General features: G+C 59.6%; 53 protein-coding genes and 1 pseudogene (1 of these 54 cut by a window edge). 29 read left to right on the top strand and 25 right to left on the bottom strand.

The window, feature by feature from the left end; translation table 11 throughout:
* Positions 1-174 precede the first annotated feature (174 nt).
* From KW848_RS26125 to KW848_RS26115, 3 genes are all read left to right on the top strand, one after another.
* The gene (locus KW848_RS26125) at positions 175-1,233 is read left to right on the top strand and encodes a PA0069 family radical SAM protein (RefSeq protein ID WP_111448114.1); all 1,059 of its coding nucleotides are present in this window, start codon (positions 175-177) and stop codon (positions 1,231-1,233) included.
* Between the two features lie 243 nt (positions 1,234-1,476).
* Positions 1,477-2,208 carry a carbonic anhydrase gene (locus KW848_RS26120; RefSeq protein WP_111448115.1) on the top strand — a complete coding sequence of 244 codons (732 nt, stop codon included), beginning with the start codon at positions 1,477-1,479 and terminating at the stop codon, positions 2,206-2,208.
* A gap of 90 nt (positions 2,209-2,298) precedes the next feature.
* Complete coding sequence (locus KW848_RS26115; protein WP_218538497.1) at positions 2,299-3,825, top strand: SulP family inorganic anion transporter; 1,527 nt, start codon at positions 2,299-2,301, stop codon at positions 3,823-3,825.
* Positions 3,826-3,944: 119 nt separating this feature from the next.
* On the opposite strand, the gene KW848_RS26110 is transcribed toward KW848_RS26115, so the two are convergent.
* Positions 3,945-4,595, bottom strand: a complete 651-nt coding sequence (locus KW848_RS26110; RefSeq protein WP_111448117.1) for a hypothetical protein — start codon at positions 4,593-4,595, stop codon at positions 3,945-3,947.
* A gap of 371 nt (positions 4,596-4,966) precedes the next feature.
* Here KW848_RS26110 and coxB point away from each other — a divergent pair, with 371 nt between their 5' ends.
* The 4 genes from coxB to KW848_RS26090 all read left to right on the top strand — a co-directional run bounded on the left by coxB (position 4,967) and on the right by KW848_RS26090 (position 9,374).
* Positions 4,967-6,094, top strand: coding sequence for a cytochrome c oxidase subunit II (gene coxB / locus KW848_RS26105; RefSeq protein WP_111448118.1), 1,128 nt, complete (start codon positions 4,967-4,969; stop codon positions 6,092-6,094).
* Positions 6,095-6,176: 82 nt separating this feature from the next.
* Positions 6,177-7,769 carry a cytochrome c oxidase subunit I gene (gene ctaD, locus KW848_RS26100; protein ID WP_111448119.1) on the top strand — a complete coding sequence of 531 codons (1,593 nt, stop codon included), beginning with the start codon at positions 6,177-6,179 and terminating at the stop codon, positions 7,767-7,769.
* Positions 7,770-7,895: 126 nt separating this feature from the next.
* Positions 7,896-8,453, top strand: coding sequence for a cytochrome c oxidase assembly protein (locus KW848_RS26095; protein WP_140676036.1), 558 nt, complete (start codon positions 7,896-7,898; stop codon positions 8,451-8,453).
* A 33-nt stretch (positions 8,454-8,486) separates the two neighbouring features.
* A complete protein-coding gene (locus KW848_RS26090; RefSeq protein WP_008152473.1) occupies positions 8,487-9,374 on the top strand; it encodes a cytochrome c oxidase subunit 3 in 888 nt (295 codons plus the stop codon).
* 3 nt (positions 9,375-9,377) lie between these two features.
* Here KW848_RS26090 and KW848_RS26085 read toward each other — a convergent pair whose 3' ends face one another.
* Positions 9,378-9,581, bottom strand: a complete 204-nt coding sequence (locus KW848_RS26085) for a twin transmembrane helix small protein (protein WP_008152470.1) — start codon at positions 9,579-9,581, stop codon at positions 9,378-9,380.
* Positions 9,582-9,651: 70 nt separating this feature from the next.
* Here KW848_RS26085 and KW848_RS26080 point away from each other — a divergent pair, with 70 nt between their 5' ends.
* From KW848_RS26080 to KW848_RS26060, 5 genes are read left to right on the top strand one after another with little or no spacing between them, the layout of a single operon-like run.
* On the top strand, positions 9,652-10,392 hold the full coding sequence (locus KW848_RS26080; RefSeq protein WP_192408678.1) for an SURF1 family protein: 741 nt from the start codon (positions 9,652-9,654) through the stop codon (positions 10,390-10,392).
* Positions 10,358-10,951: a hypothetical protein gene (locus tag KW848_RS26075; RefSeq protein ID WP_134098241.1), complete on the top strand. Its 594-nt coding sequence runs from the start codon at positions 10,358-10,360 to the stop codon at positions 10,949-10,951. Before KW848_RS26080 ends, KW848_RS26075 begins: the two co-directional genes overlap by 35 nt.
* Before the next feature lie 10 nt (positions 10,952-10,961).
* A complete protein-coding gene (locus tag KW848_RS26070; RefSeq protein ID WP_218538496.1) occupies positions 10,962-12,041 on the top strand; it encodes a heme A synthase in 1,080 nt (359 codons plus the stop codon).
* On the top strand, positions 12,029-12,928 hold the full coding sequence (gene cyoE / locus KW848_RS26065) for a heme o synthase (protein WP_140676021.1): 900 nt from the start codon (positions 12,029-12,031) through the stop codon (positions 12,926-12,928). The genes KW848_RS26070 and cyoE overlap by 13 nt, the downstream gene beginning before the upstream one ends.
* Positions 12,925-13,560 carry an SCO family protein gene (locus tag KW848_RS26060; protein ID WP_111448124.1) on the top strand — a complete coding sequence of 212 codons (636 nt, stop codon included), beginning with the start codon at positions 12,925-12,927 and terminating at the stop codon, positions 13,558-13,560. The genes cyoE and KW848_RS26060 overlap by 4 nt, the downstream gene beginning before the upstream one ends.
* Positions 13,561-13,730: 170 nt before the next feature.
* Here the strand turns inward: KW848_RS26060 and KW848_RS26055 are convergent, their stop codons facing one another.
* From KW848_RS26055 to KW848_RS26045, 3 genes are all read right to left on the bottom strand, one after another.
* Positions 13,731-14,504, bottom strand: coding sequence for a MetQ/NlpA family ABC transporter substrate-binding protein (locus tag KW848_RS26055; RefSeq protein WP_111448125.1), 774 nt, complete (start codon positions 14,502-14,504; stop codon positions 13,731-13,733).
* Positions 14,505-14,580: 76 nt separating this feature from the next.
* A complete protein-coding gene (locus tag KW848_RS26050; protein WP_008152458.1) occupies positions 14,581-15,276 on the bottom strand; it encodes a methionine ABC transporter permease in 696 nt (231 codons plus the stop codon).
* On the bottom strand, positions 15,276-16,283 hold the full coding sequence (locus KW848_RS26045) for a methionine ABC transporter ATP-binding protein (RefSeq protein ID WP_218538495.1): 1,008 nt from the start codon (positions 16,281-16,283) through the stop codon (positions 15,276-15,278). The genes KW848_RS26050 and KW848_RS26045 overlap by 1 nt, the downstream gene beginning before the upstream one ends.
* Before the next feature lie 262 nt (positions 16,284-16,545).
* Here KW848_RS26045 and katE point away from each other — a divergent pair, with 262 nt between their 5' ends.
* Positions 16,546-18,684: a catalase HPII gene (gene katE / locus KW848_RS26040; RefSeq protein ID WP_218538494.1), complete on the top strand. Its 2,139-nt coding sequence runs from the start codon at positions 16,546-16,548 to the stop codon at positions 18,682-18,684.
* 125 nt (positions 18,685-18,809) lie between these two features.
* Here the strand turns inward: katE and KW848_RS26035 are convergent, their stop codons facing one another.
* From KW848_RS26035 to zur, 4 genes are read right to left on the bottom strand one after another with little or no spacing between them, the layout of a single operon-like run.
* Positions 18,810-19,526 (bottom strand): PA5502 family lipoprotein, encoded by a 717-nt coding sequence (locus tag KW848_RS26035; protein ID WP_111448128.1) that lies wholly within the window; start codon positions 19,524-19,526, stop codon positions 18,810-18,812.
* A gap of 37 nt (positions 19,527-19,563) precedes the next feature.
* Complete coding sequence (gene znuB / locus KW848_RS26030) at positions 19,564-20,352, bottom strand: zinc ABC transporter permease subunit ZnuB (RefSeq protein WP_008155991.1); 789 nt, start codon at positions 20,350-20,352, stop codon at positions 19,564-19,566.
* Positions 20,345-21,130 (bottom strand): zinc ABC transporter ATP-binding protein ZnuC, encoded by a 786-nt coding sequence (gene znuC, locus KW848_RS26025; RefSeq protein WP_111448129.1) that lies wholly within the window; start codon positions 21,128-21,130, stop codon positions 20,345-20,347. The genes znuB and znuC overlap by 8 nt, the downstream gene beginning before the upstream one ends.
* Positions 21,130-21,612, bottom strand: coding sequence for a zinc uptake transcriptional repressor Zur (gene zur / locus KW848_RS26020; protein ID WP_111448130.1), 483 nt, complete (start codon positions 21,610-21,612; stop codon positions 21,130-21,132). Before zur ends, znuC begins: the two co-directional genes overlap by 1 nt.
* Before the next feature lie 66 nt (positions 21,613-21,678).
* Between zur and KW848_RS26015 the strand changes: the two genes are divergently transcribed.
* Positions 21,679-22,599, top strand: a complete 921-nt coding sequence (locus KW848_RS26015; RefSeq protein WP_192408693.1) for a zinc ABC transporter substrate-binding protein — start codon at positions 21,679-21,681, stop codon at positions 22,597-22,599.
* Positions 22,600-22,690: 91 nt separating this feature from the next.
* Here the strand turns inward: KW848_RS26015 and KW848_RS26010 are convergent, their stop codons facing one another.
* Positions 22,691-23,641 (bottom strand): homoserine kinase, encoded by a 951-nt coding sequence (locus KW848_RS26010; protein ID WP_218538493.1) that lies wholly within the window; start codon positions 23,639-23,641, stop codon positions 22,691-22,693.
* Positions 23,642-23,699: 58 nt separating this feature from the next.
* Positions 23,700-23,990 (bottom strand): DUF2782 domain-containing protein, encoded by a 291-nt coding sequence (locus tag KW848_RS26005; protein ID WP_111448133.1) that lies wholly within the window; start codon positions 23,988-23,990, stop codon positions 23,700-23,702.
* A gap of 74 nt (positions 23,991-24,064) precedes the next feature.
* On the opposite strand from KW848_RS26005, the gene polA reads away from it, so the two are divergent.
* Complete coding sequence (polA, locus tag KW848_RS26000) at positions 24,065-26,836, top strand: DNA polymerase I (protein WP_192408697.1); 2,772 nt, start codon at positions 24,065-24,067, stop codon at positions 26,834-26,836.
* 300 nt (positions 26,837-27,136) lie between these two features.
* On the opposite strand, the gene yihA is transcribed toward polA, so the two are convergent.
* Positions 27,137-27,778, bottom strand: coding sequence for a ribosome biogenesis GTP-binding protein YihA/YsxC (gene yihA, locus KW848_RS25995; RefSeq protein ID WP_046044882.1), 642 nt, complete (start codon positions 27,776-27,778; stop codon positions 27,137-27,139).
* Between the two features lie 191 nt (positions 27,779-27,969).
* Here yihA and KW848_RS25990 point away from each other — a divergent pair, with 191 nt between their 5' ends.
* From KW848_RS25990 to KW848_RS25960, 7 genes are all read left to right on the top strand, one after another.
* Positions 27,970-28,260: a cytochrome c5 family protein gene (locus tag KW848_RS25990; protein WP_008156007.1), complete on the top strand. Its 291-nt coding sequence runs from the start codon at positions 27,970-27,972 to the stop codon at positions 28,258-28,260.
* Between the two features lie 46 nt (positions 28,261-28,306).
* On the top strand, positions 28,307-28,918 hold the full coding sequence (locus tag KW848_RS25985) for a cytochrome c4 (protein WP_008156009.1): 612 nt from the start codon (positions 28,307-28,309) through the stop codon (positions 28,916-28,918).
* 200 nt (positions 28,919-29,118) lie between these two features.
* Entirely contained in the window at positions 29,119-29,760 is a 642-nt protein-coding gene (locus KW848_RS25980) for a thiol:disulfide interchange protein DsbA/DsbL (RefSeq protein ID WP_192408699.1), read from the top strand.
* 14 nt (positions 29,761-29,774) lie between these two features.
* On the top strand, positions 29,775-30,653 hold the full coding sequence (locus KW848_RS25975; RefSeq protein ID WP_111448137.1) for an endonuclease/exonuclease/phosphatase family protein: 879 nt from the start codon (positions 29,775-29,777) through the stop codon (positions 30,651-30,653).
* Positions 30,650-32,728 (top strand): GGDEF domain-containing protein, encoded by a 2,079-nt coding sequence (locus KW848_RS25970; RefSeq protein ID WP_218538492.1) that lies wholly within the window; start codon positions 30,650-30,652, stop codon positions 32,726-32,728. The genes KW848_RS25975 and KW848_RS25970 overlap by 4 nt, the downstream gene beginning before the upstream one ends.
* Before the next feature lie 103 nt (positions 32,729-32,831).
* Positions 32,832-33,614: an N-acetylmuramoyl-L-alanine amidase gene (locus tag KW848_RS25965; protein WP_218538491.1), complete on the top strand. Its 783-nt coding sequence runs from the start codon at positions 32,832-32,834 to the stop codon at positions 33,612-33,614.
* A 73-nt stretch (positions 33,615-33,687) separates the two neighbouring features.
* Positions 33,688-35,301 (top strand): EAL domain-containing protein, encoded by a 1,614-nt coding sequence (locus KW848_RS25960; protein WP_218538490.1) that lies wholly within the window; start codon positions 33,688-33,690, stop codon positions 35,299-35,301.
* A gap of 12 nt (positions 35,302-35,313) precedes the next feature.
* On the opposite strand, the gene KW848_RS25955 is transcribed toward KW848_RS25960, so the two are convergent.
* Positions 35,314-37,104 (bottom strand): ATP-binding protein, encoded by a 1,791-nt coding sequence (locus tag KW848_RS25955; protein ID WP_218538489.1) that lies wholly within the window; start codon positions 37,102-37,104, stop codon positions 35,314-35,316.
* Positions 37,105-37,114: 10 nt separating this feature from the next.
* The gene (gene algB, locus KW848_RS25950) at positions 37,115-38,461 is read right to left on the bottom strand and encodes a sigma-54-dependent response regulator transcription factor AlgB (protein WP_111448142.1); all 1,347 of its coding nucleotides are present in this window, start codon (positions 38,459-38,461) and stop codon (positions 37,115-37,117) included.
* Positions 38,462-38,897: 436 nt separating this feature from the next.
* Here algB and KW848_RS25945 point away from each other — a divergent pair, with 436 nt between their 5' ends.
* From KW848_RS25945 to KW848_RS25925, 5 genes and pseudogenes are all read left to right on the top strand, one after another.
* Positions 38,898-39,185 carry a hypothetical protein gene (locus tag KW848_RS25945; RefSeq protein ID WP_192408709.1) on the top strand — a complete coding sequence of 96 codons (288 nt, stop codon included), beginning with the start codon at positions 38,898-38,900 and terminating at the stop codon, positions 39,183-39,185.
* 81 nt (positions 39,186-39,266) lie between these two features.
* Positions 39,267-39,431 carry a DUF1328 domain-containing protein gene (locus KW848_RS25940; protein ID WP_003177151.1) on the top strand — a complete coding sequence of 55 codons (165 nt, stop codon included), beginning with the start codon at positions 39,267-39,269 and terminating at the stop codon, positions 39,429-39,431.
* An 81-nt stretch (positions 39,432-39,512) separates the two neighbouring features.
* Positions 39,513-39,590, top strand: a pseudogene (locus KW848_RS25935) (Ivy family c-type lysozyme inhibitor); the annotation flags it as partial.
* 706 nt (positions 39,591-40,296) lie between these two features.
* On the top strand, positions 40,297-41,628 hold the full coding sequence (gltP, locus tag KW848_RS25930) for a glutamate/aspartate:proton symporter GltP (RefSeq protein ID WP_218538488.1): 1,332 nt from the start codon (positions 40,297-40,299) through the stop codon (positions 41,626-41,628).
* A 252-nt stretch (positions 41,629-41,880) separates the two neighbouring features.
* Positions 41,881-43,110: a nucleoside recognition domain-containing protein gene (locus KW848_RS25925; protein ID WP_192408711.1), complete on the top strand. Its 1,230-nt coding sequence runs from the start codon at positions 41,881-41,883 to the stop codon at positions 43,108-43,110.
* 193 nt (positions 43,111-43,303) lie between these two features.
* Here KW848_RS25925 and KW848_RS25920 read toward each other — a convergent pair whose 3' ends face one another.
* The 9 genes from KW848_RS25920 to KW848_RS25880 form a co-directional block, all read right to left on the bottom strand.
* On the bottom strand, positions 43,304-43,930 hold the full coding sequence (locus tag KW848_RS25920) for an ABC-type transport auxiliary lipoprotein family protein (RefSeq protein ID WP_218538487.1): 627 nt from the start codon (positions 43,928-43,930) through the stop codon (positions 43,304-43,306).
* Positions 43,927-44,865 carry an MlaD family protein gene (locus KW848_RS25915; protein ID WP_218538486.1) on the bottom strand — a complete coding sequence of 313 codons (939 nt, stop codon included), beginning with the start codon at positions 44,863-44,865 and terminating at the stop codon, positions 43,927-43,929. The genes KW848_RS25920 and KW848_RS25915 overlap by 4 nt, the downstream gene beginning before the upstream one ends.
* 1 nt (position 44,866) lies before the next feature.
* A complete protein-coding gene (locus tag KW848_RS25910) occupies positions 44,867-45,670 on the bottom strand; it encodes an ABC transporter ATP-binding protein (RefSeq protein ID WP_008155632.1) in 804 nt (267 codons plus the stop codon).
* Positions 45,667-46,815: an ABC transporter permease gene (locus tag KW848_RS25905; RefSeq protein WP_218538485.1), complete on the bottom strand. Its 1,149-nt coding sequence runs from the start codon at positions 46,813-46,815 to the stop codon at positions 45,667-45,669. Before KW848_RS25905 ends, KW848_RS25910 begins: the two co-directional genes overlap by 4 nt.
* 54 nt (positions 46,816-46,869) lie before the next feature.
* Complete coding sequence (locus tag KW848_RS25900) at positions 46,870-47,898, bottom strand: DUF5924 family protein (RefSeq protein ID WP_111448150.1); 1,029 nt, start codon at positions 47,896-47,898, stop codon at positions 46,870-46,872.
* Between the two features lie 131 nt (positions 47,899-48,029).
* On the bottom strand, positions 48,030-49,406 hold the full coding sequence (locus tag KW848_RS25895; protein ID WP_218538484.1) for a pitrilysin family protein: 1,377 nt from the start codon (positions 49,404-49,406) through the stop codon (positions 48,030-48,032).
* Positions 49,407-49,601: 195 nt separating this feature from the next.
* Positions 49,602-51,260: a Na/Pi cotransporter family protein gene (locus KW848_RS25890; RefSeq protein WP_218538483.1), complete on the bottom strand. Its 1,659-nt coding sequence runs from the start codon at positions 51,258-51,260 to the stop codon at positions 49,602-49,604.
* Between the two features lie 213 nt (positions 51,261-51,473).
* Positions 51,474-52,241 (bottom strand): TerC family protein, encoded by a 768-nt coding sequence (locus KW848_RS25885; RefSeq protein WP_192408721.1) that lies wholly within the window; start codon positions 52,239-52,241, stop codon positions 51,474-51,476.
* A gap of 85 nt (positions 52,242-52,326) precedes the next feature.
* Positions 52,327-53,634, bottom strand: a complete 1,308-nt coding sequence (locus KW848_RS25880) for a CitMHS family transporter (RefSeq protein ID WP_218538482.1) — start codon at positions 53,632-53,634, stop codon at positions 52,327-52,329.
* A gap of 423 nt (positions 53,635-54,057) precedes the next feature.
* Between KW848_RS25880 and KW848_RS25875 the strand changes: the two genes are divergently transcribed.
* Positions 54,058-54,459, top strand: a complete 402-nt coding sequence (locus KW848_RS25875; RefSeq protein WP_218538481.1) for a GFA family protein — start codon at positions 54,058-54,060, stop codon at positions 54,457-54,459.
* 5 nt (positions 54,460-54,464) lie between these two features.
* Here the strand turns inward: KW848_RS25875 and KW848_RS25870 are convergent, their stop codons facing one another.
* Positions 54,465-54,791 (bottom strand): DOPA 4,5-dioxygenase family protein, encoded by a 327-nt coding sequence (locus KW848_RS25870; RefSeq protein WP_111448156.1) that lies wholly within the window; start codon positions 54,789-54,791, stop codon positions 54,465-54,467.
* 82 nt (positions 54,792-54,873) lie between these two features.
* On the opposite strand from KW848_RS25870, the gene KW848_RS25865 reads away from it, so the two are divergent.
* Entirely contained in the window at positions 54,874-55,545 is a 672-nt protein-coding gene (locus KW848_RS25865; RefSeq protein WP_218538480.1) for an NAD(P)-dependent oxidoreductase, read from the top strand.
* Here KW848_RS25865 and KW848_RS25860 read toward each other — a convergent pair.
* A protein-coding gene (locus KW848_RS25860; protein ID WP_218538479.1) for a choline sulfate utilization transcriptional regulator crosses the window boundary here: on the bottom strand, positions 55,532-56,229 show its 3' portion. 253 nt of this gene lie beyond the right edge of the window; the window shows 698 of its 951 coding nt (coding positions 254-951); its start codon lies off the right edge, out of view; its stop codon occupies positions 55,532-55,534. The genes KW848_RS25865 and KW848_RS25860 overlap by 14 nt on opposite strands.

The following is a 56,229-nucleotide window of genomic DNA, read 5'->3' as shown; positions in this document are numbered from 1 at the left end:
TAGCGCTTATAACTATGCCAGTCGCTATATGTATCTCATGGTGACGAACACTTTAACCAGTCGGTAGAAATACAAAGAACCAGGCTTTTTTTAGAATTAACAGGCGCCGAACGGCACTGGCCGAATATGTCGAGGTTCTATACTGTACATACATACAGCCAAAGGACCTTGTCGATGCCTACTCCCCTGCCACCTCGCGGCCGCGGCACCGCCACCAACCCGCACAACCGTTTCGCGCCGAATCGCTCGGTGGCCGAGGATGACGGCTGGTATCAGGAAGCGCCGATCACCCAGGGCACCGAGGTGCGCATTGAAACGGCGAAAACCATCATCACTCGCAACAACTCGCCGGACTTGCCCTTCGATCGCTCGATCAATCCCTATCGCGGCTGCGAGCACGGTTGCATCTATTGCTACGCGCGGCCCAGCCACGCTTATTGGGACATGTCGCCAGGGCTGGATTTCGAGACCAAACTGATCGCCAAGACCAACGCCGCCGATGTGCTGGAAGAACAACTGTCCAAGCGCGGCTATCAATGTGCGCCGATCAATCTGGGCTCCAATACCGACCCTTATCAGCCGATCGAGCGCGAACACAAAATCACCCGCAAAACCCTCGAAGTGCTGCTGCGTTATCGCCATCCGGTGACCATCATTACCAAGGGCTCGCTGATTCTTCGGGATCTGGACCTGCTGGCCGAACTCGCCGAGCAAAGGCTGGTGGCGGTGATGATCAGCCTTACCACCCTGGACGACGAACTCAAACGCATCCTCGAACCGCGCGCCGCGGCACCCAAGGCTCGGTTGCGGGCGATCCGCGTGATGCGTGAAGCGGGAATTCCGGTGGGTGTTCTGTGCTCGCCGATGATTCCGATGATCAACGACAGCGAACTCGAAAGCCTGCTCACCGAAGCTCACGCCGCGGGGGCGCAAAGTGCGGCCTACATGATGCTGCGCCTGCCGCTGGAAGTGGCGCCGCTGTTCGAAGAATGGCTGGCGGCCCACTATCCTCAGCGTGCCGCGCATGTGTTGAGCCTGATTCGTCAGAGCCGTGGTGGCGAGCTCTATGACAGTCGCTTCGGTGCCAGGATGCGTGGCGAAGGGCCGTTTGCCGATCTGCTGGCGCAACGATTTGCCAAAACCATCAAACGCCTGGGGCTCAATCGTCGGGAAGGTTTCAATCTGGACTGCGAAGCCTTCTGTCCGCCAGGTCGCCAAATGTCGTTGATTTGAGGACAATTGGCCTATGGTTGAGTAGGGTGAAATGCACTTTGCCACTACGCCAGTCACGTTTTTTGTGACCTGGAACACACGTTCTAGAGCGTTTTATTCAGTTTGAGTTAAGTTTCGGCCGCTACCTTGTTCATCGAGTGACTGATGGGTCGAGATTCTCGGCCTGGATGTTTTTTAAACAGCCACTGGCTTCACACCGGACAAAACGGGAAAATTCCCTGACTCCGCCAAAGAGGATGAATCATGAGTGACAAGGATAAACAGTCGTTGGCTGCGTCGGCTTCAGCCCAACCGGAGGCGGAAACCGCCGATGCAGCGCTGCAGCATATCGTTGACGGCTTTTTGCATTTTCATCACGAGGTTTTTCCACAGCAGGAAGAACTCTTCAAAAAACTCGCCACGGCCCAGAGCCCCAGAGCGATGTTCATCGCCTGCGCCGATTCGCGCATCGTTCCTGAGCTGATCACCCAAAGCGCCCCCGGCGACCTGTTCGTGACCCGTAACGTCGGCAACGTTGTGCCACCTTATGGGCAAATGAACGGCGGTGTTTCCACGGCAATCGAATACGCCGTTCTGGCCCTCGGCGTGCAACACATCATCATTTGCGGGCACTCCGACTGTGGCGCGATGCGCGCAGTGCTCAACCCGCAAAGCCTGGAAAAAATGCCGACGGTCAAAGCCTGGTTGCGTCATGCCGAAGTGGCAAAAACCATGGTCCAGGAAAACTGCCATTGCGCTGACGAAAACGAAAGCATGCACGTCCTCACCGAGGAGAATGTGATCGCCCAGCTGCAACATTTGCGCACGCACCCGTCGGTAGCCTCGCGCATGGCCAATGGTCAGTTGTTTATCCATGGTTGGATCTACAACATCGAAACCAGCGAAATCAGAGCTTACGACGCGGACAAGGGTTGTTTCCTGCCGCTCGATGGCAGCCATCCGATTCCGGTGGCGACGCCTAAAGCGCGCTTCTAAATCCTCCTAAATCCCTGTGTGGTTTAGCCGAGGCTGCCGATCAGGCAGCCTGGCTTTACCACGCCTGAAGAAAACTTCGGGAGAGTCACCATGCGTGCTGCTCAACTTAAAGCTGTTCTGCCACGGGAGCTGCTGGCATCCGTGGTTGTGTTTCTCGTCGCCCTGCCCTTGTGCATGGGCATCGCCATCGCCTCGGGGCTGCCGCCATCCAAAGGCTTGATCACCGGGATCATCGGTGGCCTGGTGGTGGGCTGGATTGCCGGTTCGCCGCTGCAAGTCAGCGGCCCGGCAGCCGGTTTGGCTGTTCTGGTGTTCGAACTGGTGCGCCAGCATGGTATCGACATGCTCGGACCCATCCTGCTGCTGGCCGGTTTTCTGCAACTGGTGGCCGGGCGTTTGAAGCTGGGCTGCTGGTTCCGGGTAACGGCGCCAGCGGTGGTCTACGGCATGCTCGCCGGGATTGGCGTGCTGATCGTTTTGTCACAGGTGCATGTGATGCTCGACGCCGTGCCCAAGCCTTCCGGGCTGGATAACCTGGCAGCCTTCCCGGCTGCCGTCGTGCAGGCCTTGCCCTCCTTCGGTTGGCAAGCCGGGTTGCTTGGGCTGTCGACAATTGCGGTGATGTGGCTGTGGGAGAAATTCCGCCCCCATTCCCTGCGCTTCGTACCCGGCGCACTGCTTGGGGTAGGCCTGGCGACCGTCGCCAGCCTGGTGCTCGCGTTGCAGGTCAAACGAGTAGAAGTCCCGGCCAACCTGGCGGAAGCCATCGACTGGCTGAAACCCGCCGACTTGCTCAACCTGGCTGACCCGACGTTGCTCATTGCCGCGTTTGCCGTGGCGTTTATCGCCAGCGCCGAAACCCTGCTCTCGGCCGCCGCGGTGGACCGCATGCACAGCGGCCAGCGTTCAGACTTCGACCGGGAATTGTCGGCTCAAGGCGTCGGCAACATGCTCTGCGGTCTGCTCGGCGCGCTGCCAATGACCGGCGTGATCGTGCGCAGTTCAGCCAACGTCCAGGCCGGCGCCACCACACGAATGTCGACGATCTTCCACGGCCTTTGGCTTCTGGCTTTCGTGTTGCTGCTGTCCAGCGTGCTGCAAAGCATTCCGGTGGCGAGCCTGGCGGGCGTTCTGGTTTACACCGGTTTCAAACTGGTCGACCTCAAGGCCTTCCGCGGTCTGGGCCGTTATGGGCGGATGCCGATGTTCACTTACGCGGCAACAGCCCTGGCGATCATCTTCACCGACCTGCTGACCGGCGTGCTGATCGGCTTCGGCCTGACCTTGGCCAAACTGGCCTGGAAGGCTTCGCGGCTGAAAATCAGCCTGATCGATCTGCCCAAGGACGGCGAAATGGAATTGCGATTGATAGGTGCAGCGACCTTTCTCAAAGTGCCGGCGCTGACCCAGGTGCTGGGGACCATTCCGGCAGGCGCGACGGTGCATGTGCCGCTCAATAACCTGAGCTACATCGATCACTCGTGTCTGGAGTTGCTGGAGGAATGGGGGCGGGCCAATGCGGCCAAGGGATCAAAACTGTTGATTGAAGCGCGGGGGTTGAAGCGCAGGCTGGAAGGCCGATTGCGGACCACTACCGGCGTAGGTTCAGCCGCGTAGATAACAATGTGGGAGCGGGCTTGCTCGCGAAAGTGGCGTGTCAGTCAACATCAATGTTGAATGATTGACCGCTTTCGCGAGCAAGCCCGCTCCCACAGGGGATTGTGTTGATCAATGGATCAAGCCGCTGGCTGATCCAGCTCCAGGCCGACGCCCAGTTGGCGCGACAGGCACGGCCAGCGCTTCCATGCAGCGCCGGTGTCCGGGCTGTTGAGTTTCTCGCGGTAGGCTTCCACCGATTCCAGCGCGAAACTGTCTTCGTTGAGCATCTCGTCCACGGCGTGATGCACCGCCTCATCCAGTTGATTGGCGAACTCCTCGCCGATCAGTTGGTGGGCAATCAGGTTGGCAACAGTCATGTCCAAGGGGATCAGTGGCTGGCCAAAATGCTTGATGTACAGGTCATTGACCTCTTCGACCAGGCGATGCGCCAGATAGGCTTCGTCCAGCAGGCTGTCCAGACCAACGTGACCGGCCATGATCGCCGGCGGCTGAAGGAAGAACTGCACGGCGATTTTCAGCACCGGTGTGATCTGTGATTCGATACCCGCTTCCCTGGCGACTTCATTGGCTGCATCCAGCAGGTCCGGCACTTGCTCTATATACGCGGCCACAAAACGCGTCATCACGCCGTTGGCGTCGACATCCGGCAATTGGATGGCGGAGTGAAGGTGTGGCAGTTGGGTTTCCAGCTGACGAGTCAGCAGGCCGGTTTCGGCTTCGTGTTGTTGGGCTTTTTGGATCTGCTCGCGCAATGCGGCGGTGTTCATGAAAACTCCAGGAAACAAAGGCAATGAAATAGGGAAGACATAACTTAGCTGGCATACGAAAAATGCTAAGACGCATTTGTCATAATTATTTCATCCTTGAGACATCAAAGTTATATCGGTTTGCCACCACTCGTCTGCATCCTTCTCCATTCGTGCCCTGGAACGCAAGTCCCAGCTGTTTCAGATCATTTACGCCATCACGTTGCGAGGTGGCAGTCGCTGTCTATACTCGGGTGGGAATGGAGTTAGCTGATGACACCCGACTGCACACGCAGCAAGGCTCGGCGATTCAAGTTCGTAGTCTGAAAAAGCCGCTCCCTTGCCGCAGGTGAAAGCCGGCGGGATAAAAAGAACGATAAGGGGAACCCGCAATGATGCGACATCCACACGTCTGGATGGGCCTCCTGTTGTGGTCGATTTTCAGTCAGGCACAAGCGGCCTGGACTGTGAATATGGCGCCTGGAGCGACTGAAATCAGTCACGCAGTATTTGACCTGCACATGACCATTTTCTGGATCTGTGTAGTGATCGGCATCATCGTCTTCGGCGCCATGTTCTGGTCGATGATTCTCCACCGCCGCTCGACCGGGCAGGTGGCCGCAAAATTTCATGAAAGCACCACCGTTGAAATCCTCTGGACCATCGTGCCCTTCCTGATCCTGGTGGCCATGGCGGTTCCCGCGACCGCAACCCTGATCAAAATGTACGACGCCAGTGAGCCGGATATCGATATCCAGGTCACCGGCTATCAGTGGAAGTGGCACTACAAATACCTGGGCCAGGACGTTGAGTTCTTCAGCAACCTGACCACGCCCGCCGATCAGATCCACAACAAGGAAGCCAAGAGCGAGCACTACTTGCTTGAGGTCGATAAGCCTTTGGTGCTGCCGATCGGCGCCAAGGTGCGCTTCCTGGTGACTTCCGCCGACGTCATCCACTCTTGGTGGGTGCCGGCCTTTGCGGTCAAGCGCGATGCGATTCCGGGGTTCGTCAACGAAGCCTGGACCCGCGTCGACAAGCCCGGCATCTACCGCGGTCAATGCGCCGAATTGTGCGGCAAGGATCACGGCTTCATGCCGATCGTAGTCGAGGTCAAGGAAAAGGCCGATTACGAAAAATGGCTGGCCGAACGTAAAGCCGAAGCCATGCAGCTTAAAGAGCTGACCAGCAAGGAATGGACCCTCGACGAGCTCAAAGAGCGCGGCGACAAGATCTATCACACCACCTGCGTCGCCTGTCACCAGGCCGAAGGTCAGGGCCTGCCACCGATGTTCCCGGCGCTCAAGGGCTCGAAAATCGCTACCGGCCCCAAAGAAGGCCACCTGAGTCTTGTCTTCCACGGCAAGCCTGGCACCGCGATGGCGGCGTTCGGCAAGCAGCTCTCGGAAGTCGACATCGCGGCAGTCGTGACCTACGAACGTAACGCCTGGGGCAACAACAAAGGCGACATGGTCACGCCTAAAGAAGTGCTGGAGCTGAAACAGGCGGAAAGCAAATGACCCGGTCTATTGCGCACGTAAGGAATCAGTCGGGGCATCACGCCCCGGCCTGCCCAGCCCATCTGTTTGCAGGAGACAGGACATGACTGCTGTCGTCGATGACCATGTTCATACCGGCACCGCCCACGCCCACGGCCCCGCCAAAGGCCTGATGCGCTGGGTGCTGACCACCAACCACAAGGATATCGGCACGCTGTACCTGTGGTTCGCGTTCTCCATGTTCTTGCTCGGCGGCTCGTTCGCGATGGTGATTCGTGCCGAGTTGTTCCAGCCGGGGCTGCAAATCGTCCAGCCGGAGTTCTTCAACCAGATGACCACCATGCACGGTCTGGTGATGGTCTTCGGTGCGGTGATGCCGGCCTTTGTCGGCCTCGCCAACTGGATGATCCCGTTGATGATCGGCGCGCCGGACATGGCCCTGCCACGGATGAACAACTTCAGCTTCTGGCTATTGCCGGCGGCGTTCATCCTGCTGGTATCGACCCTGTTCACCCCCGGCGGTGGACCGAACTTCGGCTGGACGTTCTACGCCCCGCTGTCGACGACCTACGCACCGGAAAGCGTGACCTTCTTTATCTTCGCCATCCACTTGATGGGGATCAGCTCGATCATGGGCGCGATCAACGTGATCGCCACCATTCTCAACCTGCGCGCCCCCGGCATGACGTTGATGAAAATGCCGCTGTTCGTCTGGACCTGGCTGATTACCGCGTTCCTGCTGATCGCGGTGATGCCGGTACTGGCCGGTTGCGTGACGATGATGCTGATGGACATCCACTTCGGCACCAGCTTCTTCAGTGCCGCCGGTGGTGGTGACCCGGTGTTGTTCCAGCACGTGTTCTGGTTCTTCGGTCACCCCGAGGTGTACATCATGATTCTGCCGGCCTTCGGTGCCGTCAGCTCGATCATTCCGGCCTTCTCACGCAAGCCGCTGTTCGGCTACACCTCGATGGTCTATGCGACGGCGAGTATCGCGTTCCTGTCGTTCATCGTCTGGGCGCACCACATGTTCGTGGTCGGCATTCCGTTGGTGGGCGAGCTGTTCTTCATGTACGCCACGCTGCTGATCGCGGTGCCGACCGGGGTCAAGGTGTTCAACTGGGCCAGCACCATGTGGCAAGGATCGCTGACCTTCGAGACACCGATGCTGTTTGCGGTGGCGTTCGTGATCCTGTTTTCCATCGGCGGTTTCTCCGGGTTGATGCTGGCCATCGCCCCGGCGGACTTCCAGTACCAGGACACCTACTTTGTGGTCGCGCACTTCCACTATGTACTGGTACCGGGGGCGATCTTCGGGATCTTCGCGTCGGCCTACTTCTGGCTGCCGAAATGGACTGGCCACATGTACGACGAAACCCTCGGCAAGCTGCACTTCTGGCTCTCGTTCATCGGCATGAACATGGCGTTCTTCCCGATGCACTTCGTGGGGCTGGCGGGCATGCCGCGGCGGATTCCCGACTACAACCTGCAATTCGCCGACTTCAACATGGTGTCGTCAATCGGTGCGTTCATGTTCGGCGCCACGCAGATCTTCTTCCTGTTCATCGTGATCAAGACCATCCGTGGTGGCCCACCCGCACCGGCCAAACCGTGGGATGGGGCCGAAGGCCTGGAATGGAGCGTTCCGTCACCGGCGCCGTATCACACCTTCACCACGCCGCCGGAAGTGAAATGAAACGCTTGGCCCCTGTGGGAGCGGGCTTGCTCGCGAAGAACGATAACGCAGTTTGTCTGACGGACCGCAGCGTCTGCTTCGCGAGCAAGCCCGCTCCCACAGGGGTTTGCACAGAGGTTAAGCACCATGGCTGATTCGATTTCTTTGAAGAAGCTGGTCACGCGCCTGTTGCTGGTGGTGGTGGCGATGTTTGTCTTCGGGTTTGCCCTGGTGCCGATCTACGACGTGATGTGCAAGGCGTTCGGCATCAACGGCAAGACCGGCGGGCAGTACGAGGGCGAACAAACGGTCGACACCTCGCGGCAGGTTCGCGTGCAGTTTCTGTCGACCAATTCCGCCGACATGTCCTGGGATTTCTACCCCAAGGGCGATGAACTGGTGGCGAATCCGGGGGCGGTGAACGAGATGATTTTCATTGCCCATAACCCGACCGACAAACCGATGAGCGCGCAAGCAGTTCCGAGCATCGCGCCCAGCGCCGCGGCGGCGTACTTCCACAAGACCGAATGTTTCTGCTTTACCCAGCAAGTGCTGCAGCCCGGTCAACGGATCGAGATGCCGGTACGTTTCATCGTTGACCGTGACATGCCCAAGGATGTGAAGCACCTGACGCTTTCCTACACGCTGTTCGATATCACCGCACGTCATCCACCCGCGGCTGTTGCTGCAAACACCGGTGGCTAGGCGTTAAAGCGTGCCCGATAAGGAGAACAATAAATGGCAACTCATGAACATTATTACGTTCCGGCACAGAGCAAATGGCCGATCATTGCCACGGTCGGAATGTTCGTCACCGTGTTCGGCCTGGCCACCTGGTTCAACGACCTGAAGGCGGCGCGGCCGGAGTCCCACGGCCCGCTGATCTTTTTCGTCGGTGGCCTGCTGCTGGCCTACATGCTGTTCGGCTGGTTCGGTACGGTGATCAAGGAAAGCCGCCAGGGGTTGTACAGCGCACAGATGGATCGCTCGTTCCGCTGGGGTATGAGCTGGTTCATCTTCTCGGAGGTGATGTTTTTCATCGCGTTCTTCGGCGCGCTGTTTTATGTGAGAAACATTTCCGGCCCGGCGCTCGGGGGTGAAGGGGTCAAAGGCATCGCGCACATGCTCTGGCCGAACTTCCAGTTCGCCTGGCCATTGCTGCATACCCCTGACCCGAAACTCTTTCCGCCACCCAAGGAAGTCATCAGCCCTTGGGGCCTGCCGCTGCTCAACACAGTGTTGTTGGTGAGTTCCAGCGTCACCGTGACCATCGCTCACCACGCCTTGAAAAAGGGCCATCGCGGCGCGCTGAAAATCTGGCTGGCGCTCACCGTGTTACTGGGCTGCGCGTTCCTTGGTTTTCAGGCCGAAGAATACATGCACGCCTACCACGAACTGGGCCTGACGCTCGGTTCGGGCATCTACGGCGCAACCTTCTTCATGCTCACCGGCTTCCACGGCGCCCACGTGACCATCGGCACCATCATCCTGTTTGTGATGTTGATGCGGATCATGCGCGGGCACTTCGACGCCGATCATCAGTTCGCGTTTGAAGCGGCGAGTTGGTACTGGCACTTCGTGGACGTGGTGTGGATCGGTCTGTTCGTTTTCGTCTACGTGCTCTGAGGCTTACCAAGGTACGTGCGACACCAACTGGCCGCTGAAAAAACCCCAGGCAATCAAGCCGACGGTAATGGCGGCCAGCGCAACACGAACACTCAAGGCAATGACGAGGCGGTTCGAGCTGCTGTCGTCCTTGACCAAAAAAAACAGGCCGCTGAACAGGCTGACAACCGTGGCAATCAGCATCAGGACGATGGCTGCTTTGAGCATGGTGAAACTCCGGGGGAAAGGCGATGCACTTGAGTATAGCTATCGCGACTACCGACTTTCTGGCGACGCCATGAAGCGTTTCCGGCCGGGCATCGTGCCGACCCTGGTGGTCGCGGTGTTGTTGCCCATGCTGGTATCACTCGGGTTCTGGCAATTGAGCCGGGGCGCAGAGAAAAGCGCGCTGCTGCAAAGCTACACCGAGCGCCGTGCCGCTGAACCGATGGCCAGCACCGAGCTGCAACACAGCGCAGATCCGGCCTTTCGCCGGGTTCACCTGCACGGCCAGTTCGATACCGCCCACAGCCTGTTGCTGGATAACCGTCAGCGTGGCGGCAAGGTAGGCGTCGAGCTGCTGCAACCGTTTCAGGATCAGGCAACCGGGCTCTGGCTGCTGGTCAATCGCGGCTGGCTGCCGTGGCCGGATCGCCGCACCCCACCGCAATTCACCACACCGACTCAGGCCTTGAGTCTCGTTGCCTGGGTCTACGTCTCCCCCGGCGCCACCTTCCAGTTGCACGCCGACCCGAATACCGCCACGTGGCCACAACTGGTTACCGCAGTTGAACCCGCCAAGCTCTGGACGGCACTGGATCGCGAAGGTTTTGCCTACGAATTACGCGCAGAAAGCGGTCCCGCGACTTATCAGGCTGACTGGCCGGTAGTCGCCATGGGACCGGAAAAACACCTGGCTTATGCCGTGCAGTGGTTCGCCATGTCGATCGCCCTGTTCGGCCTCTATCTCTATCTCGGCTGGCACAACGCAAAGGAGAAACACCATGGGAGCGGCCATGAATCCACCCAGCATGTCTGAGGCGAAATCGCCGGCGAGTCGGCGCAAGGGTCGTTTGCAGTTGCTGCTGATCCTGCTTGGGGTGATCGGTCCGATGATCCTCGCCACCGGCATGTACAAATTGCAGTTCTGGGTGCCGGAAGGTCGCAGCTATCACGGCGAACTGATCGGCAACGGCCAGACCCGCGCCGACCTCGGCGTGCAGGCGCAGGAGGATCGTTGGCAAATACTGGTGACCGCGCCCAAGGATTGTTCGGTGGACTGCCAGCAACTGGTGTACCTGGCGCGGCAGATCCAGATCGGCCTCGGCCGTGATGCCGGGCGCGCCAGTCATGCCTTGGCCGTAGCGCAACCGCTGAGCAGCGAATACGACGCCAAGCTGACGCGCGAGTATCCTCAATTACAGCGCTACCCACTGAGCCTGACCGACTTCCATAAAACTGCCGGCGACCAGGCTGTGCCGCAGCTTTGGATCATCGATCCGCATGGCAATCTGGTGCTGCGCTACGACCCGACGGTGAAAGGTAAGGATCTGCTCAACGACCTGCGCCATTTGCTGAAACTGTCGAACATCGGATAAGGGCATCGTCATGGCCAAACCTGGATTTCGCCTCGCGCTGTTTGCCACCTTGCTGGCACTGATTGTGGTGTTGCTCGGCGCCTACACCCGCCTGACTCACGCCGGCCTCGGCTGCCCGGACTGGCCGGGTTGCTATGGCTTTATCAGCGTGCCCAAAAGCGAAGTTCAATTGGCCCATGCCGAACTGCATTTTCCCGACGCTCCCGTCGAAGCCCATAAAGGCTGGAACGAGATGGTTCACCGCTACTTCGCTGGCACGCTGGGGCTGCTGATCTCGGTATTGGCCGGCCGCGCCTGGGTTCATCGTCGTCATCCAGGGCAGCCGGTGAAGTTACCGTTGTTTTTGCTGGCAGTGGTGATTGCCCAAGCGGCATTCGGCATGTGGACGGTGACGCTCAAGCTCTGGCCACAAGTGGTCACCGGGCATTTGCTCGGCGGCTTTGCGACGTTGAGCCTGTTGTTTCTGCTGACGTTGCGCCTGTCCGGCGTACTACCAGCGCTGACCGTGCCACGGCGTTTGCAGTACTGGGCGACCGCCGGGTTGCTGCTGGTGATCCTGCAAATTGCCTTGGGTGGCTGGGTCAGTTCCAACTACGCGGCGGTGGCCTGTATCGACTTCCCGACCTGTCACGGTCAATGGCTGCCGCCCGCGGACTTCGCCAACGGTTTTCACCTGACTCAACACATCGGCCCCAATTACCTCGGCGGGCAACTGGACAGCGATGCCCGCACCGCGATTCATCTGACTCACCGCATCGGCGCATTGCTGGTGACGCTGGTGTTGCTCGGGCTGGCGTGGCAACTGAAAGTCGTCGGCATGACGCGGTTGGCCGGGCTGGTGCTGATCGCACTCGCCGCGCAAATCACCCTCGGCATCAGCAATGTGCTGTTTCACCTGCCGCTGCCAGTGGCCGTCGCGCATAACGCGGGCGGCGCGGCACTGTTGCTGACGATGGTGCTGGTCAATTATCACGCGCGAACCAGTCTGGTTCGGGTCAAGCAGCAACCCCCTGCGCGCTGGCGGTTCAGTCTGCGCAAACACTCAGCCGGGCCCATAACAATAAAAGGAGAGATGCCATGGCGACTCTGATCGGCGCACGTCACAGTCAGGCGATCTGGCGTGACTACCTGGAGCTGACCAAGCCGAAAGTGGTGGTGCTGATGCTCATCACCTCGCTGGTCGGCATGTTCCTCGCGACTCGCGCCGGGGTGCCGTGGACGGTGCTGGTGTTCGGCAATCTGGGGATCGCCTTGTGTGCCGGTGGTGCGGCGGCGGTCAACCATGTCGTGGACCGGCGCATCGATGCGGTCATGGCCCGCACGCACAAACGTCCCCTGGCCGAAGGTCGAGTGTCGCCTGCGGCCGCGCTGACGTTTGCCTTGGTATTGGCGGTGCTTGGGCAAGCCGTACTGCTGGCCTTCACCAATCCGCTCACGGCCTGGCTGACCCTGGCCTCGCTGCTCGGCTATGCGGTGGTCTACACCGGTTTCCTGAAACGCGCGACGCCACAAAACATCGTCATCGGCGGACTGGCCGGTGCCGCCCCGCCGCTGCTCGGCTGGACCGCTGCCACCGGCCACGTCAGCGCCGAACCCCTGTTGCTGGTGCTGATCATCTTCGCCTGGACACCGCCGCACTTCTGGGCGCTGGCCATTCACCGCAAAGAGGAATACGCCAAGGCCGATATTCCGATGCTGCCGGTGACCCATGGCGAGCACTACACCAAGGTCCACATCCTGCTTTATACCTTCGCGCTGCTGGCCGTGAGCCTGATGCCGTACGTGATCCACATGAGCGGTGTGCTCTACCTGATTTGCGCGCTGGGACTTGGCGCGAGGTTTCTGCAATGGGCCGTGGTGCTGTACCGTGGCACTCGGCCGCACGCGGCGATCAACACCTTCAAGTACTCTATTTACTACTTGTTCCTGCTGTTTATCGCGCTGCTCGTAGATCACTACTTACTGTTGAACCTATGACTCGAACCCAGAAAACCGTCTTCATCCTCGTCGCCCTGATCGCGCTGGTCCTGGGCCTGACCATCAACAAAGTGCTGTCCGGCAAAGGCCAGGGCGACCCGACAGCCCTGATCGATGCCGGGATCATTCTGCTACCGCAAAGCCGCAACCTGCCGGCCGTGACAATGACCGATCAGGACGGCAAGCCAGTGGCGATCAACGAGTTGAAAGACAAATGGTCGCTGCTATTTTTCGGCTACACCTTCTGCCCCGACATCTGCCCGACCACCCTCGCCCAGCTGCGCCAGATCAAAAGCGAACTGCCGCCAGAAGCGGTGGCCAAGTTGCAGATCATTCTGGTCAGCGTCGACCCGAATCGCGATACGCCCCAGCAGCTCAAGCAGTACCTGGGCTACTTCGATCCGCAGTTCCAGGGGCTGACGGCGTCGTCGGTTGAAGACATTCAGAAACTGGCCAATGCGGTGAGCATTCCGTTCATTCCGGCGGACACCAGCAAGCCGAACTACACCGTCGACCACAGCGGCAACCTGGCGGTGATCGGGCCGGACGGGACCCAGCGTGGGTTCATTCGTGCGCCGTTGAACAACGTGAAACTGGTGGCGCAGTTGCCGGTGATGCTTACCCGTAAATAACCAACACAACACCCTGTGGGAGCGGGCTTGCTCGCGAAGAGGCCATAACATCCAACATCAATGTTGACTGTTGCACCTCTTTCGCGAGCAAGCCCGCTCCCACAGGTACGGTGTTTCAGGCATAAAAAATGGGGCGCCCAATGCGCCCCATTTTTCGTTACAGCAATAGATCAGAACGCCGGCAATACCGCACCTTTGTACTTCTCGAGGATGAAGGCTTTCACTTCCGGGCTGTGCAAGGCAGCAATCAGCTTCTTCATCGCTTCGCTGTCCTTGTCGTCTGGACGGGCAACGAGAATGTTCACGTAAGGCGAGTCGCTGCCTTCGATGACCAGCGCGTCCTTGGACGGATCAAGCTTGGCTTCCAGCGCGTAGTTGGTGTTGATCAGTGCCAGGTCGACCTGGGTCAGCACGCGCGGGATGGTCGCGGCTTCCAGTTCACGGAATTTCAGGTCCTTGGTGTTCTCGGTGATGTCCTTGACGGTCGCGAGGATGTTGTTCGAATCCTTCAACTTGATCAGGCCAGCCTTCGCCAGCAGCAACAGCGCACGACCGCCGTTGGTGGCGTCATTCGGGATAACCACGTTGGCGCCGCCTGGCAGCTCGGTCAGTGCTTTGTACTTGCTGGAGTAAGCACCCAGCGGTTCCAGGTGCACACCGGCAACGGCCACCAGGTTGGTGCCCTTGGCCTTGTTGAATTCATCGAGGTACGGCTGGTGCTGGAAGAAGTTGGCGTCCAGACGTTTTTCCGCGACCTGCACGTTCGGCTGGATGTAGTCGGTGAAGACTTTGACCTTCAGGTCCACGCCTTCTTTGGCCAGGGCCGGTTTCACGAATTCGAGGATTTCTGCGTGCGGAACCGGGGTAGCCGCGACGGTCAGGGTTTCATCGGCCTGAGCAGAGAACGCTGCAACGGCTGCGAGCGCTACGAGTAGTTTTTTCATTCAGCTAACTCCTTGTGGGCGCCCGTTTGGCGCCTACCAGCGAATGGCCGGCTCATGTCTTGTTTACGAGAACTGTTTATTTTCTGGAGAAGTGTACGACCAGCTTGTCGCCAACCATTTGCAGAACCTGCACCAGCACCAGCAACAGCACCACAGTGACGATCATCACATCGGTCTGGAAACGCTGGTAGCCGAAACGGATCGCCAGGTCGCCCAACCCACCGGCACCGACTACACCGGCCATCGCCGTGTAGGACACCAGTGTAATAGCCGTCACCGTAATCGCCGCGTAAATGCCCGGACGGGCCTCTGGCAGCAAGGCGTTGAGGATGATCTGCTTGGTGGTCGCGCCCATGGCCTGGGTTGCTTCAATGATGCCGCGATCCACCTCACGCAGAGCGGTTTCCACAAGTCGCCCGAAAAACGGCGTGGCGCCCACCACCAGCGGCGGAATCGCACCGGCGACGCCGAGCGAAGTGCCGGTGATCAGCACGGTGAACGGGATCATCACGATCAGCAGGATGATGAAGGGCAGCGAGCGCAGGATGTTCACCATCAGCGACATCAGACCATAGGCCACGCGGTTTTCAAGCAACTGGCGCGGGCTGCACAGGAACAACAGCACCCCCAGCGGCAGGCCGAGCAGGATGGTGAACAGCAGCGAACCACCGAGCATCTGCATCGTGTCGCTGGTGGCCAGGCCGATTTCCGCCCAATCGATGTTTTTGAAGAACTCTTTAGCCGCTTCGATAAATGCGTCGTACGATTCCATCAGCGCAGCACCTCCATGTGGACGTCAGCTGCAGTGAAGTGGGCGAACGCCGCTTCCATGTCGCCACCGGTAACGGCCAGGGTCAATTGCCCGTAGGGCACATCTTTGATGCGGTCGATACGACCGGCCAGGATGCTGTAGTCCACGCCCGTTTCGCGAGCGACGGTGCCCAGCAGCGGTGCGTAGGTCGATTCGCCCTGGAAGGTCAGACGCACGATGCGCCCTGGAACGTGAGCGAAGTCGTCGCGCTGTTCGCTTTCGTCGATCTGCTCGTCTTCTTGCACGAAGCGTTTGGTGGTCGGGTGCTTCGGATGCAGGAACACCTCGGCCACCGAACCTTGCTCGACGATCAAGCCAGCGTCCATCACCGCGACCTGGTCGCAGACCCGGCGGATCACGTCCATCTCGTGGGTGATCAACACGATGGTCAACTTCAGCTCGCGATTGATCTCGGCCAGCAATTGCAGGACCGACGCGGTGGTCTGCGGGTCCAGTGCGCTGGTGGCTTCGTCGCACAACAGGATTTTCGGCTTGGTGGCCAGGGCGCGGGCAATGCCGACACGCTGCTTCTGGCCACCGGACAACTGCGCCGGGTACTTCCTGGCGTGGTCGGACAGGCCGACCCGCTGCAGCAATTCGGCCACACGCCGGTCAATCTCACTGCGCGACAGTTCACCGGCCAGGGTCAGCGGCAGCGCGACGTTGTCGGCCACGGTCTTGGACGCCAGCAAGTTGAAGTGCTGGAAAATCATCCCGACCTGCTGACGGAAGCGCCGCAGGCTGTTGGCGTCAAGCGCGGTAACTTCTTCGCCGTCGACAAATATCTTGCCGCCACTGGACTCTTCCAGGCGATTGATCAGACGCAGCAGGGTACTTTTTCCCGCACCGGAATGGCCAATCAGACCAAAGACCTGACCGTTCTCAATCGTCAGACTGGTCGGATGCAGGGCGGGAATATCCTTACCGGCGACGCGGTAGGTTTTGTGGACGTTTTGAAACTCGATCACGTAGCGAACCTTGTGGGGCGCGTTGGAAAAGGATCAGCGGTTAGCCGGGCGCGCATTTTAGCCTGTCCGTATAGAGGTTATTAGCATTTATTCCGCATTCAACCTTCCATTTGGCAATAACGCGATCAAAGGTTAGAAAAAAGGAACGGCGCAAAACGTCATCAGTCACTAATTAGGCAACTCGAAACGCCCCCGGTCCGTGCCTGGGGTATTGCTCAAGAGTCCTGGCTACGGCGGGAGTCGCAACGAGGAGTTTTGTCTGATGAGTACTAAGAAACCTGCCGCAACCAAAAGCGCACTGGCCGGGACCGATACCCCGGACCGCGGGAACACCAATGCCAAGCTCGACAGCCTGGAGCAGTTTCGCTCCGACGCCACTGAACAGGCCCTGCGCACCAACCAGGGCGTGAAAGTCTCGGACAACCAGAACACGTTGAAGGCCGGCGCCCGCGGGCCATCGTTGCTGGAAGATTTCATCATGCGTGAAAAAATCACGCATTTTGACCATGAACGCATTCCCGAGCGAATCGTCCATGCCCGTGGCACAGGTGCTCACGGCTATTTCCAGAGCTATGAAACCCATTCCGTGCTTACCAAAGCCGGGTTCCTACAAGACCCCAGCCAAAAAACCCCGGTCTTCGCCCGTTTCTCCACGGTGCAGGGCCCTCGTGGGTCGGGCGATACCGTGCGGGACGTGCGAGGTTTCGCGGTGAAGTTTTTCACCGACGAAGGCAACTTCGACCTGGTGGGCAACAACATGCCGGTGTTTTTCATTCAGGATGCGATCAAGTTTCCTGACTTCGTGCACGCGGTGAAACCCGAGCCGCACAATGAGATACCCACCGGCGGTTCAGCTCACGATACCTTTTGGGATTTTGTCTCTCTGGTACCGGAGTCGGCGCACATGGTGATCTGGACCATGTCCGACCGGGCGATCCCGAAAAGCCTGCGCAGCATGCAAGGCTTCGGCGTGCATACCTTCCGCCTGATCAATGCCGAAGGTAAATCGCGCTTCGTCAAATTCCACTGGCGCCCCACGGCCGGGACCTGTTCGCTGGTATGGGATGAAGCGCAAAAACTCGCCGGTAAAGACACAGATTACCACCGCCGCGATCTCTGGGAGTCGATCGAGATGGGCGACTACCCGGAATGGGAACTGGGTGTACAGATCATCGAGGAGGAGAACGAACATACATTCGACTTCGACATCCTCGACCCGACCAAGCTGATTCCGGAAGAGCTGGTGCCGATCACCCCGCTGGGCAAAATGACCCTCAACCGTAACCCCGACAACTTCTTCGCCGAAACCGAACAGGTCGCCTTCTGCCCTGGGCATATCGTGCCGGGGATCGACTTTTCCAACGATCCATTGCTGCAAGGCCGGCTGTTTTCCTACACCGATACGCAGATCAGCCGACTCGGTGGGCCGAACTTTCACGAGATCCCGATCAACCGCCCGGTGGCACCGTTCCACAACGGTCAACGGGATGCGCTGCATCGCACCACCCTCGACAAGGGCCGCGCGTCCTACGAGCCGAACTCCATTGATAGCGGCTGGCCAAAAGAAACGCCGCCGGCAGCCCAGGATGGCGGCTTCGAAAGTTATCCAGAGCGCATCGACGCCAACAAGATCCGTCAGCGCAGCGAATCCTTCAGCGACCACTTCTCCCAGGCGCGGCTGTTTTTCCACAGTATGAGCAAGCACGAGCAGGAGCACATCATCTCGGCTTACAGCTTTGAATTGGGCAAGGTTGAGCGGGCGTTCATCCGCGCACGCCAGGTGAATGAGATTCTGGCCAACATCGATCTGGAACTGGCCAAGCGCGTGGCGCAGAACCTGGGGTTGCCAGTGCCCAAAGCCGGGACGGTCGACGTACGCAAAACCTCACTGGATCGCTCGCCCGCGCTGAGTCAGGCCAACTTGCTGCCGGCGGATATCAAAACCCGCAAAGTGGCAATCCTGGCAGCCAATGGCGTCGATGGCTCAGCGATTGATGCCATGAAGAAAGCGCTGAAGGCCGAAGGCGCGCACGCCAAACTGCTCGGCCCGACGTCTGCTCCGGTGACAACCGCCGATGGCAAGGCATTGCCGGTCGATGCGTCGATGGAAGGCTTGCCTTCGGTGGCGTTCGATGCGGTGTTTGTGCCCGGTGGCGCGGCATCGATCAAGGCGTTGAGCACTGACGGCGTGGCGCAGCATTACGTGCTGGAGGCGTACAAACACTTGAAGGCGATTGCGCTGCAGGGCGAGGCCAAACAGTTGCTGGATGTGTTGAAACTCGAGGCTGATGCGGGGTTGATCGTGGGGGCGGATGCGAAGTTGATCAAACCGTTTTTTGCCGCGATCGGGCAGCATCGGGTGTGGGACAGGGAGCCTAAGGCCAAGGCGATTCCGGCCTGAAGTTTTGTATCGATGGCAAGGACGCCTTCGCGAGCAAGCCCGCTCCCACAGTTGACCGGGTTGCTCAAAAGAACGCGGTCAACTGTGGGAGCGGGCTTGCTCCGGGCGGCGTTCCGACGAAGCTTTTAGGGTTTACGCGGACTCAAAACCATCTGCGCAGGAACGTTACGCAGAATCTGCTTCTCCAGATTCAGGTCAAAATCCGAATCGAGCTTCTTCACGCGCTTGGTCAGCAACGTGGTCAACCAAGGGAAGTCCTGGGTGCGTGGCGCCTGAATGCTCACGTCGCACTGGTAATTCACCACATCGGCGGCGATCGCATCCAGTTGGCGACGAAGCTTGGTCATATCAGTCAGGTTCAACGCAACTGTGGTGCTTTCAGCCGTCGGATCGATGACTTTGGCCTGTGGCTTGGCTTCGGCAGCCATGAGCGCCGCTTCGGCTCTATCCAGTTCAGCTTTGCGGGCATCAACGATGGCGTTGTTGACCCCACCGGTCAGCGCCGGAGCCTTGGGCATCAACGACCGGGCGCGGCTCAGCGCAGTGGCAGCGGCATTCACATCGCCTTTTTGCAGCACGATCTGGCTGCGGCGCAGATAGGCTTCGGCCAGTTGCCGCTGGTATTGCTCAAGGGATTGATCATTGGGCGACTCGGCCTGCAAGGCAGCCAGTTGATCTTCGGCAGTCGCCAGTTCGCCGCTGGCCAGGCTTTGTTGCAGCTGTGCGATGGCCGTGGCCCGTGTACCGGTAGCCTCGGGGGCCGCCGGTGGCGTGCTTTGACAAGCGCCCAGTAGCAACGAAAATGCGACAAGGAGCAGATAACGGGAGGGGAACAGCTTCATTCCTGCGACTCTCTATTTGCGCAAAAAACGAGCAAGTCTACACCCCTCGACGGGGCAGGACAAAACTCAGCAGAAACAGTGCGGCGGCCGTCACGACAATCGATGGGCCCGCCGGGGTGTCCTTGAACCACGACAACGCCAGCCCGCCACAGACCGCGAGCATACCCAGCAGGCTCGCGCCCAGTGCCATCTGCTCCGGTGACCGGGCGTGACGTTGTGCCGCAGCCGCCGGGATGATCAGCAAGGACGTAATCAGCAACACACCGACGATTTTCATCGCCACTGCGATCACCACGGCGATCAGCAACATCAGGGTCAAGCGCAACGCCGCCACCGGCAGACCTTCAACCCTGGCCAATTCTTCATGCACCGTGATTGCCAGCAATGGCCGCCACAACGTCACCAGCAAGGCCAGAACGCCCGCGCTGCCGCCGAGTATCCAGGCCAGATCGGTCGGGCTGATCGCCAGCAAGTCGCCGAACAGATAAGCCATCAGGTCGATCCGCACTTCGTGCATGAAGCTTAGTACGACCAAACCCAAAGAGAGCGTGCTCGGTGCGAGAATTCCCAAAAGCGTGTCAGACGCCAGCGGTTGGCGCTGTTGCAAGGTCACCAGCAACACCGCCAACAGCAGACAGCCTACGGTGACCGCAACGGTCGGACTGACATCCAGCAGAAAACCCAGCGCCACGCCGAGCAGCGCGGCATGGGAAAGGGTGTCGCCGAAATAGGCCATGCGCCGCCAGACCACGAACGAACCCAGCGGGCCCGCAACCAACGCCAGGGCCAGACCTGCAAGCAGGGCGTAGAGCAGAAAATCAGCCATGCTTGCAGCTATCTCCGTGAACGTGGGTAGGGGCCGACGGGGCGGCGTTGACCACCGAGCCATGCAAGTCATGGGCGTGGTCGTGATGGTGGTGATAAATCGCCAGGCTTTGTGCGTTCTTTCCGAACAGCTCGACGAAAGCCGGATCACCGCTGACCTGCTCGGGATGCCCGGAGCAGCAAACGTGACGGTTGAGACAGACCACCTGGTCGGTGGTGCTCATCACCAGGTGCAGATCGTGGGACACCATCAACACGCCGCAGCCGTGACGGTCGCGCAATCGTGTGATCAAGCTGTAGAGCTCGGCCTGACCGGCCACATCGACGCCTTGCACAGGTTCATCGAGTACCAACAATTCCGGCTCGCGCAGCAATGCCCGGGCCAGCAGCACCCGCTGCATTTCGCCTCCGGAAACACTTTGCACCGGGCTGTCGATCACCTGTTCGGCGCCGACTTCCTTGAGTGCCGACAAGGCCATGGCGCGGTCCACGCCCGGCACCAGACGCAAGAAGCGCAGCACCGACAGCGGCAGCGTCGGATCGACGTGAAGTTTTTGCGGCATGTAACCGACCCGCAGTTTCGGCTTGCGCCACACGCTGCCGCTGTCCGGTTTCAACAGACCGAGTACAGCGCGCACCAGCGTGGTCTTGCCGGCGCCGTTAGGGCCGATCAGGGTGACGATCTGCCCCGGCTCGACACTCAGTTCGATGTTATCCAGCACGTTTTGCCCGGCAAAGGTGACAGCAACCTGCTCGAGGCGGATCAGCGCGTTGCTCATCAAACCCCCTGGCAACCCGAGCAGAGGCCGACCACTTCGACGGTCTGGCCTTCGACGACAAATCCGACATCCTTGGCGCTACTGATGACCGCGTCACTGATGGATTTCTGTTCAAGCTCGATGGCGGCGTGGCATTCGCGGCAAATCAGGAACTGGCCCTGGTGGGCGTGCCCCGGGTGATTGCAGCCGACGAAGGCGTTCAGCGAGGAGATGCGGTGTACAAGGCCGTTTTCCAGCAGGAAGTCCAGCGCACGGTACACGGTCGGCGGCGCCGCACGGCGGCCGTCCTGCTCGCTGAGCACCGCGAGAATGTCGTAGGCGCCCAACGGCTTGTGGCTTTGCCAGACCAGTTCCAGCACCCGCCGGCGCAAGGCGGTCAGCCGCAAGCCTTGACGTGCGCACAGAGCATCGGCCTCAGACAATGCGCTATGCACGCAATGAGAGTGGTCGTGGGGACGGCTGGCAATCGGTGTTTTAGGCATGAGCGGCGACGAGTTTTGTGAGAGACGTTATTATGTTACCCGTTCTCGCCTCTTCGAGTGGTCATCGTGTCCCGACTTTTTTCTATCTTTGTCGCATTTGTCGCAAGTTTTCTGCTGATCGGTTCAGCTCACGCCGAAGTCAAAGTTCTCACCAGTATCAAGCCTCTACAGCTGATCGCGGCGGCGGTGCAGGATGGCGTGGCGATTCCGGAAGTCTTGCTGCCGCCCGGCGCCTCGCCTCATAACTATGCCTTGCGCCCATCCGACGTACGGAAGGTGCAATCGATCGATCTGGTTTACTGGATCGGTCCGAGCATGGAAGGTTTCCTGCCCCGCGTGCTGAATGGTCGTACGCTGCCCAGTGTCGCCGTGCAGGATTTACCGGGGCTGAAACTGCGACACTTCGCCGAAGATAGCCACTCCCACGCCGAAGAAGCCGACGAACATGATCACGATCACCGCCCAGGTAGTCTGGACGCGCACTTGTGGCTTTCGCCGGTCAACGCCCGCGTCATCGCCACAAAAATGGCGGCTGACTTGAGTGCAGCCGATCCGGCCAATGCCGCGCGTTATCAGAGCAACCTCAAGGCGTTCGATGAGCGTCTGGATGCACTGGATCTTCGCTTGAAGGCGCGCCTGGCCGGTATCGCGGGCAAACCGTACTTCGTGTTCCACGAGGCCTTCGACTACTTTGAAGACGCCTACGGCCTCAAGCACGCCGGCGTATTCAGCGTGGCCGCCGAGGTCCAGCCCGGCGCCCAGCACGTCGCGGCAATGCGCACCCGCTTGCAGGAAGTCGGCAAAACCTGCGTGTTCAGCGAACCGCCTCTGCGTCCGCGCCTGGCGGAAACCCTGGTGGCGGGTCTGCCGGTGAAGCTGGCGGAACTGGACGCGCTGGGCGGGTACACGCCGGCGACCGCTCAGGGGTATGAGCAGGTGCTGGAGAAGTTGGGGAATGATTTGGCGGGGTGTCTGGAGTCGTTGTAACCCGAACATTTGTGGCGCCCCCATTCGCGAGCAAGCCCGCTCCCACATGGACCGCATAAATCCTGTGGGAGCGGGCTTGCTCGCGAAGCTTTTAGAGGGCGAACGGCAGCGGCGTGCTGACCTTCTGCCGCTGCGCCAGACGCTGCTGAAACTCCATCGGATCGTGAATCAGCACGTCCTGCCCGGCAAACGACTCGGCGGCGATCAACCGCGACAACCAGAACCGCACACACGCCACCCGCAACATGGTCGGCCACAACTCCGCCTCGGCCGCCGTGAACGCTCGCAACGCTGCATAAGCACCGAGCAACGCCCTCGCCCGTGGCCCGTCGATCAACCCGCTCTCGTCCGAACACCAGTCGTTCAAGGCGATCGCCACGTCGTAGAGCATCGGCCCCGAACACGCGTTATAGAAGTCGATCAACCCGGTCAGGTGAGTGCCTTCGAACATCGCGTTATCGCGGAACAGGTCGGCGTGGATATTGGCTCGCGGCAGCGCCAGAATTTTTGTCTTCTGCTGTGTGATTTCGTCCAGCGCCCGCTGCAGCAGATCGCTTTGCTCGGCATTGAGGTGCGACAGCAACTGCGTGCCCTCTTCCAGCATCCAATCCAGACCGCGATCGGTCTTGCGCTTGATCATGTTGGCCTGGGTCGCAAGGTGCAGATGGCCGAGCAACTCGCCCACCTGAGCGCAATGCTGCGCATTGGCTTCCTTGATGTGCTTGCCGGCCAGACGTGGCTGCAACAGCGCAGGTTTGCCGGCCAGTTCGCGCAAGGCGACGCCATCGGTGGTGCGCAAGGCATAAGGCACTGGCAGGTCAGCATCATGCAGCACGTCGAGCAGTTCGATGAAGAACGGCATCTCCTGAACCGGACCACGCTCAACCAGGGTCAGGACAAATTCGCCCTGCTCCAGGCTGATGAAGAAATTGGTGTTTTCGCTACCGGCGGCAATCCCCTGGAAATCAAGCAGGCGGCCGAGCCCGTAAGGGGCGAGAAAGGTTTCCAGCTCGGGCCGAGCCAGCGGGGTGAACACAGACATGTTTGAACTGCCAGTACGGGCGCCGCTGCTTGAGCCAGCGCCGATTGAAATTAAGAAACTACTTCCACTCAAAGATCTTCCACGACGGAATCAGCATATCCGGCTGATCCGAACGGATGTAGTTTGCATCGGTCCCGTCCGCGCGCACCAGAAAATACGGCGGTCCAACCTTGGGCGTGACCTTGATCGCGTACAGGAAACCGTTTTGGCGGTACTCCTGGATGGTTTTATCCCCTTCCGTGCGGATAGTGACTTGCGGCTCAGATGTCGGAGCATCATCCGCCGCCATGACGGCCAGTGGAACGGATGCAAACAACCCAGCCAGCAACAGGCGATTTAGTGTGCGCATGATAACCTTGTCCCTTTGTCGTCAACGGTCCCGCTATTCTAGCGCCGGACCCGCCGAAAAGGTTGATCCTGCTCATGAGCCAAGCCCCCCTCGTCCTGGTGGACGGTTCTTCTTACCTGTACCGCGCCTTTCACGCCCTCCCACCACTGACCACGTCCAAAGGCCTGCCGACCGGTGCGGTCAAGGGCGTATTGAACATGCTCAAGAGTCTGCGCAAGCAGTACCCGGAAAGTCCGTTCGCCGTGGTGTTCGATGCCAAGGGCGGGACATTCCGCGACGAAATGTTCGCCGAGTACAAGGCCAACCGCCCGAGCATGCCCGACGACATGCGTGTTCAGATCGAGCCGCTGCACCAGAGCGTGATAGCCCTGGGCTTCCCGCTCCTGTGCGTCGAAGGCGTCGAAGCCGATGACGTGATCGGCACCCTGGCCCGCAGCAGTGCGGCAGCCGACCGCCCCGTGGTGATCTCCACCGGCGACAAGGACATGGCGCAGCTGGTCGACGGCCACATTACCTTGGTCAATACCATGACCGGTAGCGCGCTGGACGTGGAGGGCGTGAAGGAGAAATTCGGCGTCGCTCCCGAGCAGATCATCGATTACCTGGCACTCATGGGCGATTCTTCCGACAACATTCCGGGCGTTCCGGGCATTGGCCCGAAGACCGCTTCCGGCCTGTTGGTCGGCGTGAACGGCGGCCTGACCGAGCTCTATGCGCAGCTCGACATCGTCCCGACCCTGCCGATTCGTGGTGCCAAAACCCTGCCGGCCAAGCTCGAAGAACACAAGGAGATGGCGTTTCTCTCCTATCAATTGGCAACCATCAAGATCGACGTACCGCTGGATATCGGCCTCGACGACCTGCAAATGGGCAAGCCGGATCACGACAAACTCGCCGAGCTCTATACCCTGCTGGAGTTCAAGAGCTGGTTCGAAGAGAACCAGCGCGACGCCAAGCGTTCCGGCCAGGAAGTCGTCGCTCCGGTGGCTGAAGAAGCGGCCGTCGATACCGAACTCAAATACACAACGATCCTCACCCAGGCTGATTTCGACCTGTGGCTGAAGAAGCTCAACGACGCCACGCTGATTGCCTTCGATACCGAAACCACCGGCATCGATGCGCAGCAGGCGCAACTGGTGGGCCTGTCTTTCGCTGTACTAGCCAACGAAGCGGCCTACATCCCGCTGACCCATTCCTACATGGGCGTGCCGGACCAGCTCGATCGCGACACCGTGCTTCGCGCACTGAAGCCGATCCTGGAAGACCCGAGCAAACTCAAGGTCGGTCAGCACGCCAAGTTCGACATGAACATTTTGGCCAACTGTGCCATCGGTGGCGATCAGAGCTGCGGCATCACCGTGCAAGGCGTCGCTTTCGACACGATGCTCGAATCCTACGTGCTGGACTCCACCGCGACCCGTCACGACATGGACAGCCTGGCGCTCAAGTACCTGAATCACACCACTACCAGTTTTCAGGACATCGCTGGCAAAGGCGCCAAACAGCTGACATTTGACCAAATCTCCCTGGAACTGGCCGGGCCTTACGCCGCCGAAGACGCCGACGTAACGCTGCGCCTGCATCAAACCCTGCAGGAAAAACTCAACGCCATCCCGAGCCTGAGCAAGGTCCTGAGCGAAATCGAAATGCCGCTGGTGCCGGTGCTGGCACGGATCGAACGCCAAGGCGCGCTGGTCGATGCCAACCTGCTAGGCATTCAGAGCGTTGAGCTGGGCGAGAAAATGGTCGCCCTCGAGCGTGAGGCGTTCGCCATTGCCGGGGAAGAATTCAACCTTGGCTCGCCGAAGCAATTGGGCGTGATCCTGTACGAAAAGCTCGGCCTGCCAATCCTCAGCAAAACCGCCAAGGGCCAGGCGTCCACTGCCGAAGCCGTGCTGGCGGAACTGGCCGAACAGGATTTCCCGTTGCCCAAAGTGCTGATGCAGTACCGCTCGATGAGCAAGCTGAAAAGCACCTACACCGATCGCCTGCCAGAGCAGATCAACCCGCGCACCGGGCGGATTCATACCTCTTACCATCAGGCCGTCGCGGCAACCGGGCGCTTGTCGTCCAGTGATCCGAACCTGCAGAACATTCCAATCCGCACCGCTGAAGGGCGTCGGATTCGTCAGGCGTTCGTCGCACCCAAAGGCTACAAGCTGCTGGCAGCGGACTATTCGCAAATCGAACTGCGAATCATGGCTCACCTGGCCAAGGACGAAGGTTTGTTGCACGCGTTCCGCAACGATCTGGACGTGCACAAAGCCACCGCAGCGGAAGTCTTCGGGGTTGAACTGGCAGACGTCACCACCGACCAACGGCGCAGCGCCAAGGCGATCAACTTCGGTTTGATCTACGGTATGAGCGCGTTTGGCCTGGCCAAGCAGATTGGTGTTGATCGCAAGCAATCCCAGGCCTACATCGACCGTTACTTCGCCCGCTACCCAGGCGTACTCGAGTACATGGAGCGCACCCGTGCCCAGGCTGCCGAACAAGGTTTCGTCGAAACCATCTTCGGTCGTCGCTTGTACCTGCCGGAAATCAACGCGAAAAACCCGGCCCTGCGCAAAGGTGCCGAACGCACAGCGATCAACGCCCCAATGCAAGGCACTGCGGCGGACATCATCAAGAAAGCCATGATTGCCGTGGATAGCTGGCTGACAGCATCAGGCCTCGACGCCAAAGTCATCCTGCAGGTGCACGATGAATTGGTTCTGGAAGTGCGTGAGGATTTGGTCGATCAGGTCCGCGATGAAATTCGCGTGCACATGAGCGACGCAGCGAAGCTTGATGTGCCGCTATTGGTAGAGGTTGGTGTAGGCAATAACTGGGATGAGGCTCACTGAACCGTCTGAAAAGGTGTTTTCTGCTGCGGCATAGTGCCGCGGCAGAAAGATCGAAGGGCGCTTAGTTTGGAAAATTCGATGGCCTATTCCAAAGGCTTTTTAAAAAATTCTGAACTAATTTCCTGAATCGCCACTCAGAGTTACTGAATGGGTGGTGAAGCCCTTCGATGCTCCTAATGTTGTGTTAAGTGTTGGCAGATATCTGGACCCCGCCCTAGCGGTCCGGAACTTGAACCCCGGAACTTCCCCCTCCCCATAAGAAGTCCGGGGTTTTTTTTGCCCGCGGTTTTGTAAACGAGCTTACTCCGCGAGCTCGGCGCCCTTGTCCGCCAGTTCCATCCAACCCGCCAGTACAGTGTAGGCGTCTTCCAGGCCCATGCGTTTTGGCGCCGAGAACAGCTGGATGCTGATCGCATCTCCCCAACCCTTGCGGATGTCTGCCTGAACCTTGAGCAGGACGTTTTTCGCCGCGCCGTAGGTCAGCTTGTCGGCTTTGGTCAGCAAAATGTGCATCGGCATGCCGCTGGCGACAGCCCAGTCAAGCATCAGCAGGTCGAAGTCGGTCATTGGATGACGGATGTCCATCATCAAAATCAGCCCCTTCAAACTCTCACGACCACCCAGATAAGCTTCCAGGTGACGCTGCCAGTGCAGCTTCAACGGGATAGGCACTTTCGCGTAACCGTACCCCGGCAGGTCGACCAGACGACGATCATCGTCTAGCTTGAAGAAGTTCAAGAGCTGCGTGCGACCCGGAGTTTTCGAGGTCCGCGCGAGGCTAGCGTGCGTCAGGGTGTTCAGCGCACTGGACTTGCCGGCGTTGGAACGCCCGGCGAAGGCCACTTCAAAGCCTTCGTCGTCGGGACATTGATCGACTTTGGCAGCGCTGAGCATGAAGGTGGACTGTTGGCACAGGCCGAGGATGGGGTTCTTGAGTTGCATGGGATTTCCGATGTGGGCGGCGCCGGGAATGGACGCGGCGAGCAGTGTCGTTTCCGTTTCAGTGACGCCAGTATATAATGCCGCAGATTTTGTGTGCGCTTTGTCCCAGCGTAGGATGAAGTTCACGAGAGCGATTGACCTTGATTGCGCACTAGAACGCAGAACGCTCTCAACCCTGAAAAGGTCGTTTTATGACGAAATGGCTGCTAGCTGCCGGTGTCTTGATGCCGCTTTATAGCGCTCAGGCTACACAGGATCCGGAAGCTGTGTACAACCGTGTTTGTGGTGCCTGTCATTCCGGCCAACTACCCATGGCGCCCAAAAAGGGCGATCAGGAAGCTTGGACGCCGAGGTTGGCGAAAGGTATGGAGACGCTGGTGCAACACGTGACCCAGGGTTTCAAGGCGATGCCGCCGCGTGGTTTGTGCATGGACTGCAGTGCCGAGGATTACCAAGCAATCATCCAGTGGATGAGCGAGTGATCCCGGTCCATAACTCTTTAACCCTTAGCCGTAGTTGGATTAGCTGATGAACAAATTGATCGTGAGTCTGCTGTTGACCGTGGGGATCTCCGGCATTGCCCATGCTGCAGGTGATGCGACTGCTGGTCAGGCGAAAGCCGCAGTATGTGGCGCCTGTCATGGCCCGGATGGCAACAGTATGGCGCCTAACTTTCCGAAACTGGCAGGCCAGGGCGAGCGTTATCTGAACAAGCAGCTACACGACATCAAGTCCGGCAAACGCACGGTACTGGAAATGACCGGCCTGCTGACCAACCTGAGCGATCAGGACCTGGCCGATATCGCCGCCTACTTCGCCAGCCAGAAAGGCAGCGTCGGTGCCGCCGACCCGAAAGTCGTTTCTCGCGGTGAAGCACTGTTCCGCGGCGGCGACCTGGCCAAGGGCCTGCCAGCCTGCACCGGCTGCCACTCGCCCAATGGCGCAGGCAACGCAGCTGCCGGCTTCCCGCACCTGGGCGGCCAACACGCTCAATACATCGCCAAGCAACTGACTGACTTCCGCAAGGAAGAGGCCGGCCGCACCAACGATGGCGATACCAAGCCGATGCAGAGCATTTCCAAAAAGCTGAGCGACGAAGATATCGCAGCGGTGTCCAGCTACATTCAAGGTCTGCACTAAGACCGGCGAATCGGGCGTTGCGCGAGGAGTACACCTCCTGCAACGTTAACGCTCGATTAATCTGTCGATGCAAGCATAAAAAGGGTGGCTTTGGCCGCCCTTTTTTGTGGCCGCTGCCGTTACACTACAGAACTCAAGCCCGCCAGTACCTGTCTGAAAACAGGTCGCGCGAGGCGACCAAAATTGTCCAGGAGTAAAGCATGCGTAATCTGATCATCAGCGCCGCACTCGTCGCTGCCAGCCTGTTCGGCATGACCGCCCAAGCTGCTGAAGCACCCGCAGCGCCTTATGTCGAACTGACCAATCCCGTCCCGGTGGCCGTGCCTGGCAAGATCGAAGTGGTGGAGCTGTTCTGGTACGGCTGCCCGCACTGCTACGCTTTCGAACCCGTGATCAATCCATGGGTTGAGAAACTGCCTTCCGACGTGAACTTCGTCCGCATTCCGGCCATGTTCGGCGGCCCGTGGAACGCACACGGCCAGATGTTCCTGACCCTTGAAGCCATGGGCGTCGAAAACAAGGTTCACGCTGCGGTGTTCAACGCCATTCAGAAAGAACACAAGAAGCTGGTCGACAAGAATGAAATGGCCGATTTCCTGGCCACTCAGGGCGTAGACAAGGACAAGTTCCTGGCCACCTTCGACTCCTTTGCCATCAAGGGCCAGATCGTCAAGGCCACTGAACTGGCCAAAAAGTACGAAATCTCCGGAGTTCCGACCATGATCGTCAACGGCAAGTATCGCTTCGACGTGGGCTCCGCCGGCGGCGCCGAGCAAGCATTGCAACTGGCCGACAAGCTGATCGAAAAAGAGCGAGCGGCTAACAAGGCTGCTGCCAACTAAGCGCAGCGACTGCCATGCGCCGCTGGGGCACTGAACGCGTCGTTGGCCTGCATGCTCCGCGGGTCAACGAACATCATCTGGAATCGACTGGCCTGCCCACAGACAGTCGTCTGCGTCTGCTCAGTTTCAATATCCAGGTCGGCATCAGTACCGAGCGCTATCACCACTACCTGACCCGGGGCTGGCAACATCTGTTGCCGCACACCGGGCGTGCCGACAATCTGCAAAAGATCGGCAATCTGCTGGGCGACTTCGATCTGGTCGCCTTGCAGGAAGCCGATGGCGGCAGCCTGCGATCAGGCTACGTCAATCAGGTCGAACACCTGGCCCAGCTCGGTGCATTCCCCTACTGGTATCAACAACTCAATCGCAATCTCGGACGCCTCGGCCAGCACAGCAATGGTGTGCTCAGCCGCCTGCGCCCGTGGGCGATTGAAGATCATCCACTACCGGGGCCCAAGGGTCGCGGGGCGATTCTGGTACGCTTTGGCGAAGGGCCTGAGGCGCTGGTGGTGGTCATGATGCACCTGGCGCTGGGCGCTCGCGCTCGCAGCATGCAACTGGCTTACATCCGCGAGTTGATCGGCGGCTATAAGCACCAGGTGCTGATGGGCGACATGAATACCCATGCCAGTGACTTGCTGCAAAATTCCCCGCTGCGTGACCTCGGCCTGCTTGCGCCGCAACTGGAAGCCACGTTCCCCAGCTGGCGCCCGCAGCGCTGTCTGGACCATATTCTGCTGAGCCCCACCCTGACCCTTGAAAAGGTCGAGGTGCTGGCACAACCCATTTCCGATCACCTGCCGGTCGCGGTAGAGATTCGTCTGCCGGGTTCGCTCACGGCCGATGCATTGCCCGCGTTGAGTCCTGCCCCTCGCGGATCCCATGAATGAGCGACGAAGCACAGCGCTGGAAAGAGAAATACCTCAAAAGCATCGAACAACAGGAAAAACTCGAACGTCGATGGGACGCCCGACTCGACCTGCTGCGTCGTGGCCTGGTACGTAGCACGCTGGCAGCCGAGGGCACCGACCGCGTCGTTGACCAATGCATGAAGGAAATGCGTGAAGTCGTGCGCACCGACGACATGGACGCCGGCCTGGCCGCCCTGCTTCCGCGGCTGGAAAAAGCCGTACTCGACTCCGAACAACGTCGGGAAACCCGGGTTAATCAGACCAGCGCTGCATTGACCGCGCTGGTCTCGCAGCTGCAAACATTACCGCTGCCCCGCGAGGTAAGCCGGCCGCTGAAAAACTTCGCCAAGCAACTGGATGCAAGGGTCGGGCAGGCGCGCGAAATTCCGTTGCTGCTCAGCGAACTGAGCGGCCTGCAAGGCAAAGCCCTGAATCAGCTTGAAAACCCGGCAGAACCCGGCCGCCCTGGTTTGCTGCAGCGACTGTTCGGTAGCCGTGAAGCGGATGAAGCGGCATTACAGGTTGCCTCCGGCACCTTCCTGACGCCCGCCCCGCAGCTAGCCGAAGCGGTTGCTGTGCCTCATGCCGAGAAACCACAGGTCTCTGTCGGTCTCGCGCCAGAGCTCGATAAGCCACAAGTGGCGGTCGCACAATTAGCCGCGTCCGCTACTGCATCCGAGCCACTGACAATCGAGGCGCCGCTCGCAGCAGCGCCCTCTCCTGCAGTTGTAACGTTTGTCCCGCCGGTACTCGAGCCCGAGCGAGCACACGCCCAGACTTCAGAGGCGCAACCGCAACCAGACATAGAACATCCAGAAGCACCCGCTCCATCAATCATCGAGCCAGAAATACACGCTCAACCGGCAATCAATCCCGACGAACTGACCCCGGCAGCCTATCTCGACAGCCTGCCGTTGCCCCCGGCCATGGCCGAGGCGTTGGCCGCCGTAGACACTGATCAATCCGAGCCGGATGTTCTCTACGCCCTGCCGGACTCACCCGAGCCGTCCTACAGCTCAGTGGCCAAGCATATCGAAGACACGCTACTGGGCCTGCTCGACGACCTGACGCTGCCCGAGCGTCATCGTCCGCAAGCCGAAGCGATGCGTGATCGCCTGCAAAACGGGTTGAATTGGTACGAACTGCTGCCAATCCTCGACGATCTGGCAACCTTGATGCTGGCAATCACCGACAGTGGCCAGCATGAATTCGAAGCCTACTTGCAACAGCTGAACGAACGCCTCGAGTCGTTCCAAAGCAACTTGCAAGCCGCCAGCGAAGGCCATGCCGACAACCGTTCCGCCGCACGCGAGATGGACACGCAGATCCGCGAGCAGGTCGACGGCTTGCAGAGCAGCATGCAGGAAGCCGCCGACCTGGACGATCTCAAGCACGTCCTGGAAAACCATCTGGAAGGCCTGCTCGGCACCATGGACCAGCATCAGAAGCAGCGTGACGAGCGCGAGCAGGAAGTCGCCGCCCGCCTTCACAGTCTGGCCGAACGCGTTGCGCACATGGAGCAGGAAGCCCTGGGCTACCGCGAGCATCTTGAAGAGCAGCGCCAGAAAGCCTTGATCGACCCGCTGACCGGCCTGCCTAACCGGGCAGCCTGGAGCGAACGGCTGGATCACGAAATCAGCCAATGGCAGCAACACGGCAACACCCTGTTGCTGGCCATGCTCGACCTCGACCATTTCAAACGCATTAACGATAACTATGGTCACCTGGCGGGCGACAAAGTACTGAAAATCATCGCCAACGTACTACGCAAGCGCCTGCGCGGGACGGATTTCATTGCCCGGTTCGGCGGTGAGGAGTTTGTCCTGTTGATGCCAGACACAGTGCCAACGGCTGGTGCGAAACTCCTGGAAAAGCTCCGCGCCTCGATCGAAGCCTGTCCTTTCCACTTCAAGGGTGAGCCGGTCACCATCACCATTTCCATGGGCCTGACTGCATTCAAACCCGGCGAACATAGCGATCTGGTGCTGAAAAGAGCCGATCAGGCGCTATATCGTGCGAAACATGCCGGCCGTAATCAAGTGGCACTGGGCTGACGGTTAATTGTTCCATTTTGTTTAAAACTTCGCGTTGGCCGTCTACGCGCAAGGCAGTACGTTACACTGTTGCATTACTGTCTTGCGTGTATTGCCTTCTGCCATGAAATATCCAGCTCTCATCGTGTCGCTGATTCTGTTGGCCGGTTGTGCCAGCGGCCCCCGCTTCGACACAAGTCACCCTTCAGCCAATTACGACAGCCGCATTCAGTTCGTGGTGGTGCATTACACCTCCGCGTCACTGGAGCGCTCGCTGCAACTGCTGACCCACGGCGAAGTCAGCAGCCACTATCTGATTGGCGACGACAAGGGCGCCACCATCTACAAGCTGATGGATGAAAACCTCCGAGCCTGGCACGCCGGGGAAAGCGAATGGCAAGGCCGGACCTGGTTGAACTCCAGCTCCATTGGCATCGAAATCGTCAATCCGGGTTTTAAAGACACCCCTGCCGGGCGCCTCTGGTACCCCTACAGCGAAGACCAGGTCCAGTCCCTGATCGCCCTGCTCAAGGACATCAGCAAGCGTTACGCCATCAATCCCCACAGCATCATCGGCCATAGCGATATCGCCCCGCTACGTAAGCTTGATCCTGGGCCGCTGTTCCCATGGAAGCGTCTGGCTGCCGAAGGCCTGGGAGTCTGGCCGAATGAGCAGGTCGTAACGCGCCAGCAAGCACAGTTCGAAGTCCAAGTGCCCACCATCAGCTGGTTTCAGGCACAGCTGGCCCGCGCGGGTTATCCCACGCCGCAAACCGGCGAACTGGATGTTGCAACACGTCATGTGATTGCGGCCTTCCAGATGCATTTCCGCCCATCACGTTTCGATGGCACACCGGATGCGCAAACCGCGGCGCTTCTACAAGTCTTGAACCAGACAAAAAAATGACGCCCGCCCGACGGCCAGGGCTTTTTTTCAAATCAGCAGCTATAACTCATTGGTAATACTTCGGATATTCCCTATGACTGCTGCTCGAGAGACACTACGTAGTTGGTTCTTTCGCCCTTGGTTTTTGGCGATGCTGGCTGCTGCCTTGAGCGCGACACTCCTGATGGCCGGCAGCCTGTTCGTGGCCATGCATCAAGTCGAGCAAAGCGAAAGCGAAGAGATGAATGCCCAGGGCGAGCGCTTCCTTGCTCGTCTGGAGCAGCTGTTCGGGCAGTTGCGTGAAAGCCTCGACGACCTGGAAGCCCAGCCGTTACGCGGCTGCGATGACGAAATGATCGCGACCTTGCAACAGGTCAGCTTCAATTACCGCTTCGTTTACGAAGCCGCTTATATGGACGCCTCGCGGATCTGTTCCAACCGCCCCCGCCAGGAAGGGCTGTCGATGATAAGACCGCCAGACATCAAGGGGCCGACCTACAGTTACTGGCTGAACACCACCACCGAACCCGATGAAAACCGCGCCGCGCTGATGCTCGGACGCGGCAATTTTCGTGTCGCGACGTCTCGCGGGCACTTGACCGACATGGTCGACCTGCCACCGGGCAGCAGCCTGCTGGTGGTGCTCGACCACGGTACGCGCGCGATTCCGGTGCTGGGTGTCTCGCAGGCCTGGCCCCCCACCGAACCCTGGCCCCCGAGAAGCCTCGACGCGCTACAAGTGACGCATTCCCGCCTGATTTACCGCATGCCCACCAACAATCCAGAATACCAATTGGTGCTGATCAGCCCGCGCACCGGCATGCATGTGCCCGCCGTCTGGTGGTGGTTGCTGCCGGCCAGCCTGGCACTCGCCTTATGCGTGGGTTTTCTGGTACTTCTGCTGGTGCGCCAGCGACAGTCGCTGGACGCCGAACTGAGTGGCGCCATACGACGAGGCGAATTGCAGGTGCTGTATCAACCGATCTTCGACCTCGACAGCCGCAACTGTGTCGGGGCAGAAGCCTTGCTGCGCTGGCGAAGACCGGACGGTACCCTGACCAGCCCCGACCTGTTTATTCCGATGGCGGAGAACACCGGCCAGATCCGTCAGATGACCGACTTCGTCCTGCAACGCCTGCTTGAGCAGCTGGGTCATTTGTTGCGGGCCAATCCGCAACTGTACATCTCGGTCAACCTGGCGGCCTGCGACGTCATGGTGCCGCGTATCGGTCAGGTAATGGCGCGCCTGCTGACCTTGCACCGCGTCGCGGCAACGCAAATTGCCTTTGAGGTTACCGAGCGGGGATTGATCGATGTCGTGGTCGCCCGGGAAAACCTGCAAGCCTTGCGGGATGTCGGGCATCAAGTGTTGATTGATGACTTTGGCACCGGCTATTGCAGCCTCGCCTATCTGCAAACCCTGCCAGTCGATTGCCTGAAAATCGACAAGGCGTTTATCGATGCGCTGGGTCATGACGCTGCGAGTAGCGGTGTCGCCCCGCACATCATTCACATGGCCCAGGCCCTGCAACTCAAGGTGATCGCCGAGGGCATCGAACTTGAATCCCAGGCAGCGCTTCTGAGCAGCGAAGGCGTGAAGTTCGGTCAGGGTTGGCTGTTCGCCCATGCGTTGAGTGCAGTGCAGTTCATTGAGCTGATTACCCGTGGCCGCCGAATGGCCGGCCGACGTCTTGATGACGATGCCTGAAGCGGCTGCGGCTTAAACCGACAACGCCATATAGAACTGAGTACCCTGCCCCGGTCGCGAATAAACACCCATCCGTCCGCCGTGCAACTGCACGATTTCCTTGCACAGTGCCAGACCGAGGCCGGCACCGCCCTTCTTGCGACCCACCTGTACAAAGGGTTCGAAAATCCGCCCCTGCTGACCATAGGCAATGCCTTCGCCGTTGTCTTCGACGCTGATAATCACCCGCTCCCCATGGCGTCGAGCCTGCAAACGTATTTGCCCGCCGGCAGCGGTGTGGCGCAACGCGTTGTCGATCAGGTTATCGAGCACCCGGTCCAGCTGCGGCTGATCGGCCTGCAATCGCGGCAATGGCCCTTGCACTTCCACGAGCAGGTCGATGCCCTGCTCTTCTGCCGGGCCGGCAAAACGCGCCCGGGCCTGGTCCAGCAAATCCTCGATGGAGCACGGCGCCAACGTGAGTTTTTGCAATCCGTTCTGGTAGCGAGAGAAGTTCAGCAGGTCGTTGATCAACTGCATCAAGCGCTGCATCTCTTCATTCACGGTGTCCAGCAGATCAGCTTCACGCGAGTCCTTGGCAAAGTGCGCGCGCTCGCGAAACAGGCCGAACGCCATGTGCATCCCGGTCACCGGCGTTCGCAATTCATGGGAGGCGCGCAGCACGAACTCGCTGCGCACCCGCTCAAACGCCCGCTGTTCGGTGACGTCATGCAGCACCATCACGGCGCCCAGAATATGCCCCTGCGTATGGCTGACCGGCGTCAGACTGAAGGTCAGCAACCGCGACTCACCGTCGACCTCGATACTCAGGTCCTCAGGCGCCCGCTCCAGGGTGCCGCCGCGCAGCACCAGTTGCAGCTGATCATCGAGTTCGGGGCGCTCAAGCGCCGTACCCAGACCTTGACCGAGACGTTCACTGTCCCAACCCAACTGACGCTGCGCAACCGGGTTGAGGTGTTCCAAACGGCCATCGCGGTCGATCATCAGCAACCCATCGTCGATGCTGTCGAGCACGGCCTGCAACCGCTGCTGGCCTGCGAGCAGTTCATCGACATTGGTGGCCTGATGCTCACGCAGGGCCTCGGCCATGATCCCGAAGCGCTTGGTCAGCAGGTTCATTTCCACGGCCGAGGAAATCGGTAGCGTCACTTCGAAATTGCCTTGGCCGATGTTGTCCGCCGCTTGGGCCAGAGCCTCGATCGGCGCACCAAAACGTTGAGCGATAGCGTGGGCGGTGACGAAGCCGATGATCAGCACCGCCAGCCCCACCAGCCCGAGCAGGCCGGCAATCAGCAGCGCCCTCTCCCGAGCCTGCTGTTCGGTGGCATTGATGTTGTCCAGCGCTCGCTGTTGCTCGACGAGCAAACCATTGCGCAGCGCATTGAATTTTTCGGTGAGTTCTTTGTTGCCACTCAACACCTGCGTCGAGTCACGTGACAGGTCGTACACCTGCAGAAAGCTCAGGTAGTCAGTCTTGGCTTGTTCAAAACCGAATTGGCGCTCATCACCACCCTGGACATGGACAATGCCGTCGTCAAGCAACTGGAAATAATGCTGCTTGGACGCCTCGAACGCTGCAGGATCCGGCTTCTCGCTGAGCATGATCATCAGCTGATCGCCCAAGGTCTGACGCAATTTCAGCCCCACGTCGAGCGTGACGAAATTACTGCGAATCAGCTCTTCCTGAGAACTCGCCATCTGCATCACGCTGACCAGCCCGAGCAACAGCCCAAGCAGCGCCACAGTGATCAGTGCGGAAATACTCAGAAACAGCCGCGTGCGCAACTTCATCGCCAGTCTCATCGGAGACAGCTCACAAGTTGTACTGCTTGCGTTTTCGGTACAACGTCGAGGCATCGATACCCAGGGTCTTGGCGGCCTGGTCCAGGGTATCTGCCGTGGCGAGGACCGCTCCGATGTGGGCTTTTTCCAATTCATCCAGGCTCAGCGCCGCGCCGATGCGAGGCGCGTTGGTGACCGGGGTTTCAGCCATGCCCAAGTGACTGATCTCGACCCGTTCCTGTGGACAAATGATGCTTGCCCGCTCCACAACGTTGCGCAGTTCGCGAATGTTCCCCGGCCAGCGATAGCCGAGCAGCGCTTCACGGGCTTCGTCGCTGAAGCCTCGAGCCGGACGCGCGTATTCCTTGACGAAACGGGCCAGAAAGCGATCGGCCAGGGTCAGAATATCCTCCCTGCGCTCGCGCAGTGGCGGCAGGTGCAAGGTGATGACGTTCAGGCGGTAGAGCAAATCTTCACGGAAACGGCCGTCGCGGACCATGTCTTCAAGGTTCTGGTTTGTGGCCGCGAGGATGCGCACATCGGCGCGGCGGGTGACCGGGTCACCCACCCGTTCGTATTCTTTATCCTGGATGAAACGCAGCAGTTTAGGCTGCAAAACCAACGGAAAATCGCCGATCTCGTCAAGAAACAGCGTCCCACCGTCAGCCTGATTGACTCGGCCCAGAGTACTTTCGCTGGCCCCGGTGAACGCGCCACGGCTGTGGCCGAAGAGCTCGCTTTCCATGAGTTCGGCGGTCAGGGACGGGCAGTTGATCGTGATGCAGGATTTCTTCGAGCGCTTGCTCCAGCCGTGAATGGCCTGGGACAGCTCGCCTTTACCGGTGCCGGACTCGCCGAGAATCAAAATATTGGCATCGGTGCTGGCCACCTGGCGGGCGGTTTCGAGCACGACTTTCATCGCCGGGCTGTGAGAGTCCAGGCCATCCTTGGGTTTGCGCACTTCGCCTTCAAGGGCTTCCAGACGTGCCGACAGTTGCCGCACTTCCAGCTGCTTGGCGGTGGCCAGGCGCAATTGGTCGGGACTGCAAGGCTTGACCAGATAGTCGGCGGCCCCGGCCTGAATGGCATCGACCGCCGTGTCCACGGCCGAGTGAGCGGTGACGATCACCACCCTCATCCAGGGCGCCTGAATGCGCATTTGGGCCAACACATCAAGGCCGTTGTCTTCCCCCAGACGCAGATCGAGGAAACACAGGTCGAACACTTGACGCTGAAGCAGTGCATCAGCCTGAGCGGCGCTGTTGGCGGTAGCGACGCTGTAGCCTTCATCTTCGAGGCAATAACGGAAAGTACGCAGGATGGCTGACTCATCGTCCACCAGCAGAATGCGGCCTTGATGCTCAGAGGCTGACTCCATTTTCCTACGCTCCTTAATGAATGATCTTGGTTAGTCCCAGAATAATCGGGCAAGTTGCATGGTTGATTCTGGTCGATTTCAGCCACAGCAGCGTAGCTCTCCCCTCACCCTACGGCTAATCGCCTGATTTTGTTGTTTTTTTATCAGATAGCCGGTTCGCAGGCGATTGGCTGTGTCCCCTTGTGACATCCACACCCTCTTTGCAATTCAAAAATATTGAAAGTTCCCACGCGTCCATCGTGCATTACGCACGACTTCAAAAGGACCATCGTGCAGGATGCGTCCGATCCGGTTTCCACATCATCTTTAACTAATTGATTTTATTGAATTTTATTATCAACAAAAGCTGGCATGCAGACTGCAACAGTGTGATTAACCGGGGCATTCAAAAAGTCGCCCCCTAACAAGATCACCACAGAGTGGGAGGAGCTTCAGGATGAGTCGCCAACGTGCCGCCCAGTTGCGTATCTCGCCACTGCATATCCAGCAAGGTCTGTTTGCTGTTATGGCGCTATTGATCACCTTGATCGCCGGCCAGCAGTTTCAGCGTTGGGAGCAGAACCAGCAGCAAGAAGCGCCACGCCTGTCGATTCAGCACCCGACCCAAACTCATTTCAGTGCGGCCAGCAGCAACCAGGCTGACAGCCCCCCAATGCGAATGATGGACGTCGACCAGGCTCAGCCTGCGGATGAGATGCCTCACCAGGAACGTTGGGTGTTCTAAACACATGAACTTGGCGCGTTCGATGCGCCGGGAAAAGCACCACAAGCAACATCTCTAAATAGAAGCGTAAGGAGAATCACCATGTTGAGCTGGGCAATCACATTCTTGATTATTGCCATCATCGCTGCGGTACTGGGCTTCGGTGGTATCGCGGGCACCGCCACGGGTATCGCCAAGATTCTCTTTGTCGTGTTCCTGGTGATGTTCATTGCTTCCTTCTTCTTTGGCCGTCGCGGTCGAGGGTGAATATGAGCGTTTTGTGAAAGACACTGGCAGCCGCCCTGTTTCCGGGCGGCAGTGCCATGGCAACAGCGACATGCCGGCTAGCGCTTTCTTGGAAAGCCGGACCAGGGCATGCAGGACTTGTTGATGGAACAACTGAAGAAAGATCCACACGGGTACTGAATTCGTAACATGAAAGAAGCAGCATGGCTTCTTTCCACTGCGCTACCCGAGGACGGTAGACGCATGATCAAGGGGCTGGGACGTTCTGCCTGTTTCAGGGGCGGAGTGACCTACGGGTACAGGGAGTACCTGCGCAAGGGCCGGATCAGGCAGAAGCTGCGACGCAAGTTCGTCGGTCACTCATGGATCGACGGACTTGCGAAGAGCTCGTCAGCGCAAAGTATTGTCCTAGAGCGTTCTGCTCGCCTCCTCCGCGCCATCTCCGCTAATCCTTCGCAAAACCATTTCGCGGTGTTTCTTTGGTGACCGTATATCGAGAAAACCGCGACTCAACGACCGAGAATTTTCGCGATTAAACGTAGGCTTTTTCCCAAGTTTTAGCCCTCATCCCGTTGTTCAAAAAACAACCAACCTCCTCTGCGATGGCCGGTTCACGGCACTTATGCCTGCCGAAATGTCGTATTCGAACCGGTTGGGACGCGAGTTTCAGTAAAAAAAGCTCATGCCGATTCGGCATAGGGTAGGCGTTTACGGCATTAGACGTCGCTTCCTTGCATCTGAATAGTTGCGCCTTTTTTCGCCTGCCAGAGAGCCGATAACAAGCGCTCCGGGGCACCTTATACGGGGGCAGATGCACAAGACTTTTTCGCCACAAGCGTTCCAGTTCTTGCATCTGCCTGAGTCAAACGCAAGTAAGGGTAAAGATATGAAGAAGGCAAAGCTTAGCCTCGCCTGGCAGATCCTCATCGGTCTGGTATTGGGGATTGCAATCGGTGCGCTGCTCAACCATTTCAGTGCCGAAAAAGCCTGGTGGGTCAGCAACGTCCTGCAACCAGCAGGCGATATCTTTATCCGTCTGATCAAGATGATTGTGATCCCGATCGTGATCTCTTCGCTGATCGTCGGAATTGCAGGCGTCGGCGACGCGAAAAAGCTCGGGCGTATCGGCCTCAAGACCATCCTCTACTTCGAGATCGTCACCACCATCGCCATCGTGGTCGGTCTGGTGTTGGCCAACGTGTTCCATCCGGGCACCGGCATCGACATGAGCACCCTGGGTACCGTGGATATTTCCAAGTACCAGGCCACGGCCGCCGAGGTTCAGCATGAACATGCGTTCATCCAGACCATCCTCAACCTGATCCCGTCGAACATCTTCGCGGCCATGGCCCGCGGCGAGATGCTGCCGATCATCTTCTTCTCCGTATTGTTCGGTCTCGGTCTGTCGAGCCTGCAATCGGACCTGCGCGAGCCGCTGGTGAAGATGTTCCAGGGCGTGTCGGAAAGCATGTTCAAAGTCACTCACATGATCATGAACTACGCCCCGATCGGCGTTTTCGCACTGATCGCGGTGACGGTGGCCAACTTCGGCTTCGCCTCCCTGCTGCCGCTGGCCAAACTGGTGATCCTGGTTTACGTCGCCATCGCCTTCTTCGCCTTCGTGGTATTGGGCCTGATCGCTCGCCTGTTCGGCTTCTCGGTGATCAAGCTGATGCGCATCTTCAAGGATGAGCTGGTGCTGGCCTACTCCACCGCCAGTTCCGAAACCGTGCTGCCGCGCGTGATCGAGAAAATGGAAGCCTACGGCGCGCCGAAAGCCATTTGCAGCTTCGTGGTACCGACCGGCTACTCGTTCAACCTCGACGGTTCGACCCTGTACCAGAGCATTGCGGCCATCTTCATTGCCCAGCTCTACGGCATCGACCTGTCGATCAGCCAGCAATTGCTGCTGGTACTGACCCTGATGGTCACCTCCAAAGGCATCGCCGGCGTTCCGGGTGTGTCCTTTGTGGTGCTGCTGGCCACCCTGGGCAGCGTGGGTATTCCGCTCGAAGGCCTGGCGTTCATCGCCGGTGTCGACCGCATCATGGACATGGCCCGTACCGCGCTGAACGTGATCGGCAATGCCTTGGCCGTGCTGGTCATCTCCCGCTGGGAAGGCATGTACGACGACGCCAAGGGCCAGCGCTACTGGAACTCCCTGCCGCACTGGCGCAGCAAGGAAAAATTGCCGGTGGGTGGAGTTTCCAGCAACTAACGCATAACCCCTGTGGGAGCGGGCTTGCTCGCGAAAGCGGTGTGTCAGTCAACTGATTGGGCGACTGATACTCCCCATTCGTCGGAACGCCGCCCGGAGACAAGCCCGCTCCCACAGTGGATTGAGGCCAGCCCATAGCATGGGGCTCAACAAGGCCCGATGCAGAGCCAAAACAAACCCCGGAGAAATCCGGGGTTTGTCGTTTCTGGCTACCCCGCTATCATTCGCCGCATTCTTCGGGGGATTTGACTGATGCTTAATGGCCTGTGGCTTGGCTTCTTCATCGTGGCTGCCGTTTCGGCACTGGCGCAATGGCTGATCGGCGGAAACGCCGGGATCTTCGCGGCAATGGTGGAAAGCATTTTCGCCATGGCCAAGTTGTCGGTCGAAGTCATGGTCCTGTTGTTCGGCACCCTGACGCTCTGGCTGGGCTTTCTGCGGATTGCCGAGAAGGCCGGCATCGTCGAGTGGCTGGCCAAAGCGCTGGGCCCGTTGTTCCTGCGGCTGATGCCGGAAGTACCGGCCGGGCACCCAGCCATCGGCCTGATCACGCTGAACTTCGCCGCCAACGGTCTGGGCCTGGACAACGCCGCCACGCCAATCGGCCTTAAAGCCATGAAGGCGCTGCAAGAGCTCAACCCCAGCGACACCATCGCCAGCAACGCGCAGATCCTGTTCCTGGTGCTCAACGCCTCTTCCCTGACCCTGCTGCCGGTGACGATCTTCATGTACCGGGCCCAGCAAGGTGCGCCCGATCCGACCCTGGTATTCCTGCCAATCCTGCTCGCCACCAGTTGCTCGACATTGGTCGGCCTGCTGTCGGTGGCGTTCATGCAGCGTCTGCGCCTGTGGGACCCGGTGGTGCTCGCGTACCTGATTCCCGGTGCCTTGGCCCTCGGTGCCTTCATGGCGCTGCTGGCGACGCTCTCAGCGACCGCTCTGGCCAGCCTGTCATCGATCCTCGGCAACGTGACGCTGTTCGGGCTGATCATGCTTTTTCTGGTGATCGGCGCGCTGCGCAAAGTGAAGGTCTACGAAGCGTTCATCGAAGGCGCCAAAGAAGGCTTCGACGTGGCCAAGAACCTGCTGCCGTATCTGGTGGCGATGCTGTGTGCCATCGGCGTGCTGCGGGCATCCGGAGCACTGGACTTTGGCCTGGACGGGATCCGGCATCTGGTGGCATGGGCCGGTTGGGACACGCGCTTCGTCGATGCGTTGCCGACCGCCATGGTCAAGCCGTTCTCCGGCAGTGCCGCCCGGGCGATGCTGATCGAAACCATGAAAACGTCTGGCGTGGACAGCTTCCCGGCGCTGGTGGCGGCGACGATTCAGGGCAGTACCGAAACGACGTTCTACGTATTGGCAGTGTACTTCGGCGCGGTGGGGATCCAGCGGGCGCGCCATGCGGTGGGTTGCGCGTTGCTGGCGGAGCTTGCTGGCGTTCTCGGCGCGATCGGCGTCTGTTACTGGTTCTTCGGCTAACCACAAAACCCTTGTGGGAGCGGGCTTTGTGGCGAGGGGACTTGTCCCCGTTGGGTCGCGAAGCGGCCCCAATTTCTGAATTCAAGTTGTATCTGATACACCGAGAACTCAGATTTTGGGACTGCTGCGCAGTCCAACGGGAACAAGTCCCCTCGCCACAAAGGCTCGCTCCCACATTGATGTGTGAAGGTATTCAAGGCCTCAGCGGCGGCGCAACTTTCTGCCCTTGCTCAACCGCCCAGCTCACCACCTGCGCCGTCAACTGGTCACTGGCCTGGCCAAACCCGGCCACCACCGCCGGTACCTTCGCATCGCTCAACGGCTGGCGTACTTCAAAGCGTCGGCTGGCGAGGATTCGCTGGTCGTAACCGCGCACCAGCAACGCATCCAGACGCACGATGACGCTTGCGTTCGTTCCTTGGTATTCAGTCTGGAATGCCTGCAGGTTACCGCCCAGTTCAAGATCCGCCTGGAAGTTGCTGTCGTCGGTGCTCAGCAATGTCACCCGACCATCACGCTGAAAACCATCCAACAGACGATTGCGCAACAACACCGGTGCCGGGTCGCTCCAGCGCGAAGCCTTGTAGCTGCTGATCAGATCACCCTGAGGAATCACGGCGATCTTCGGGCTGTTCAAGGCTTCGCTGGTCTGCGGCTTGGTCAGGCGCAGCGACCAGCGCTGCGGCGTCCCGTGACTGGCCGATGCGCTGCTCTGGGCCGAAGGCAACCGATAGACGTCGGACGGCTCGGACTTGGGCAGGATCGAGCAGGCGCTGAGCACAATGAAGCTGGCGAGGAGGGCGAGGTGAGTCAGCTTCATGGCGTGAACTCCTTGTCCTTGTCATTGCCCAGCAGATAACCGGTGGGGTTGGCTTCCAGACGCTGGGAAATAGCCCGTAACGACGTCAGGGTGTCACGCAGTTCACGCACCGCCGGGGCCAGGCCATTGAGGCCTTGCATGCCGCTGTTGAGCGAATCCTGATTGGTCGTGAGCAGCTCGTTGATGGTCGCGCTGCTCTGCTCCAGAGACTTCATCGCCTGCTCGGCACTGCCGAACATCTGCTTGCCTTGATCGTTGAGCATGCCATTGGCGTTGCGCATCAGCGCCGACGTCTGTTCCAGCATGGCGCCGGCCTGTTTGCCGACCGAGGCCAGTTGCTGCATCGCCTGGCGAATATCGCCGCGCTGGTCGGCGATGGTGCCGGTGGTTTGTTCCAGATGTTCAAGGGTCTGGCTGATGCGATCGACATTCTGCGAAGAAAACATCTTATTGGCGTTGAGCATCAGCATGTTCACGCCCGCCACCAGGTCGCCGCTGTCGTTCAGCAAACGGGCGATGGGCGAGGGCGATGCAATGATCGTCGGCAAATGACCGTCCTTGCCCTTGAGCGTCGGACTCTGCGGCGTACCACCGCTGAGCTGGATGATCGAGGTCCCGGTGATCCCGGTCAGCGCCAATATGGCCCGGGTATCTTCCTTGATCGGTGTATCGCCGCCCAGGCGGATCCGCGCCAGCACTCGGCGCGGGTCTTTCGGGTCCAGACGCAGGGTCACCACGTCGCCGACCTTGATCCCGCTGTACTGCACGGAGCTGCCCTTGGACAGGCCGCTGACGGCCTCGTTGAAGACGACTTCGTAATCCTTGAACTCGGTGTCGACGCTGGACTTGGCCAGCCACAAGCCGAAGAGCAGGGCGCCTGCCACCACAATCACGGTGAACAGGCCGATCAATACATGATGGGCTCGGGTTTCCATGTCAGACCTCCTTAAGCTGTTGAGCGGCGGTCAACGCCGCGCGGCCGCGAGGGCCATGGAAATATTCGTGAATCCACGGATCGTCAGTTTCCGAAACCTTGTCGATGGCATCCGCCACCAGCACTTTCTTTTGCGCCAGCACCGCCACACGGTCGGTGATGGTGTAGAGCGTGTCGAGGTCATGGGTCACCAGAAAAACACTCAGGCCCAACGCATCGCGCAGGGTCAGGATCAATTGATCGAACGCGGCCGCGCCAATCGGATCGAGGCCGGCAGTGGGTTCGTCGAGAAACAGGATGTCCGGGTCCAGCGCCAGCGCCCGGGCCAGTGCCGCACGCTTGATCATGCCGCCGGACAGCGAAGCGGGGTACTTGTCGGCCGCCGACAGCGGCAGCCCGGCCAAGGCCATTTTCACTGCCGCCAGGTGCTCGGCATCCTCTCGGCTCAAACCGGCATGCTCGATCAGGGGCAGGGCGACGTTCTCGGTCACGGTCAGCGAAGAGAACAGGGCGCCTTTCTGGAACAACACGCCGAAGCGCCGTTCGACCATCGAGCGCTCGTGTTCAGACAGCGTCGGCAGGTTTTTGCCGAAGACCTTCACCACCCCTTCACTGGGCTGGCGCAAGCCGACGATGCTGCGCAACAGCACTGACTTGCCGCTGCCGGAACCGCCAACCACGGCAAGGATTTCACCCTTGTACAAATCCAGATCGAGGTTCTCATGCACGCTCTGGCGACCAAAGCGATTGCACAGATCGCGGACTTCGATCACCGCCTCGGATGGCGCTCGGGTTAGACGACTCACCAGCCCATCTCCATGAAAAACAGCGCAGCCACGGCGTCGAGCACGATCACCACGAAAATAGACTGGACCACGCTCGACGTGGTGTGAGCACCGACGGACTCGGCACTACCGCTGACTTTAAAGCCTTCGAGACAGCCGATGGCGCCGATCAGGAACGCGAAAATCGGCGCTTTGACGATCCCCACCAAAAAGTGCTGAACGCCGATATCGGTTTGCAGCAGCGATAGGAACATCGCTGGCGAGATATCCAGCGCCACCGCGCAAACCACACCGCCGCCGATAATCCCCGAAAGCATCGCCAGAAAGGTCAGCATCGGCAGCGCGACCAGCAGGGCCAACACGCGCGGCACCACCAGCAGCTCTATCGGGTCGAGGCCCAAGGTGCGGATGGCGTCGATTTCTTCGTTGGCTTTCATCGAACCGATCTGCGCGGTGAATGCACTGGCGGTGCGGCCGGCCATCAGGATCGCGGTCAGCAATACACCGAATTCGCGCAGGAAGGAGAACGCCACCAGGTCCACGGTGAAAATACTCGCGCCGAAACTCGCCAGCACCGTTGCCCCGAGAAACGCCACCACGGCGCCCACCAGAAAAGTCAGCAGGGCGACGATGGGGGCGGCGTCGAGGCCAGTCTGTTCGATGTGCGCGACCATCGGCGTGAGGCGCCAGCGCTTGGGGCGAAACAGCCCGCGAGCGATGGTTTCCAGAATCAGACCGACGAAACCCAGCAGTTCCAGGGTGTCCTGCCAGACCGCGTCCACCGCGCGGCCGATGCGGGTCAGCAGTTGAATGCCGACGCTGATTTCCGGTTCCTTGATCGGTACACAGAAGTCGGTCAGCGAGCAGTACACCGTCTGCAACAAGGCGCGATCAGCGGAAGAAAGGGTGCAATCGGGGTGTTCGGCAGATTTGCCCAGACGCTCAGCCCCCAGCAGCTCCACCAGCAATGACGCACCCGCCGTATCGAGTGCGCCGAGGCCATTGAGATCGATGTGGGTGTTGTTGTCGTATTGGCCACGGAGCTTTTCGCTCAGGCGGCTGAGATCGGCGTAATGGGCGAGCGTCCAGTCGCCCGTGACCCGCAACAGGGCAGGGCTTTGCGAGGTGTCCAGTAGGGCACTGCCGGGTATTGTGCTGCTAGTCATAAGCTCCGTGCTTGTTCGGTTATTACGCAGATCTGACTAATAGCACGAACCGCGTTACTTTTCTTTGATGGGTGTGCTGTCCATGACCTTGAAGCGCAGCACACCAATCAACTGACCGTCCTCAGTCAGCACCCGGACCTGCCATTTGCCTGCGGGGTTGCCGGGGAAGTTCTGCTTGTGGGTCCAGGCGCGATAGCCTTCTTTGCGCCCACCGTTGATATCCAGAGGGATACGGTCGACTTCTTTGCCGTTGAACATCCAGACGTGATAAATCCGCTCGGCCAGCCCCCTAGGGGCGTTGATCGCGGTGTACGCGTACAGCCCACCTCCGCGAATCTGCTCGGCGCTGACTTCTTCCAGGCTCTTGCCGGGGGTGCGGTCCTGCATTTGGGTGCTGATCGCCACATCGGTCATCCACAGGGTCGCCGGTGGAACCCAGGAGCGCAGCACCCAACCGGCGGCGCCGATACCGACGGTGATGCTGAGGATCGCCAACGCATTGCGCACAGTGCGAATCGGGAAGATCGAGGCCAGGCTCGGGAACGACAGCAACATGGCAATGCCCAGCGCCAGCTTGAAGCTCTGGGCGGTGGTCAGGTGCAAAATGACGGGCAGGGCGGTCAGCAGGGCCGCGAACAGGGTCAGGGTGTGCAGTGCCAGGAATGCCCAGCGGCGCGGTGCCAGCCATTTGTAGTAGAGCGGGTCGATGATCGAAATCAGCGCCGCCATGCTCAGTAATCCAGTGAAGAACAACTGACCGCTGTTCCAGGTGGTGGTGATTAAAAAGAACGGCAGAACGAAGAATAGACTTTCCTGATGGATCATCTGCGTCGCATAACGCAGAAGCGGCTGGGGTATTTCGCGCTTGAAGACCCTGGCGAACAGCTTGGTGAGGCTGTTTTCCAGCATCAGCCAGACCCAGCTGACCAGCATGATGGTGGTGATCCAGGTCGCCAGACCCTGTTGGCGATCCACCAGCATGAAGCTGCCGACCCCGGATATGAAACCACCGAGCGCAATGACCCCCGGGTAGCGCTTCATCAATTCCAGGATGCGCTGTACGTATAGGGTCAGAGTAGGCATTCGGCGGTTCGCAATAGTCGTGGGAAAAATCCCCGACAGGGTACCGCCCGGACAGCGGTGTGGCGAGGGTCCCGATCACTTTGGCCAAACACAAAACCGGATTGGAAATCTTACTGTGGCGAGGGGATCGATTACCGTCTGCGATGGACGCGCCAAGCCAACAGGCCGAGTACAAACAAACCGAACACCCCGGCAATCGCCCACACAAACTGGTCATCACTGATCAACGGCTTTTCGATCCGCAGGTAGCCCGGCTGCATCAGCAATTCACGCATGGCCTTGTTTGCTTCCTCCAGCGTCACCCCTTCCAGTTCCTTGGCGGGGTCGGCGAAACGGCCGTCCTCGTAGTCCCCAAGGGCACTCCAGTAATAATCGGCCAACGCGCTGTTGCCTTGCACGGCCCAGGCCTGGCGGGCAATGGCGGCCTGCTTGATGCGGTTGAAGGTGCCGGCCTTGAGACCGTCCCTGAGCAACCCGGCCTTCAGATTATCCAGCACCCGTTCGGCCTCGGGCACGTCGTCGCGCTCAAGGTCCGCGTTCAGGCTCATGAAGCCCACACCGCCAAACACCTCGCGCTCGACCGAAGGCCCGTAGGACAAGCCATGGGCCAGGCGCAATTGGCGGTAGAGCGCCCAGTCCAGATAGTCCTTGAGCAAGTCGAAGGTTTCGTCGTGCCGATCTTCCTGCACCGGCTCTGGCAACAGCCAATGCAACTTGGCACTGCCGCCAACAAAACCATGACTCAGGGTGCGCTCATGGGCAGCACTGGCCTGGATTGCCGGCAGGGGCGGGTGATCGGTCGGGTCAACCGCTTCAAGCGCGCCATAAGACCGTTCCAGATAGGCCGGCAGCAACCGCTCAAGGTCGCCGACGACGATCAGGGTCATGTTGTTGGGCGCGTACCAGGCCTTGCGTACCTTTTCCAGCTGATCGCGGGTCAGGTGATCGACTTCGGCGCGTTCGGGGCATTTGAGGCCCAGTTCCACTGCCAGCTGATTACTCGCTGTGTGGCCAAGGTCCTGACGATCCAGAAAGCGTTGCAGGTGCGAGTAATGGCCGCCGTCTTCGCGCTCGACCACTTGTTTGGCGGCGTTGATGGCGTTGTCGTCGATTCGGGTCTGGGTCAGCAGCGCCAGCAGCAGGTCGAGGACCTTGCGCTGGTTTTTCGCCGGGGCTTCGATGACGAAGGTCGTGTCGGCATTGCTGGTGTAGGCGTTCCACTCGCCACCCAGGGCCTGCATGCGCTCTTCCAGCCCGCCTTCGCCCGTGGCATCGATGCCGCTGAACAGCAAGTGCTCAAGCAGGTGCGGCAGCTCCTTGTCGGCGCAGCTGAAATCATCGATGCCAACGCCGACCACCAGACGAATCGCCACATGCCCGCGCTCGGTACCGGGTTTGAGCAGCAATTGCAGGCCGTTGGGCAGCGTATAGCCCTCGACCTGAAAGCGATCCAGGGCAAATGAAGGGAATGAACCAAGCAACAGACAAGCGAACAACAAACAACGCATAGCAAGCTTCCAGGCAACCAATCGGAGATCCGTGTCATCAGCCAGGCCGCCTTCGCGAGCAGGCTCGCTCCCACAGGTGATCTGAGTCGGACACAATTTCCGAGTACACCGAAGATCCACTGTGGGAGCGAGCCTGCTCGCGAAGGCGGCCTTCATGCTGAATCAATGTTACTGACTGACCACTCTGCCAGACGTTCAAGGTGAATGCGTGATGTCTGCCAAATCATCGGCCGCCAGGGCGCCGGTGTCGGAAGTTTCCAGCACCACATAGGCGCTGCTGCAAAACAGTGAATTCAGACGCTTCATGTCGGCAATCAACTCAAGGTGCAACGAGCTGGTTTCGATACTCTGCACGATCTTACGTTGCAATCGGCTGACGTGAGCATGGGCCAGGCGCCGTTCCTGTGCGCGAAAGCGACGTTTCTCGCGCAATAACTGGCGGGCACTTTCCTTATCGGCACTGAGGAACACCGACAACCCCAGGCGCAGGTTGGATATCAACTGACTGTGCAGCCCCGCCAACTCTTCCAGGCCGACCTCGGAAAAAGACCGGCGCTGTGAGGTTTTCTGTTGCTGGACCTTGCGCAGCATGCGTTCGATGAGGTCGCTGGCGAGTTTAAGGTTGATCGCCAGCTCGATGATTTCCGCCCAGCGCCGGCTGTCCTGCTCGCTGAGATCTTCGCGGGGCATTTGCGCCAGATACAGCTTGATCGCGCCATAGAGCGATTCCACATCATCGGTCAGGCGCCGCATTTCCTGGGTAACGGCGGTTTGCTTGCCGTTCAGCACGTCGAGCATGGCCTCGAGCATGTTGTCGATCAGGTCGCCGATGCGCAGGGTTTCCCGGGCGGCATTGGCCAGCGCCAGGCTGGGCGTGACCAGCGCTGTTGGATCAAGATGCCGCGGTTTGGCAGTGCCATTGATTTGCGGGCGCTCCGGCAGCACCCACGCACAGAACCTGGCCATCGGTCCGACACTCGGCAGCAAGAGCAGGCAACGCGCGGTGTTGTAGAGCAGGTGAAAGCCGATGACCATTTCCTGAGGGCTGAAGTCCAGGCTGTCGATCCAGTGCACCAACGGATCGAGCACCGGGATGATCAGCAACAGGCCGATCAGTTTGTAGAGCAGGCTGCCCAACGCCACCTGGCGGCCGGCGGCGTTCTGCATGCTGGTGCTGAGGAAGGCGAGGATGCCGCTGCCGATGTTGGCGCCGATCACCAGGCCGATGGCAACGGGCAGGCTGATCACCGCAGCGCCGGCCAGGGTCGCGGTCAGCAGGACGGCAGCCAGGCTGGAGTAGGAAACCATCGCAAACAACGCGCCGACCAGGGCATCGAGCAAGATGTCGCCGGTCAGCGAGGCGAAAATCACCTTCACGCCTTGGGCCTGGGTAATCGGCGCGGCAGCGGCGACGATCAGTTGCAGCGCCAGGATGATCAGCCCCAGTCCGATACTGACCCGGCCCATCTGTCCAACCCGGGTCTGTTTGCGTGACAGGAAGAAAATCACCCCAAGAAAGATCAGCAGCGGCGACAACCATGACAGGTCGAAGGTCAGCACCCGCGCCATCAGCGCGGTACCGACGTCGGCCCCGAGCATGGTCGCCAGGGCAGGGGTCAGCGCCATCAGGCCCTGACCGACAAAGGAGGTGACGAGCATGGCGGTGGCGTTGCTGCTCTGGACCATCGCCGTCACGACGATCCCCGACACGAACGCCAGCCAGCGCCTGGACATGTTCCGGCCAATCACATGGCGCAGGTTGGAACCGTAGACCCGCAGGATGCCGGTTCGGACGATGTGCGTGCCCCAAATCAACAGGGCCACGGCAGATAACAAATTGAGCAGGGTGAGCATGCAGGCCCCCTGTGGTGGTAGCGCCCCATCGGAGCAAGTTGACGGTGCCGCGCGTTCTTCTACGTTCTGTACTTAAGCTGTAGTTGGCTAACGGACTGCGCGCCAGCATCGCACAGCTAAAGAAGCGATTGAAACAAAACTGCCATAAAAACAGCTTGATGCAGATATGAAAAAGGGGCCCGAAGGCCCCTTTGTCATCACATGGCATTCGGGTTATTGACCCGGAATATCCTTGCGCAGCTTCACCGGTTCCTGCTGCTTGCGCTTTTTCGCCATGGCGGTGCGCATCTTGATGTTGATCGCTTCCACCGCCAGCGAGAACGCCATGGCGAAGTAGACGTAGCCTTTTGGCACGTGAACGTCGAGGGATTCAGCAATCAGCACAGTACCGACTATCAACAGGAACGACAGCGCCAGCATCTTCAGCGACGGGTGCTTGTCGATGAACTCGCTGATGGTGCCGGAAGCCCACATCATCACCAGCACGGCAACGACGATCGCCGCGACCATGACCGGTACGTAGGACACCATGCCAACAGCGGTGATGACCGAGTCCAGCGAGAACACGATGTCGATGATCGCGATCTGAATGATGGTGTAGAAGAAGTTGCCGCCCTTGCCGCCCGGCTCCTCATTGGTTTCGTCTTCACCTTCCAGCGCGTGGTACATCTCTTGCGAGCTCTTCCACAGCAGGAACAGACCACCGAAGAACAGGATCAGGTCACGCCCGGAAATACCCTGGCCGAACACTTCGAACAAGTCGGCGGTAAGGCGCATGACCCAGGTGATCGACAACAGCAACAGAATCCGCGTGACCATGGCCAGCGCCAGGCCGAAAATCCGCGTGCGTGCCTGCATGTGCTTGGGCATGCGGCTGACCAGGATCGAAATCATGATGATGTTATCGATACCCAGAACGATTTCCAGGGCGGTCAGGGTGAAGAAGGCAACCCAGATTTCAGGGTTGGTCAGCCATTCCATGTGTATTCCTTTGTGCGAGTGTTAAACCACGAAGGGCCCAGGCTTCAAACAACAAAGCCTGGACCCGTCATGGTGAGTCTTGGGCTTATAGAGTGCTGAACAGCGGAAAAATCCCCATCAGCAAAGCGGCGACCAGTATGCACATGCAAACCAGCACTGCCCACTTCAGGGTGAAACGCTGGTGATCACCGAAGTCGATACCGGCCAGGGCCACCAACAGGTAGGTCGATGGTACCAGCGGGCTCAGCAAGTGGACGGGCTGACCGACGATCGAGGCACGTGCCATTTCAACCGCGGTTATACCGTAATGGCTGGCGGCTTCCGCAAGTACCGGTAACACGCCGTAATAAAATGCATCGTTCGACATGAAGAACGTGAACGGCATGCTCACCAGTGCAGTGATCACCGCCAGGTACGGGCCGAGGAAGTCCGGGATGACCGCCAACAGGCTTTTCGACATCGCATCGACCATTCCGGTGCCCGACAGGATGCCGGTGAAGATACCGGCCGCGAAGATCAAGCCGACCACCGCCAGCACGCTACCGGCGTGGGCCGCGACGCGGTCCTTCTGCTGTTGCAGGCACGGGTAGTTGACGATCATCGCGATACTGAACGCCACCATGAACAGCACCGGCAGCGGCAACAGACCGGCGACCAGGGCGCACATCAGGGCCAGGGTCAGGGCGCCGTTGAACCAGATCAACTTCGGACGACGGGCATCCGGGAATTGCGAAACGCTGATTTCACTGTGGTCGATTTCCTCGCCCACCAGGTGCAGCTCACCCAGACGTGCACGCTCACGCATGCCGTAGAAGTAGGCAATCACGAGGATAGCCAGCACCCCGAAAGCCATCGCCGGAATCATGGGTACGAAGATGTCGGACGGGTCCACGTGCAGCGCACTGGCCGCACGAGCGGTCGGGCCGCCCCACGGCGTCATGTTCATCACGCCACCGGCGAGGATGATCAGGCCGGCCATGATCCGCGGGCTCATGCCGATACGGGCGTAGAGCGGCAGCATGGCGGCAACGCAGATCATATAAGTGGTCGCGCCGTCCCCATCGAGGGAGACGACGAGCGCCAGTACGGCGGTGCCGACCGAAACTTTCAACGGGTCGCCCTTGACCAGTTTGAGGATCTTGCGCACGGCCGGGTCGAACAGGCCGGAATCGATCATCAGGGCGAAGTACAGAATGGCGAACATCAGCATCACACCGGTCGGTGCGAGCTTGGTGATGCCTTCGAGCATCATCGGGCCGATCTTCGGCGCAAAACCACCGAACAGCGCGAACAGGATCGGGATGATGATCAGAGCGATCAGCGCGGAAACGCGCTTGGTCATGATCAGGAACATGAACGTGATGACCATGGCAAAGCCAAGGAAAGTCAGCATGGGAATACTCCAGGCATAGCGCGTCTAGGGAATGGGCGAACCGGGTGGGTCAGCGCAGAACGGGAAGCACGAGGCGTATGGGTGGAGTGACAGCGAAGCGGCGGGTAGAAGAGGACATCAGGATCACCATTGTTGTTGTTAAATGGGCTGTGCGAGCGATAAAACACTGGCATTGGCCAACCGGTCTGTTGCCGGTAGTGGGGGCGATCCTAATCGCGGAAGCTTTCAGCCAGCTTTCGCGGATGAAAGCATTGACCAGATGTGCAACCGGTCGTCGGACCGGGGCAGGGACGTTAAACCGAGTTGACGCCTTCGCGAGCAAGTCGAATCGTCGCACCGCCGCTCCCACATTGGAATGCGTTCCCCTGTGGGAGCGGGCTTGCTCGCGAAGACGTCGGAACATACGCAACAGGAGGAAACAGAATGGGCGAAGTTCATACGGGCGGCTGCCACTGCGGACATCTGCGCTATCAATTCAGCGGGCCTTTGCACGACATCGCCCACTGTCATTGTTCGATTTGCCGACGGGTCAGCGGCGGGATCGTGACCACCTGGATCACCGTGCCCGCCTCAGCCTTTGAATGGGTGAAAGGAACGCCAGCGCAGTACGACTCTTCAACCACCTGCGTGCGGTATTTCTGCGGCAACTGTGGGGCGCAGCTGGCGCTGGTTTCGCACCTGAGCCCGGACAGCATCGACGTGACCATCGCCACCCTCGATCATCCCGAGCACGCACCCGCCGAAAGGCATATCTGGACTGACAACCGACTGCCCTGGCTGCATCTGGATGAACATTTGCCCGGCGAAGCCGAGGAACAGTTGTAAACTGATCAAAAAACAGACAGATCCAGTGGCCGAATGGCGCCCATCCAGATCGCATGCTCGGTGTGGTCGAGCAGATCGTCGCCGGTGTCCGGGTGCAGGAACACCACCAAGCCTTTGCGGTTGAGCGCAAGCCAGGGCAGCACGTCGCCGATGTATTGCGGCTCGAACGCCAACTGGCAGCTCCAGTCCGGGTGCGGGCCCACCGGCCGTTCATGGACGCGGCCCATCCTCACTGGAAACAGTTGCGCCGCCTGCTCACACAAGGCGCGCGCCTGAGGAAGGGTACTGGCGTCGAAGTAGACATGGGCGTGGTAGCCCTTGATCTGCTGCATTTGAAACCCTCTGAACCGAGTCGAACCGGCGTTGTTTCCCACAGGTCACACGCCATAAAGATAGGAAGAACGGAGCACGGCCATGAAAAATGCCGAAACCCCGGTGGTGAAAGTGGTGCTTTATGGTGCCATGAGTAGCCTAGGCAGTGCGCTGATGGCTGAAATGCTGCGGCGCCAACATGAAGTGATCGCGATTCTCGATGACCTGACGGCGCTCGCGCCGCGCCCGGGACTGCGGACCAAGACCGGCGATTTGTTCGACGCCAAGCGGGTCAAGCAGAGCGTCGCCGGGTGTTCGGCGGTGATTTGTCTGCTGGATGCCCCCGGACTGCCGATGAGCAGCGAGCACGTGGAAAAATCCATCGTGCCCGGCCCGGTCGAGCAAGTGTTGGCGGTGGATGCCCTGATCGATGGCATGCAGGCCTCAGGGATTGCCCGGCTGTTTCTGGTCGGCGATTTCGAGGCACTGGACGATCCGGAAATAGAAGATCGGCTGCAACGCCACGCCGCCGAAGAAATCCGCGAGGCCCTGCAAAGCAGCACCTTGCACTGGACGCTGGTGAATGCGCCACGCGGGGTGCCTGGGCTGACCATCGAACATTTCAGCCACGTCAGCAGCAGCCTGGAGCCGGGCCTCGCCGAACCGCTTGGACGGTTGAGCCGGGTGGCTGTGGGGATTGCCGATGAGTTGCGGTTGAACCTGCATGTCGGCGAACACGTGACCTTTGTCGCGACCGAGGCTATACAGCGATAGACGGCAACGGCAGGCCATTCAACGATTGCGCACTGCTGGCCTGCTCAGCCATCAGCCAGTCCACAAACTGTTGAATCAGCGCACCACGCCGTTTCCGCTGGGGCAGGACCACGTAGTAGCCGAGCCTGGAGATCACCGTTTGCGCAATCGGTCGGCACAACAAACCCTGCGCCAGCAAGTTATCCACAAGGTGCCGCCACCCAATCGCCACGCCCTGGCCGCCAATCGCCGCCTGAATCAGCAGCGTGTAATTGTCGAAGCGTAATTGCCCTGGCGCGGGTGCCGAAGCAATCCCCAACTCACGAAATACGCCGCTCCAGTCGAACCAGTTGCTGCTGTTCTCGCCGCGAAGGTGCAGCAGCGGGAACTCGAGCAATGACTGGGGTGGCAAGGGCAGGGGACGATCCTTCAACAGCAGCGGGCTGCACACCGGAAACACTTCTTCGCTGAACAGCCAATGGCTTTCGCCCTGTTTGAATCGGCCATCCCCAAACAACACCGCCACATCAATATCAGTGCGCAGCATGTTGAGGCTGCGTTCGCTGGTGACCAGGCTGACGTCCACTTGAGGATTGGCGGCATGGAAGCGGTGCAGGCGCGGCATCAACCAATACGCGGCGAAGGCGAAATCGGTGGCGACCTGCAACACTTCATGTTGATGCTGTGCGCTGATCGCGCTCAACC

This window comes from Pseudomonas sp. PDM25, from assembly GCF_019219045.1.
Classification (GTDB): Bacteria; Pseudomonadota; Gammaproteobacteria; order Pseudomonadales; family Pseudomonadaceae; genus Aquipseudomonas.
Note: the sequence above shows the minus strand (reverse complement) of the source record. Positions and strands in the feature narration are given on the sequence as shown.

Excerpts from the sequence above, each read along its gene's own strand:
- KW848_RS26125 (WP_111448114.1), top strand. The coding sequence starts at position 175 with ATGCCTACTCCCCTGCCACCTCGCGGCCGCGGCACCGCCACCAACCCG.
- KW848_RS26120 (WP_111448115.1), top strand. The coding sequence starts at position 1,477 with ATGAGTGACAAGGATAAACAGTCGTTGGCTGCGTCGGCTTCAGCCCAA.
- KW848_RS26115 (WP_218538497.1), top strand. The coding sequence starts at position 2,299 with ATGCGTGCTGCTCAACTTAAAGCTGTTCTGCCACGGGAGCTGCTGGCA.
- KW848_RS26110 (WP_111448117.1), bottom strand. The coding sequence starts at position 4,595 with ATGAACACCGCCGCATTGCGCGAGCAGATCCAAAAAGCCCAACAACAC.
- coxB (WP_111448118.1), top strand. The coding sequence starts at position 4,967 with ATGATGCGACATCCACACGTCTGGATGGGCCTCCTGTTGTGGTCGATT.
- ctaD (WP_111448119.1), top strand. The coding sequence starts at position 6,177 with ATGACTGCTGTCGTCGATGACCATGTTCATACCGGCACCGCCCACGCC.
- KW848_RS26095 (WP_140676036.1), top strand. The coding sequence starts at position 7,896 with ATGGCTGATTCGATTTCTTTGAAGAAGCTGGTCACGCGCCTGTTGCTG.
- KW848_RS26090 (WP_008152473.1), top strand. The coding sequence starts at position 8,487 with ATGGCAACTCATGAACATTATTACGTTCCGGCACAGAGCAAATGGCCG.
- KW848_RS26085 (WP_008152470.1), bottom strand. The coding sequence starts at position 9,581 with ATGCTCAAAGCAGCCATCGTCCTGATGCTGATTGCCACGGTTGTCAGC.
- KW848_RS26080 (WP_192408678.1), top strand. The coding sequence starts at position 9,652 with ATGAAGCGTTTCCGGCCGGGCATCGTGCCGACCCTGGTGGTCGCGGTG.
- KW848_RS26075 (WP_134098241.1), top strand. The coding sequence starts at position 10,358 with ATGGGAGCGGCCATGAATCCACCCAGCATGTCTGAGGCGAAATCGCCG.
- KW848_RS26070 (WP_218538496.1), top strand. The coding sequence starts at position 10,962 with ATGGCCAAACCTGGATTTCGCCTCGCGCTGTTTGCCACCTTGCTGGCA.
- cyoE (WP_140676021.1), top strand. The coding sequence starts at position 12,029 with ATGGCGACTCTGATCGGCGCACGTCACAGTCAGGCGATCTGGCGTGAC.
- KW848_RS26060 (WP_111448124.1), top strand. The coding sequence starts at position 12,925 with ATGACTCGAACCCAGAAAACCGTCTTCATCCTCGTCGCCCTGATCGCG.
- KW848_RS26055 (WP_111448125.1), bottom strand. The coding sequence starts at position 14,504 with ATGAAAAAACTACTCGTAGCGCTCGCAGCCGTTGCAGCGTTCTCTGCT.
- KW848_RS26050 (WP_008152458.1), bottom strand. The coding sequence starts at position 15,276 with ATGGAATCGTACGACGCATTTATCGAAGCGGCTAAAGAGTTCTTCAAA.
- katE (WP_218538494.1), top strand. The coding sequence starts at position 16,546 with ATGAGTACTAAGAAACCTGCCGCAACCAAAAGCGCACTGGCCGGGACC.
- KW848_RS26035 (WP_111448128.1), bottom strand. The coding sequence starts at position 19,526 with ATGAAGCTGTTCCCCTCCCGTTATCTGCTCCTTGTCGCATTTTCGTTG.
- znuB (WP_008155991.1), bottom strand. The coding sequence starts at position 20,352 with ATGGCTGATTTTCTGCTCTACGCCCTGCTTGCAGGTCTGGCCCTGGCG.
- znuC (WP_111448129.1), bottom strand. The coding sequence starts at position 21,130 with ATGAGCAACGCGCTGATCCGCCTCGAGCAGGTTGCTGTCACCTTTGCC.
- zur (WP_111448130.1), bottom strand. The coding sequence starts at position 21,612 with ATGCCTAAAACACCGATTGCCAGCCGTCCCCACGACCACTCTCATTGC.
- KW848_RS26010 (WP_218538493.1), bottom strand. The coding sequence starts at position 23,641 with ATGTCTGTGTTCACCCCGCTGGCTCGGCCCGAGCTGGAAACCTTTCTC.
- KW848_RS26005 (WP_111448133.1), bottom strand. The coding sequence starts at position 23,990 with ATGCGCACACTAAATCGCCTGTTGCTGGCTGGGTTGTTTGCATCCGTT.
- polA (WP_192408697.1), top strand. The coding sequence starts at position 24,065 with ATGAGCCAAGCCCCCCTCGTCCTGGTGGACGGTTCTTCTTACCTGTAC.
- yihA (WP_046044882.1), bottom strand. The coding sequence starts at position 27,778 with ATGCAACTCAAGAACCCCATCCTCGGCCTGTGCCAACAGTCCACCTTC.
- KW848_RS25990 (WP_008156007.1), top strand. The coding sequence starts at position 27,970 with ATGACGAAATGGCTGCTAGCTGCCGGTGTCTTGATGCCGCTTTATAGC.
- KW848_RS25985 (WP_008156009.1), top strand. The coding sequence starts at position 28,307 with ATGAACAAATTGATCGTGAGTCTGCTGTTGACCGTGGGGATCTCCGGC.
- KW848_RS25980 (WP_192408699.1), top strand. The coding sequence starts at position 29,119 with ATGCGTAATCTGATCATCAGCGCCGCACTCGTCGCTGCCAGCCTGTTC.
- KW848_RS25975 (WP_111448137.1), top strand. The coding sequence starts at position 29,775 with ATGCGCCGCTGGGGCACTGAACGCGTCGTTGGCCTGCATGCTCCGCGG.
- KW848_RS25970 (WP_218538492.1), top strand. The coding sequence starts at position 30,650 with ATGAGCGACGAAGCACAGCGCTGGAAAGAGAAATACCTCAAAAGCATC.
- KW848_RS25965 (WP_218538491.1), top strand. The coding sequence starts at position 32,832 with ATGAAATATCCAGCTCTCATCGTGTCGCTGATTCTGTTGGCCGGTTGT.
- KW848_RS25960 (WP_218538490.1), top strand. The coding sequence starts at position 33,688 with ATGACTGCTGCTCGAGAGACACTACGTAGTTGGTTCTTTCGCCCTTGG.
- KW848_RS25955 (WP_218538489.1), bottom strand. The coding sequence starts at position 37,104 with ATGAGACTGGCGATGAAGTTGCGCACGCGGCTGTTTCTGAGTATTTCC.
- algB (WP_111448142.1), bottom strand. The coding sequence starts at position 38,461 with ATGGAGTCAGCCTCTGAGCATCAAGGCCGCATTCTGCTGGTGGACGAT.
- KW848_RS25945 (WP_192408709.1), top strand. The coding sequence starts at position 38,898 with ATGAGTCGCCAACGTGCCGCCCAGTTGCGTATCTCGCCACTGCATATC.
- KW848_RS25940 (WP_003177151.1), top strand. The coding sequence starts at position 39,267 with ATGTTGAGCTGGGCAATCACATTCTTGATTATTGCCATCATCGCTGCG.
- gltP (WP_218538488.1), top strand. The coding sequence starts at position 40,297 with ATGAAGAAGGCAAAGCTTAGCCTCGCCTGGCAGATCCTCATCGGTCTG.
- KW848_RS25925 (WP_192408711.1), top strand. The coding sequence starts at position 41,881 with ATGCTTAATGGCCTGTGGCTTGGCTTCTTCATCGTGGCTGCCGTTTCG.
- KW848_RS25920 (WP_218538487.1), bottom strand. The coding sequence starts at position 43,930 with ATGAAGCTGACTCACCTCGCCCTCCTCGCCAGCTTCATTGTGCTCAGC.
- KW848_RS25915 (WP_218538486.1), bottom strand. The coding sequence starts at position 44,865 with ATGGAAACCCGAGCCCATCATGTATTGATCGGCCTGTTCACCGTGATT.
- KW848_RS25905 (WP_218538485.1), bottom strand. The coding sequence starts at position 46,815 with ATGACTAGCAGCACAATACCCGGCAGTGCCCTACTGGACACCTCGCAA.
- KW848_RS25900 (WP_111448150.1), bottom strand. The coding sequence starts at position 47,898 with ATGCCTACTCTGACCCTATACGTACAGCGCATCCTGGAATTGATGAAG.
- KW848_RS25895 (WP_218538484.1), bottom strand. The coding sequence starts at position 49,406 with ATGCGTTGTTTGTTGTTCGCTTGTCTGTTGCTTGGTTCATTCCCTTCA.
- KW848_RS25890 (WP_218538483.1), bottom strand. The coding sequence starts at position 51,260 with ATGCTCACCCTGCTCAATTTGTTATCTGCCGTGGCCCTGTTGATTTGG.
- KW848_RS25885 (WP_192408721.1), bottom strand. The coding sequence starts at position 52,241 with ATGGAATGGCTGACCAACCCTGAAATCTGGGTTGCCTTCTTCACCCTG.
- KW848_RS25880 (WP_218538482.1), bottom strand. The coding sequence starts at position 53,634 with ATGCTGACTTTCCTTGGCTTTGCCATGGTCATCACGTTCATGTTCCTG.
- KW848_RS25875 (WP_218538481.1), top strand. The coding sequence starts at position 54,058 with ATGGGCGAAGTTCATACGGGCGGCTGCCACTGCGGACATCTGCGCTAT.
- KW848_RS25870 (WP_111448156.1), bottom strand. The coding sequence starts at position 54,791 with ATGCAGCAGATCAAGGGCTACCACGCCCATGTCTACTTCGACGCCAGT.
- KW848_RS25865 (WP_218538480.1), top strand. The coding sequence starts at position 54,874 with ATGAAAAATGCCGAAACCCCGGTGGTGAAAGTGGTGCTTTATGGTGCC.